40 protein-coding genes and 1 pseudogene are annotated in these 40,493 nt (G+C 62.3%); 22 read left to right on the top strand and 19 right to left on the bottom strand.

The genetic code is table 11. The features are described 5' to 3' along the window. Positions 1 to 774: 774 nt before the first annotated feature. Complete coding sequence (locus AA309_RS22390; protein WP_047191246.1) at positions 775 to 1,065, top strand: hypothetical protein; 291 nt, start codon at positions 775 to 777, stop codon at positions 1,063 to 1,065. A gap of 177 nt (positions 1,066 to 1,242) precedes the next feature. Here the strand turns inward: AA309_RS22390 and AA309_RS22385 are convergent, their stop codons facing one another. Continuing rightward, entirely contained in the window at positions 1,243 to 2,688 is a 1,446-nt protein-coding gene (locus tag AA309_RS22385; RefSeq protein WP_047191245.1) for an aldehyde dehydrogenase, read from the bottom strand. Positions 2,689 to 2,977: 289 nt separating this feature from the next. Here AA309_RS22385 and AA309_RS22380 point away from each other — a divergent pair, with 289 nt between their 5' ends. The 5 genes from AA309_RS22380 (at position 2,978) to AA309_RS22360 (ending at position 7,559) form a co-directional block, all read left to right on the top strand. Beyond that, entirely contained in the window at positions 2,978 to 3,712 is a 735-nt protein-coding gene (locus AA309_RS22380) for an RNA methyltransferase (RefSeq protein WP_047191244.1), read from the top strand. A 64-nt stretch (positions 3,713 to 3,776) separates the two neighbouring features. Continuing rightward, positions 3,777 to 4,946, top strand: coding sequence for a dienelactone hydrolase family protein (locus AA309_RS22375; RefSeq protein ID WP_084731518.1), 1,170 nt, complete (start codon positions 3,777 to 3,779; stop codon positions 4,944 to 4,946). Positions 4,947 to 4,984: 38 nt separating this feature from the next. Further along, on the top strand, positions 4,985 to 5,857 hold the full coding sequence (murI, locus tag AA309_RS22370; RefSeq protein WP_047191243.1) for a glutamate racemase: 873 nt from the start codon (positions 4,985 to 4,987) through the stop codon (positions 5,855 to 5,857). A gap of 219 nt (positions 5,858 to 6,076) precedes the next feature. Beyond that, a complete protein-coding gene (gene rpsD / locus AA309_RS22365) occupies positions 6,077 to 6,694 on the top strand; it encodes a 30S ribosomal protein S4 (RefSeq protein ID WP_047191242.1) in 618 nt (205 codons plus the stop codon). Between the two features lie 67 nt (positions 6,695 to 6,761). Further along, positions 6,762 to 7,559, top strand: a complete 798-nt coding sequence (locus AA309_RS22360) for a DUF6065 family protein (RefSeq protein WP_200902030.1) — start codon at positions 6,762 to 6,764, stop codon at positions 7,557 to 7,559. A 39-nt stretch (positions 7,560 to 7,598) separates the two neighbouring features. Here AA309_RS22360 and AA309_RS32390 read toward each other — a convergent pair whose 3' ends face one another. From AA309_RS32390 to purB, 4 genes are all read right to left on the bottom strand, one after another. Next, positions 7,599 to 8,195, bottom strand: a complete 597-nt coding sequence (locus AA309_RS32390) for a Spy/CpxP family protein refolding chaperone (RefSeq protein WP_052954928.1) — start codon at positions 8,193 to 8,195, stop codon at positions 7,599 to 7,601. Positions 8,196 to 8,437: 242 nt separating this feature from the next. Further along, positions 8,438 to 8,992: an RBBP9/YdeN family alpha/beta hydrolase gene (locus AA309_RS22350; protein ID WP_047191241.1), complete on the bottom strand. Its 555-nt coding sequence runs from the start codon at positions 8,990 to 8,992 to the stop codon at positions 8,438 to 8,440. A 31-nt stretch (positions 8,993 to 9,023) separates the two neighbouring features. Then, entirely contained in the window at positions 9,024 to 10,274 is a 1,251-nt protein-coding gene (locus tag AA309_RS22345; protein WP_047191240.1) for a cyclopropane fatty acid synthase, read from the bottom strand. A gap of 74 nt (positions 10,275 to 10,348) precedes the next feature. Continuing rightward, a complete protein-coding gene (gene purB / locus AA309_RS22340) occupies positions 10,349 to 11,662 on the bottom strand; it encodes an adenylosuccinate lyase (RefSeq protein WP_047191239.1) in 1,314 nt (437 codons plus the stop codon). A 558-nt stretch (positions 11,663 to 12,220) separates the two neighbouring features. Here purB and AA309_RS22335 point away from each other — a divergent pair. After that, positions 12,221 to 15,889: a peptidoglycan-binding protein gene (locus tag AA309_RS22335; protein ID WP_047191238.1), complete on the top strand. Its 3,669-nt coding sequence runs from the start codon at positions 12,221 to 12,223 to the stop codon at positions 15,887 to 15,889. 79 nt (positions 15,890 to 15,968) lie between these two features. On the opposite strand, the gene AA309_RS22330 is transcribed toward AA309_RS22335, so the two are convergent. After that, the gene (locus tag AA309_RS22330) at positions 15,969 to 16,274 is read right to left on the bottom strand and encodes a hypothetical protein (protein WP_200902029.1); all 306 of its coding nucleotides are present in this window, start codon (positions 16,272 to 16,274) and stop codon (positions 15,969 to 15,971) included. 11 nt (positions 16,275 to 16,285) lie between these two features. Beyond that, entirely contained in the window at positions 16,286 to 16,957 is a 672-nt protein-coding gene (gene rpe / locus AA309_RS22325; RefSeq protein ID WP_047191251.1) for a ribulose-phosphate 3-epimerase, read from the bottom strand. A gap of 365 nt (positions 16,958 to 17,322) precedes the next feature. Here rpe and AA309_RS22320 point away from each other — a divergent pair, with 365 nt between their 5' ends. Continuing rightward, positions 17,323 to 18,564, top strand: a complete 1,242-nt coding sequence (locus tag AA309_RS22320) for an NAD(P)/FAD-dependent oxidoreductase (protein WP_047191237.1) — start codon at positions 17,323 to 17,325, stop codon at positions 18,562 to 18,564. A gap of 150 nt (positions 18,565 to 18,714) precedes the next feature. Here the strand turns inward: AA309_RS22320 and AA309_RS22315 are convergent, their stop codons facing one another. Continuing rightward, entirely contained in the window at positions 18,715 to 19,731 is a 1,017-nt protein-coding gene (locus AA309_RS22315) for a P1 family peptidase (RefSeq protein WP_047191250.1), read from the bottom strand. A 103-nt stretch (positions 19,732 to 19,834) separates the two neighbouring features. Between AA309_RS22315 and AA309_RS22310 the strand changes: the two genes are divergently transcribed. Continuing rightward, positions 19,835 to 20,563 (top strand): cytochrome c biogenesis CcdA family protein, encoded by a 729-nt coding sequence (locus AA309_RS22310; RefSeq protein ID WP_047191236.1) that lies wholly within the window; start codon positions 19,835 to 19,837, stop codon positions 20,561 to 20,563. Between the two features lie 73 nt (positions 20,564 to 20,636). Next, entirely contained in the window at positions 20,637 to 21,104 is a 468-nt protein-coding gene (locus AA309_RS22305) for a DUF1203 domain-containing protein (protein WP_047191235.1), read from the top strand. A gap of 106 nt (positions 21,105 to 21,210) precedes the next feature. Here AA309_RS22305 and AA309_RS22300 read toward each other — a convergent pair whose 3' ends face one another. The 6 genes and pseudogenes from AA309_RS22300 to AA309_RS22275 all read right to left on the bottom strand — a co-directional run bounded on the left by AA309_RS22300 (position 21,211) and on the right by AA309_RS22275 (position 26,896). Continuing rightward, complete coding sequence (locus AA309_RS22300; RefSeq protein WP_047191234.1) at positions 21,211 to 22,338, bottom strand: branched-chain amino acid ABC transporter substrate-binding protein; 1,128 nt, start codon at positions 22,336 to 22,338, stop codon at positions 21,211 to 21,213. A gap of 241 nt (positions 22,339 to 22,579) precedes the next feature. Continuing rightward, positions 22,580 to 22,942 (bottom strand): DUF6867 family protein, encoded by a 363-nt coding sequence (locus AA309_RS22295; RefSeq protein WP_047191233.1) that lies wholly within the window; start codon positions 22,940 to 22,942, stop codon positions 22,580 to 22,582. Continuing rightward, positions 22,942 to 23,709: an ABC transporter ATP-binding protein gene (locus AA309_RS22290; protein WP_047191232.1), complete on the bottom strand. Its 768-nt coding sequence runs from the start codon at positions 23,707 to 23,709 to the stop codon at positions 22,942 to 22,944. Before AA309_RS22290 ends, AA309_RS22295 begins: the two co-directional genes overlap by 1 nt. 32 nt (positions 23,710 to 23,741) lie before the next feature. After that, positions 23,742 to 24,551, bottom strand: a pseudogene (locus tag AA309_RS22285) (ABC transporter ATP-binding protein); the annotation flags it as partial. Further along, positions 24,551 to 25,963 (bottom strand): high-affinity branched-chain amino acid ABC transporter permease LivM, encoded by a 1,413-nt coding sequence (gene livM, locus AA309_RS22280; RefSeq protein ID WP_047191230.1) that lies wholly within the window; start codon positions 25,961 to 25,963, stop codon positions 24,551 to 24,553. The pseudogene AA309_RS22285 and the gene livM, both read right to left, overlap by 1 nt. A gap of 12 nt (positions 25,964 to 25,975) precedes the next feature. After that, on the bottom strand, positions 25,976 to 26,896 hold the full coding sequence (locus AA309_RS22275; protein ID WP_047191229.1) for a branched-chain amino acid ABC transporter permease: 921 nt from the start codon (positions 26,894 to 26,896) through the stop codon (positions 25,976 to 25,978). A gap of 295 nt (positions 26,897 to 27,191) precedes the next feature. Here AA309_RS22275 and AA309_RS22270 point away from each other — a divergent pair, with 295 nt between their 5' ends. Beyond that, on the top strand, positions 27,192 to 27,719 hold the full coding sequence (locus tag AA309_RS22270) for a flavin reductase family protein (RefSeq protein WP_047191228.1): 528 nt from the start codon (positions 27,192 to 27,194) through the stop codon (positions 27,717 to 27,719). A 301-nt stretch (positions 27,720 to 28,020) separates the two neighbouring features. Here AA309_RS22270 and AA309_RS22265 read toward each other — a convergent pair whose 3' ends face one another. Further along, positions 28,021 to 28,869, bottom strand: coding sequence for a methionyl-tRNA formyltransferase (locus AA309_RS22265; protein WP_047191227.1), 849 nt, complete (start codon positions 28,867 to 28,869; stop codon positions 28,021 to 28,023). 120 nt (positions 28,870 to 28,989) lie between these two features. On the opposite strand from AA309_RS22265, the gene AA309_RS22260 reads away from it, so the two are divergent. The 4 genes from AA309_RS22260 (at position 28,990) to AA309_RS22245 (ending at position 31,394) form a co-directional block, all read left to right on the top strand. After that, positions 28,990 to 29,604 (top strand): helix-turn-helix domain-containing protein, encoded by a 615-nt coding sequence (locus AA309_RS22260; RefSeq protein ID WP_047191226.1) that lies wholly within the window; start codon positions 28,990 to 28,992, stop codon positions 29,602 to 29,604. A 10-nt stretch (positions 29,605 to 29,614) separates the two neighbouring features. Then, positions 29,615 to 30,148, top strand: a complete 534-nt coding sequence (locus AA309_RS22255; protein ID WP_047191225.1) for a GNAT family N-acetyltransferase — start codon at positions 29,615 to 29,617, stop codon at positions 30,146 to 30,148. A 141-nt stretch (positions 30,149 to 30,289) separates the two neighbouring features. After that, entirely contained in the window at positions 30,290 to 30,559 is a 270-nt protein-coding gene (locus AA309_RS22250; protein WP_047191224.1) for an usg protein, read from the top strand. Between the two features lie 238 nt (positions 30,560 to 30,797). Beyond that, entirely contained in the window at positions 30,798 to 31,394 is a 597-nt protein-coding gene (locus tag AA309_RS22245) for an exopolysaccharide biosynthesis protein (protein ID WP_047191223.1), read from the top strand. A 159-nt stretch (positions 31,395 to 31,553) separates the two neighbouring features. On the opposite strand, the gene AA309_RS32385 is transcribed toward AA309_RS22245, so the two are convergent. From AA309_RS32385 to map, 3 genes are all read right to left on the bottom strand, one after another. Continuing rightward, entirely contained in the window at positions 31,554 to 32,024 is a 471-nt protein-coding gene (locus AA309_RS32385; RefSeq protein WP_052954927.1) for a PRC-barrel domain-containing protein, read from the bottom strand. Between the two features lie 71 nt (positions 32,025 to 32,095). Beyond that, on the bottom strand, positions 32,096 to 32,782 hold the full coding sequence (radC, locus tag AA309_RS22235; RefSeq protein ID WP_150117687.1) for a RadC family protein: 687 nt from the start codon (positions 32,780 to 32,782) through the stop codon (positions 32,096 to 32,098). A gap of 82 nt (positions 32,783 to 32,864) precedes the next feature. Then, positions 32,865 to 33,686: a type I methionyl aminopeptidase gene (gene map, locus AA309_RS22230; RefSeq protein ID WP_047191222.1), complete on the bottom strand. Its 822-nt coding sequence runs from the start codon at positions 33,684 to 33,686 to the stop codon at positions 32,865 to 32,867. Between the two features lie 145 nt (positions 33,687 to 33,831). On the opposite strand from map, the gene AA309_RS22225 reads away from it, so the two are divergent. Further along, complete coding sequence (locus AA309_RS22225) at positions 33,832 to 34,656, top strand: FkbM family methyltransferase (RefSeq protein WP_047191221.1); 825 nt, start codon at positions 33,832 to 33,834, stop codon at positions 34,654 to 34,656. Between the two features lie 318 nt (positions 34,657 to 34,974). After that, positions 34,975 to 35,586, top strand: coding sequence for a hypothetical protein (locus tag AA309_RS36705; protein ID WP_244470447.1), 612 nt, complete (start codon positions 34,975 to 34,977; stop codon positions 35,584 to 35,586). Here the strand turns inward: AA309_RS36705 and sfsA are convergent. Further along, complete coding sequence (gene sfsA / locus AA309_RS22220; protein WP_047191220.1) at positions 35,517 to 36,236, bottom strand: DNA/RNA nuclease SfsA; 720 nt, start codon at positions 36,234 to 36,236, stop codon at positions 35,517 to 35,519. The two genes, AA309_RS36705 and sfsA, sit on opposite strands and share 70 nt — an antisense overlap. A 225-nt stretch (positions 36,237 to 36,461) precedes the next feature. Here sfsA and AA309_RS22215 point away from each other — a divergent pair, with 225 nt between their 5' ends. From AA309_RS22215 to AA309_RS22195, 5 genes are all read left to right on the top strand, one after another. After that, a complete protein-coding gene (locus AA309_RS22215) occupies positions 36,462 to 37,214 on the top strand; it encodes a competence/damage-inducible protein A (RefSeq protein WP_047191219.1) in 753 nt (250 codons plus the stop codon). Between the two features lie 38 nt (positions 37,215 to 37,252). Next, complete coding sequence (gene gpt, locus AA309_RS22210) at positions 37,253 to 37,759, top strand: xanthine phosphoribosyltransferase (RefSeq protein WP_047191218.1); 507 nt, start codon at positions 37,253 to 37,255, stop codon at positions 37,757 to 37,759. A 19-nt stretch (positions 37,760 to 37,778) separates the two neighbouring features. Further along, the gene (locus AA309_RS22205) at positions 37,779 to 39,335 is read left to right on the top strand and encodes an AMP-binding protein (RefSeq protein ID WP_052954926.1); all 1,557 of its coding nucleotides are present in this window, start codon (positions 37,779 to 37,781) and stop codon (positions 39,333 to 39,335) included. 115 nt (positions 39,336 to 39,450) lie between these two features. Beyond that, positions 39,451 to 39,744 carry a hypothetical protein gene (locus tag AA309_RS22200; protein WP_084731510.1) on the top strand — a complete coding sequence of 98 codons (294 nt, stop codon included), beginning with the start codon at positions 39,451 to 39,453 and terminating at the stop codon, positions 39,742 to 39,744. Positions 39,745 to 40,003: 259 nt separating this feature from the next. After that, on the top strand, positions 40,004 to 40,493 hold a 490-nt coding region (locus AA309_RS22195), incomplete at its 3' end, for a porin (RefSeq protein ID WP_047191216.1).

The following is a 40,493-nucleotide window of genomic DNA, read 5'->3' as shown; positions in this document are numbered from 1 at the left end:
ATTGGCTACCTTGATCTTCGCCATGATCTCACCTTACGCTTCTTGAAGGGCTGGAACAGGCCTGCCGGCGGCAGGCGGTTACCGGGGGCTATAGCGCGGTTGAGGCCGGCGGGGAAGGTGGGGGGAGGCCCGGAATTCAGCGCTTTCTGGCGCGATACGGACTTTTCCTTAACTCGACGCAGGGCGTGAGGGCGAAAAGCGTGTTGGCCATGGCGGCCTTGGTCCTCACGGTTTCGTCCATTCTCCGACGCTGAGCCAGAGCTGCCGTCGCCCTCAAGAATGCCCGGTCGCAACTACAGGCTCCCGGCCCATCCGTTCATAACAGAGGTCGTGCGCCCGGCAGGCCGCATCGAAGGCGTCAACCGGCGCGCCCCGCCTGATGTCTCCAAGTCCACATCAATTGCCGTGAAAGAGCGTGGGAGCGCGGTGTGCGATCTTGGCCGTGGAGGAGGCGGCTATCGTCGGGCCTGAGGCGAGAGCCGCCAGACAGACGACGAGAAGGGTGGAATGAGGCCAGGACAGTTTGGCTCTCCGAGGTAGAAGGCGGACATATGACGTAGCGGGTCAAATAAAAATCCTGTGTGGGTTTCGGTTCCAATCGTGGGAATAACAGCCTGCCATGTGTGCTTACGCACGGAAAACCAGGCGTTACCGTAGTGGGATACTCTTATTCCAATGGCTCTTCACTGGGCTGGTTCGACACGGCTGGAGCTGTGAAACGCTACTCTACTTGAGCCATCGGATGTTTTACTTCGATGTCAAAGAGGAACTGATATGCGTCTTGCCATTCTTCTCGGGGCGACGGCTCTTGTGCTCGCCGGCTGTCAAACGGCGGAACAATCCATGTCAAATGCCGAGGCTGTCTGTCAGGAGACGGGTCTGAAGCCGGGTACCAGGACTTACACGCGCTGCGTCAATGCCAGCTACCGCAACAACGTGGCCCAGTCGAACACGGCGGCCAATCAGGCCGCTGCCGGTGCCGCTGCCGGCGTCGTCGGTGGTGCGGTGATCGGAGCCGCCGTTGCCCGTCCGCATTACTATTGCGGTTGGGGTGGTTGCTGGTAACGGCGCATCGTGCGGAACCGGAGGTCCGCGTCAGTGACCCGAAGGGCCACGTCAGCGAAAAGGGGATCCGGTTTTCCGCCCGAACGATACGATGCTCTAGCGGCTTTCGCAGGGCCGGAAAAGAGAGGCCTCCCTGGGATCCCAGGGAGGCTTTGTCTTAGGTGAGCCGATGATCGCTCAGAACGGGTAATGCTGGTTCGGATCCTCGATGGTGATCCAGCGCAGATCCGTGAACTCCGCGATGGCTGCCTTGCCGCCGAAGCGGCCATAGCCGGAGCCTTTCACGCCGCCGAAGGGCATTTGCGCCTCGTCTCCAACGGTTGGGCCATTGATGTGGCAGATACCGGACTGGATACGCTTGGCCACCTGCAGGGCGCGCTGGATATCACGTCCGAACACGGCGGATGAGAGGCCGTATTCCGTGTCGTTGGCGATGCGGATTGCTTCCTCCACGCCCTTCACGCGGATAATGCTCTTGGCGGGGCCGAATGACTCCTCCTCATACATGCGCATGCCCGGCACCACGTTGTCGACGAGCGTCGCTTCCATGATCGTGCCGTTGCGATTGCCGCCTGCCACGAGGGTGCCGCCTTTCGCGACGGCGTCCTTCACCAGTCCTTCGACGCGTTCTGCTTCCTCGGCGCTGACGATGGAGCCGAGCACCACATGTTCGCGGGGATTGCCGGCGGGCAGGGCCTTGGCCTTGGCGGCGAGTTTCGCGACGAACTCGTCGGCTACCTTCTCATCCACGATGATGCGCTCCGTGGACATGCAGATCTGGCCTTGGTTGAGGAAGGCCCCGAAGGCAGCAGCATTCACGGCGGCATCGATATCGGCATCGTCGAGCACGATGAGAGGCGCCTTGCCGCCGAGTTCCAGCAGAACCGGCTTCAGATGCCGCGCCGCGATCTCGGCAATGATTTTGCCGACGGGGGTTGAGCCCGTGAAATTCACTCGGCGAACGGCCGGATGGACAATCAGGGCTTCGACGACTTTCGGTGCATCGGCGGCGGCGTGCGTGACCACATTGATGACGCCCGCCGGGAAACCGGCTTCGGTCAGGACTTCACCGATGAGGCGATGCGTGCCGGGGCAGAGCTCGGAAGCCTTGAGCACCACCGTGTTGCCGCAGGCGAGCGGCATGGCGACCGCACGGGTGCCGAGGATGACGGGTGCGTTCCAGGGAGCCATGCCCACGCAGACACCAGCCGGTTGGCGGATGGCGAGCGCCGTCGTGCCCGGCTTGTCGGAGGGGATCACTTCGCCCGTGATCTGCGTCGTCATTGCGGCCGCTTCGCGCAGCATGTTGGAGGCGAGCATCACGTTGAACCCGGCCCAGGGCGCGGTGGCGCCGGTTTCCTTCACCATCAGCTCGGTAAACCGCTCGACATTCGCCTGCATCAGATCGGCGGCTTTCAACAACAGAGCGCGCCGTTCGCCGGGGCCTGTTTCCGACCATTGCGGAAAGGCAGCCGCCGCCGCTTCGATCGCCCTGTTGGCATCCTCGACACCGGCAGCGGGTGCGCGCGTGGCGACCTCGTCCGTCACGGGATCGCGCCGCTCGAAGGTCACCCCGCTTTGGGCCGATGCGTCCTGATCGCCGATGAGAAGCCTTTCGTCCATGCTGTCCTCCCTTGCACACGCCATCTTATGAGGCGCAGTGATGTTGTCCGGCTTGACATTAGAGCGGTTCAGTCGCTGAGGCGAAAGCCCCAGCAATAGACATGTCCCAATGGACATCGCCCTAGAGCATCGGATCGATCCGATGCTCATTCTTGAGAGGAGCGCATCGTCTGCGCGGAAAACCGGGTCCACTTTTCGCTGACGATGCGCTAGGCGCGGCGCTTCGTTTGGCGTTATGGAGAGGCATCTCATCTGCCCCTCGGGCCAGATTTAAGTTCAAAGACGCATCATGATCCGCCCCATCATCATCCTCGTGGAACCGCAGCTTGCCGAGAATATCGGCATGGTGGCGCGCGCCATGGCCAACTTCAGTCTCTCGGAACTGCGCATCGTCGCCCCGCGCGACGGCTGGCCCCGGAAGGGGGCGCATTCGGCGGCATCCGGCGCGGTGCATGTGCTGGAGGGCGCGAAGCTCTATGATACCGTGCGCGAGGCCATTGCCGATCTGAACTTCGTCTTTGCCACCACGGCGCGGGAGCGGGGGCAGATGAAACGGGTCTTCGGACCTGACGAGGCGATGGTCGAGACACACCGGCGCGGCACGGAAGGCCAGCGCATCGGCATCATGTTCGGGCGCGAGCGCACAGGCCTGGAGAACGACGAGGTCTCTCTGGCGAATGCCATCATCACCTTCCCGGTCGACCCGCAATTCTCGTCCCTGAACTTGGCCCAGGCCGTGCTGCTCGTGTCCTACGAATGGTACAAGCTCGCCACCGGCGGGGCGCTGCCGTTTTCCGGCGAGAGGCTCTCGCCGCCCGCACCACGCGAGATGGTGACCTCGTTCTTCGATTATCTCGAAGCCGAACTCGATGCGGTGAACTTCTACCCCGAGGACAAGAAGCCGACCATGACGCGCAACATGCGGGACATCTTTCACCGGCTCGAGATGACGGAGCAGGACGTGCGCACTCTGCGCGGGGCGATTCGCGCTCTTGCGGAAGGGCGCCGGTTGAGAAAGCCTTAAAGATCTTCTGCTCTAGTGTTGCCAGGAGCCATTTTTGCTCCGCACATTCTGATCTGAGATCGCCATGCGCCGCTCACTGACTGCCCTTGTTTTCCTCGGTTCGTGCCTCGCCGCTCCGGTGGCGATTGCAGCAACGCCGCCGGGTCAGCCGGGGCAGGGGCCGGGCGGGTCGGACTACAAGACCGCCGAGGTGGTCAGGCGCGGGACCGGAACCGTCAGTTCAGGCGCTTATATTTTCCATGGCAACGATACACCCGCCTCTCGCCCGGTCGTGGTGTTCTTCCATTCCTGGGGCGCCGTGAACCCGGCTCTCTATGGTGGCTTCATCGATCATCTGGCCCGCAAGGGCTATCTCGTCATCTTCCCGCGCTTCCAGGAAGTGAACCGCTCCCGCCCTGCCGATGCGACGGCGCGGGCGGAGGCTCTGATCCATGATGCATTGGCGGCTCTGGCCGACGATCCGCAGGCGCGGCCCGATCTCAATCGCGTAGCCTTCATCGGCCATTCCGCCGGCGTGCCGGTTGCCCTCAACGTGGCGGCGGGCGTGGGGGAGAGCAAGCTTCCGGCTCCGAAGCTGATCCTCGGTCTGGTACCGGGCGGCATCGCCTCCAACGAGAAGGAGCGTGGCATCATGCTCCGCGACCTCTCGACCGTGGATGACCAGACCCTTCTGATCGCCATGAGCGGCGATAGGGAGCACCTGCCGAGCGACCGCGCCTCCCGCCGGATCCTTGAGGCGACGAGCGCGATCCCGGCCACCCGCAAGCTGTTCATGCGCGCAAGCTCGGATGACCATGGCTATCCGGCACTCACCGCGACCCTGGCTTCGCCCGGCTCGCCCAAGCCCGAATATGATGCCGCGGCCATCAAGCTCCCGCCCGATCCGCCGCGTGATCCGAAGCAAAAGAATACCTGGAAGTGGAGCGCCGACATGGCGCTCTCCGGCCCCCAGACCATCCTGACCCAGCAGCTCGGAAACAACGGCATCGACAGTCTCGATTATCTCGCCTTCTGGAAGACCTTCGAGATGGCGGCCGATGCGGCTTTCTCGGGCAGGGACGCCACCGTTCTCGCGCGCGATCCGAAATTCGTGGACATGGGCAACTGGAGCGACGGCTGGCCCGTGCGCCGTCTCTCGACCCAGTTGCCGAAGGTGGCAGGGCAGGAAAAGCAGCCGGAGCAGGGGCCTCGCCGTGAGCTCAACATGTCTCCACCGAGAACAAGCAGGGACTGAACGACTTTCTGAAGCAGCTTCATTCGTAAGGTTTGCCGATGCGTATCGATCTTCTGGCCGGGGCGTCCTATAACTCGGCTGTCATGCCTTCTCCTGTTCCCACGATCCTCGTCTTCGATTCCGGCCTCGGCGGCCTCACGGTGTTCTCCGAGGTGCTGAAAACTCGTCCCGATGCCCGCTTCGTCTATGCGGGCGATGATGCGGCCTTTCCGTATGGGCGACTGAGCGAGGAGGCGATCACCGTCCGTGTTCTGGCCGTCATGGAGAGGCTGATCGACCTGTATGATCCGCAGCTTGTGGTGGTCGCCTGCAACACGGCCTCCACCATCGTGCTGCCGCATCTGCGCGAGCGCTTCTCGGTGCCTTTCGTCGGCACCGTCCCGGCGATCAAGCCTGCGGCCCAGGCAACCCAGACGAGGTACATCACGATGCTGGCGACGTCGGCCACCGTGACGCGCGAGTACACGCGCGATCTCGTCCAGACCTACGCAGCCGATTGCAAGGTCAATCTCGTGGGCTCACGCCGTCTGGCTGGCTTCGCAGAGGCGGAGCTGGCGGGCAATCCGGTTTCCGATGAGGAGCTGATTGAAGAGCTTCAACCTTGCTTCATCGAGGATGAGGGCGGGCGGACGGATGTCGTGTCGCTCGGCTGCACGCATTACCCGCTCCTCCTGCCGCGCCTTCAAGAGCTCGCGCCCTGGCCCGTGACCTGGATCGACCCGGCTCCGGCTATCGCTCGCCGCGTGACCCAGCTCATCGGTCCGCCCGTTCCGGGGCACGAGGCTGATGAGAACGAGGCGCTGGCGGTCTTCACCGGTGGAGCGGGCATCACGGCAGCCTTCCGCGAGGCCTTGCGCGGCAAGGGGTTGCCGGTCGTGCTGATCGAGGACATGCCGCTCCTCCGGGGGTGAGGCGGATAAGGGCCGGTCTTGATTGACTTATGCCCCGTTTTCTCTTACATCCCTCCCGTTCACGCGGTCCTCACGGGCCGCGTAACTTTTTACGCTCCCGTGGCCCGGCTTCCGGTCGGCCTGTCGTCCCGTCCCTCGAGACGGCCCTTTGGGCCTCCTCGGGATGAGGGGAAGAGGAGGGCGCGTTCCTCGCCAATTCGACAACAAAGAGGAACAGCGATGTCGAAGCGCATTCAGGCCAAGCACAAGCTTGACCGCCGCATGGGTCAAAACATCTGGGGCCGCCCGAAGAGCCCCGTGAACCGCCGCGAATACGGCCCCGGCCAGCACGGCCAGCGCCGCAAGGGCAAGCTCTCCGACTTCGGCACGCAGCTGCGCGCCAAGCAGAAGCTGAAAGGCTACTACGCCAACATCACCGAGAAGCAGTTCCGCCGCTACTACGCGGAGGCTATCCGCCAGAAGGGCGACTCCGGTGAGAACCTGATCGGCCTGCTCGAGCGTCGTCTCGACGCGATCGTGTATCGCGCGAAGTTCGTTGCGACCCCCTTCGCCGCCCGTCAGTTCGTCAACCACGGTCACGTGAAGGTCAACGGCCGCCGCGTGAACATCCCGAGCTATCTCGTGAAGGCTGGCGACGTGATTGAGGTGAAGGACAAGTCCAAGCAGCTCGAGGTCGTGGTCGTTGCGTCGCAGCTCGCCGAGCGTGACGTTCCGGACTACATCGAAGTCGATCACTCCAAGATGACGGCTCGTTTCACCCGCATCCCGACCCTCTCCGAGGTGCCGTATGCGGTGCAGATGGAACCGAATCTTGTAATTGAGTTCTATTCGCGCTAATCCCGCGAAAGTCTTCGCAAGATCAAAAGGCCGCCTGCGAGGGCGGCCTTTTTCGTTGGGGTGGGGGATGCAGGACAAAGTTGCTGAGCAGATCCTCGACGGCAAGGACAAGACTGACGGTCGCCTCGACCCACCGGAGCTGACTTGCTATCGCCTTAAAAGAAATCCGCCGCTGATCGTCCCTGGGGGTTCGGAACGCCGCTGGATGGACGAGACAGTCCAGCGTTTCGCCTATCGTTGCACCCCTCTGTCGATCGCCAATGCGAGTGGCTGGGAAATCCTGACTCCGTGTGCATTCAGTGCGACCTGGAACGGTGACCCGGCTCCCAAGGGCGTCACCTTGCAGTCACCCGACAATGAACATGTCCGGTTTGCTCGGTCCCATTTCGGCGAAGGCATCATCACTTTCGAACCCGGTTATCTGTTTCGCACCAATTCTGGTTGGGCCGTCTGGGTGCGGGGAACTCCCAATTTGGTCAAGGATGGGATCGCGCCTCTCGACGGCCTTGTCGAAACGGACTGGTTGCCGATGTCCTTCACGATGAATTGGCGTTTTACCCGCCCCGGTACGGTCCAGTTCGAGGCGGGTGAGCCTTTTTGCTTTATCACGCTGGTTCCGCATGCACAGCTTGACAGCGTTGGTCCCAGACTTGCCAGTCTTGACGAGGATCCTGACCTCAAAGCTGCCTATGTTGCTTGGAGCCAATCCCGCAAGGCATTCCTTGCTCAGCTCGCCGCAGGAGAGCCGGAGACATTGAAGCAGGGGTGGCAGCGCCATTATATCCGGGGCGAAGGCCCGGACCTCAACGGGCAGCCGAGCTATCATCTCACGAGGCGCAGGCTAAAGATGCCGCAACAGGATTAAGGCCGCCTTCCAGCGGCCTTTTTGTTTGGGGATTAGAAACTACTGCTGAGGAGCGGGGCCGCGCGGGCCAGGGCCCATGGGGCCATGGTGCCGCATCTCGGCCCGGCGGTCGCGGTGATCGTCGCGGTCACCGCGGCCGTGGCGCTGACGCCAGCCCAGGCCGTCTTCCACGGCCTCACGCATCAGGCGCGGAGCGATGCGCTTCTGGTCTTCGCTGAACGTATCCCAGAGAGGGCGCAGAGCCGTCGCGATGGCCGACGAGCTCTGTGCGCGCTCGGTCTGCATGGTGCTGCGCTGCTCGAAGCGCTGCATGAAGTCTGCCGAGCGACGCTGCTCGCGGTTCTCGCGGAACTGTGTCATCCGCGTATAGCGCTGGTTGGCGGCGTTGCGGATGGCGGACTCTACCGGGCCCCAGACCCTTTCCTGATCGGCAGTGAGCTTCAGGCCAGCCTTGATCGAGGCGATGCGGGCATCGACGAGGCGGTTGAAGTCATCCTGCGACAGGCGCGGACGAGCCTGCTGCCCCTGATCCTGCGCGGCCGGAGGCTCGGCGGGAGCCTGCGCCTGGGCGAAGGCATAGGTGCCGACGCCGGCGAGCATGGCAGCAGCGGTCGCGAGGGTGGCAATTGTCTTCATGCGGGTATCCTCCTTGAACACCGATGAAGATGAGATTGCTCGCGTCCTGCTCTCGGCCGGATGACTCCCGCATGAACTTTTCGTCATGTTGAAAGTGAGAAGTGAGCTAGTCGCCCGTCATGGCCGTCCCCGGACTGGATCCGGGGATCAGTCCCGGCCATCCACGTCTTGAGGCGAATTAAAGACCTGGGTCCCCGGCACAAGGCCGGGGATGACGGGGCGTCCGGCATTGGTCGCGCGCTTCAGCCCAAGCGTTTCAGGAAACCCGCAAAGCGCATGAGACCTTCGGGCCAGGGGCCGTGGCCGCTGGCCGTGTTGAGGTGGCCGGCGTCGCCTGCATCGACGATGGCCGAGCCCCAGGCATAGGCAATGTCCTCCGCCTTCTCGTAGTCGCAATGCGGGTCCGTACGGCTTGCCACGAGCACCGAAGGGAAGGGCAGGGGATCTCGCGGGATCGGTGCGAAGGCACGGTCGATTGCAGGGATAAAATCGGGCCTCTCCACATCCGGCATGCTAACCAGAAAGGCGCCCTGCACCTTGTTCGCCGGCAGGAGCGGAGCCGCATGAACGATGGCCAGAACGCCGAGGCTGTGACCGACCAGGACCACGGGCCTTTCGGCGCGCTTCACGTCTTTGGCGATGCGCTCCACCCATTTGTCCTTGTTGGGAGCATCCCAGTTCTCCTGCTCGACCCGCCAGGCGGTCGAGAGCTGACGCTCCCACCGGCTCTGCCAATGGTCGACACCGGAGTTTTCATAGCCTGGGACGATGAGGATATCGCAATCGGAGGTTTTCATGCCTCGGAGATAAAGGCGCACCCTTGTCGGTTCAAGCGCTACGCTTGAACTCCATGGTCTCTCTCCGCTTGAGGACAGCCTCCCGCTCGGCGATGTAGTCGCGGGTCAGAGGCACCACGTCATTGCGCTTGGCCAGCTGAATCTGGAACACCACCGCATCCTGCCAGCGGAAGGCGGATTCTGACATGGCAAGGTAGCATTCCCACATCCGGCAGAAGCGTTCGTCGTAGAGCTTCAGCACCTCGTCCCGCTGAGCCAGGAAGCGCTCGCGCCAAGCCTGGAGCGTGTAGGCGTAGTGCAGGCGGAGGATTTCGATATCCGTCACCACCAGCCCCGCGCGCTCGATGGCCGGCATCATCTCCGAGAGCACCGGCAGGTGACCGCCGGGGAAGATGTAGCGGGCAATCCAGGGATTGACGGGGTAGGGCATGCCGGACCTTCCGATGGTGTGGAGGAGCATCACGCCATTATCCTTCAGGAGCTTGCGACAGGTCTGGAAATAATCATCGTAGGACGCTAGGCCCACATGCTCGAACATGCCGACCGACACGATGCGGTCGAAGCTGCCGATCGTGGCACGGTAATCCTGGAGTTCGAACTGCACCCGATCCGCAAGGCCGGCGGTTGCGGCCCGCTTGCGCGAAACCTCCAACTGTTCCTCCGACAGGGTCACGCCCTTCACCGAACCCGCGCCAGCCACCTGAGCCAGATAAAGCCCCATGCCGCCCCAGCCGGAGCCGATATCGAGCACGCTGTGGCCGTTCTCCACCAAGAGCTTCGCCGCGATGTGCCGCTTCTTGGCGGCCTGAGCCTCTTCGAGGCTCGCATCCGGGTGGTCGAAATAGGCGCAGGAATACTGCTTGTCGCTGTCGAGGAAGAGCGAATAAAGCCGCCCGTCGAGATCGTAGTGATGGGCGACATTCCGCTTGGAGCGATGGGCATCGTTCTCGCCGCGCATGGTCAGCCAGTGCCGTATCTTGCGCAGGCGATGGAGGGGCAGGTCGTCGAATTCGCCGTGTGTGTCCTGAAGCAGGAGCTGGAGCAAGTTTAAGATGTCGCCTTGCTCGATGACGAGCCTGCCGTCCATGAAAAGCTCGCCGAGCTTCAGCTCAGGGTTGAGGCAAAGGGCCATCTCAGCCGCCGTATCCGTGAACCGGATGGCGGCTTCCGGGAGCCCGCCATCGCCGAAGGTGAAGGTCTCACCTTTGGCGGTGGTCATCGTCAGGGTGCCCCGCTTCACAGCGCGTGTGAAGGCGGTGGCGAGGATCTTCTCTGACAGCATGGTCTCAATCCCCGTGCCGTTGATCTCCTGCACGGGGATTGTCGCGCGTTAGGCAAAAATGTCCAGACCTGGAGTTATGCCCCAGCGGAACCGAAGACCCGCGTGAAGATCGTATCCACATGCTTGAAGTGGTAACCGAGGTCGAAGCAGGCTTCGATCTCCTCGGGTGTCAGGTACGTCGTCACGTCCGCGTCGTTCTTGAGAAGCGTCAGGAACTCGCCTTCGCCGCGCCAGACCGGCATGGCGTTGCGCTGCACGAGGCGATAGGCATCCTCGCGGGAGGCGCCTTTTTGGGTGAGGGCCAGTAGAACGCGCTGCGAGTGAACGAGGCCTCCGAGGCGGTCCAGGTTCTTCTGCATGTTCTCAGGATAGATCACGAGCTTGTCGATGACGCCCGTCAGGCGCGCCAGCGCGAAGTCCAGGGTCACGGTCGCGTCGGGGCCGATCATGCGCTCGACCGAGGAGTGGGAGATGTCCCGCTCGTGCCAGAGCGCCACGTTCTCCATGGCAGGCAGCGCATAGGCGCGCACCATACGGGCAAGGCCGGTGAGGTTTTCCGTCAGGACCGGGTTGCGCTTGTGCGGCATGGCGGAGGAGCCCTTCTGGCCCGCCGAGAAATACTCTTCCGCCTCCAGAACCTCGCTGCGCTGCAGGTGGCGCACTTCCGTCGCCAGGCGCTCGATGGAGGAGGCGATCACGCCGAGCGTCGCAAAATACATGGCGTGACGGTCGCGCGGGATCACCTGGGTCGAGACGGGCTCGACCTGGAGACCCATCTGCTCGGCCACGTATTCCTCGACGCTCGGGTCGATATTGGCGAAGGTGCCGACGGCACCCGAGATGGCGCAGGTGGAAATCTCGCGCCGGGCCTCGATGAGGCGCAGCTTGCACCGCTCGAATTCCGCATAGGCCTGGGCGAGCTTGAGGCCGAAGGTGGTGGGCTCTGCGTGGATACCGTGCGAGCGGCCGATGGTCGGCGTCACCTTGTGCTCGAAGGCACGACGCCTAATGGCGGCGAGCAGCTCGTCCATGTCGCGCAGCAGGATATCGGTGGCGCGGGCGAGCTGCACGTTGAAGGTGGTGTCCAGCACGTCTGACGAGGTCATGCCCTGGTGGACGAAGCGGGCCTCGGGACCAACGATCTCGGAGAGATGCGTGAGGAAGGCGATGACGTCGTGCTTCACCTCACGCTCAATGGCATCGATGCGCTCCACGTCGAAGGTGGCTTTCGAGCCCTTCTCCCAAACCTTCTCCGCCGCCTCCTTCGGCACGACGCCGAGATTGGCGAGCGCCGTGGTGGCGTGGGCCTCGATCTCGAACCAGATGCGGAACTTCGTTTCGGGCGACCAGATGGCCACCATCTCAGGACGGCTATAGCGAGGGATCACGGGACTTCTCCAGCGGGCGAAATGTTGGGTGATGGCTATGTGATGGCCGGAGAGAAAGCAAGCCATGTAAGGCTTTGTGAATCATATCTTGTGGCATGAGACCTGAAGCTGACGGTCCATGACTTTTTGCGTCTCTTGACGGGTTCAACAGGGGGCGTTGAACCCAGGAGTTTTCGCCCGTTCAGGGCGGCATCTCTCTTATGAATCGATCGAGGCTCCGCTCCGAGTGGCGGAGCTTTCGCCTCGTGAATGACCCTTGTTCGCCGCGATCGCTTTTCTGTTCAGGCAGCGGCTGCCGCGACAATGAACACCGTGGTTGCGGCAACTTTATTTCGAGAGAACTGAGAATAAAAACCAATAGAGTTGCCGATCCGCATCACAGCTTACTCTAGGTAAAATCTTACCCAGATTCTTCCTCGTTACGTATAGACAACGGCAAAGGTGTTCGTAAGGCTCACAGCTTGGCTCTGAAAAGGTGCGAAAACCGGAAGAGGGCTGGGGGTTTAAGTGTTCGGTCGACGTTCAAGGTTTTTTCTCAAAACGACTGTTTGCGTTTTCGTGGCTCAATTTGCTGCCACAAGCAGCCTGGCTCAGAACAATGCGGCAGGTTTCATCGGGCTCATCGGCGGAATGATCGCCGCGGCCCAGGCTCAGGCCGCGAAAGAGGCTTGGGCCAACCAGCCCGAGATGCGGGTCTATTGCTTCAATAGGGCTCTGGTGAAGTACAGGACCAACGTCGCCAGCATTATTCAGGGCGGCGTGATGCCCAACGACCCGCGTCTTGCACCGGTCGTGAACGAGTGCGCGCGCTTCGAGCCGTCGGCGCTCAAGACCAAGTATCGCTGCACGATCGACGACGAGAATGGATCGGCTGTCCAATCCACCTGCTATCAGGTTTTCGCGCGGCAGGATTCCGACGGACAGCTTACGCAGACCGATGTGCGCACCGCTATCGATCTCTACTTCAACAACGGCTCCTATCTTCTGGCCGATCTCGAAACCGATGCAGGCCGGCAGGAGCGTTATGCACAGGCTCAGCGCCAGCGCATGCTTGCGGAACTGGCAGCGTTGCGCACGGAGATCGAGGGACTGCTTACCTCCCGCTCCGATGCCGTGCGGGCTCAGGGACAGAAGCTGGTCAAGCGCATTCAGGCTGCCAACAACCCCAAAGCCTCCGTCTCGTCCTCGGACGTCGACACGATCCGCCGCGGGTACAACGCGCTCGTACGCTTCGAAGAAACGGAGAGCGTGCGGATCGCCTCGCTCGACAGTCTCAATGAAGTGAAGGCGAACGTGGAGCAGAAGGCGACAGGGGAACTTCCGCCCGAAATCCGCAGCGACTTCGAGGCGCTTCAGGCCAAGTATGCCGTCGCGTCCCAGCCGCCGCAGCCTGTCGCTGCCGTCGAGAAGGAGGATGACTCCATCGGTCCCACCTTCGACTGCTCGAAGGTGAAGGACCCGCTCGGCAGGATCATCTGCTCCGACAACACCCTGCGTCGACTGGATGTGGATCTGCTGCGCCCCTATTACATCCTGCGCTTCAGCGTGACGGAGCGGCGTGACGAGTTCAAGCAGGAGGCGGTAGCCTTCACGCAGTCGGTTCTGCAGATCTGCGGCGTGCCCGAGAAGGGCAATCTCTCAGCCGCCGCCATGAAGAAAGCTGCACCCTGCATCGCCACGGAGTACCGCCGTCAGCGCGACCTCTGGCAGGCACAGATGGTGCAACTCGCACCGGCCTCCGCCCGCGACGAGACGGGCCGCTCTCTCGACGAGCACGTGCGGCTGCAGAAGATGCTGCAGGACGTGGGACTCATTCCCTCCACCGAGAAAGCGGATGGCGTCTATGGCGTCGGCACCCGCACGGCGATCAGCAGCTTCCAGTCATCCGAGAGCCTGACCGCGGATGGCATTCTCTCCGACGAGACGGCCGAGCGGCTGATGCGTCGCGCCTCGCAGGCGGTCGCCGGTGGTGACGGTCCATCGGGTGAACAGGGTGCAGCCGGCCAGCTCGAAGAGCTGAAGGACGCCTATGCGGATCTGATCGAGCGGATCGATCGCTATGAATCCCGCCGTGCGCGCGAGCGTCAGCTCATCGAGATGGTCGCGCAGGCTGAAAGCTTCGCGAGGGACATGGCAACGCAGCCTCTGCCGGAGCCGGTCAAGGCCGCACTCGCAAGTCTTTCGAGCGATATCGAACAAGCTCGCGCGAACCCGAGCGTAGAGAGCCATGAGCGCATCGTCATGGCCTACGATGCGGTGAAGACGGATACGGAGAACGCCATCCGGGTTGCCAAGGCGACGACAGACAGGAACCGCTTCATCATCGAGGGCGATGCTGCCGATCTGTTGGTCCTCTACAACGACTCCGGCAAGGCGCCCACGCTCGTCCGCAATCTCAAAGGCGATCTCGTCTTCCAGGGCGACAAAAGCGGCATCTGCCAGCTGCATGACGGAGCAGTGGAGAAGAGATTTGCGGTTCTCGCGAATGCTCGCTTCGAGAAATATCAGCAGCGTCTCAGTTTCCCACTATCGCGTTGCGATACGAGCCGGCTTGTGGCTTACGACCTGATTGTTCTCAACCGCAAGCAGCTGTTGGCGTCGGATCAGACCTCCGACGTCGTGGCGCTGCTGAAGGCAGTCGACGAGGGCAGCTTCAAAACTCTGTTCACTGTGACCGGCGGCGATGTGGAAGCTGTCATCCAGGCAGAGGCAAACCGCCTGAAGGCCATTGAAGACGGCATTCAGAACGGCTCGGCCAAGGGCTTCGGTTTCGTTGCGCTCAACAACGGTCAGGGCAGCGTGTGCCAGACTTCCGGAGGCAATGAGCCGGCTCATGCCGCGGTGCTGCAATCCGCGACAGAACGCTTGGCGGAAGAGCTCAAGGCTGCGCCTGCGTTCAGGGCCATGTCGGTCGAGGATGCATTCATCGCCGCCAAGCGAGGCGAATGCATCGCAGTCTATTCCGAAGCTGGCGAGCTCAAGAGCCTGACGGCAGCCCTGCAGCGTGATGGCGTGCCATTCCGCTATCTTCCCGTCTGGGTCGATCAGGAGCAGCTTGCAAAAGCCGTCGAAGCGCTGAGGCTTGCTGCGGAAAAAGCTGCAGCGGAAGAAAAAGCCAAGGCGGAAGCCGAGGCCAAGCGTATCGCGCAGGAAAAAGCCTGGGCCGAAGCAAAATCCGTGTCGTCGCACGCGGACCGCAGCAACTCGCAGCGTTCTATCGAGCGAATGCTCAAGGATTATACGGACCGCTACAACAAGGCCTCGTCATCTCAGGCTTCACTCATGCGCGCGGACCGCAAGAGAACCTTGAGCCAAATGTTCGGCGCATCGAGCGTCTCCAGGTTGAGAAACTGGATCGGCAGGATCGAGAGGGCCACTCTCAATCAGAACGGGGATATCGACGGCTTCAAGGTCTCGATCGAAGGAGCGACCTTCGAGAGCGTGGCCCCTATCAAAGCCGGCACGGACACGCACAAGGCCCTCATCGAGGGCTCGGCCCGCCCGGTGGACTTCCTGCTCTTCTCCGCGGATGTGAGCTCGGTGAGCGAGACGGATTTCTTCCCCGAGAAGAGCATGACCGATTACGGTTCCATGACGTCACCGGAATACAAGGTCGCATTCACATCCGTGAAAGTTATCACGAAGTTCATGTACGACTACATTCGAGCGGCCGACGCTTCCAACGCCGAGCAAGAGGTCAGTAAGATCGCACAGGTTCCCGGCCCGGTCGTGAGTATGACGCCCATGAGGCTGTCGGCGCTGCCCAAGCCCATCGACACACTCGAAGGCGAGGCGCTGATCGTGGGCAGGAAGATCGACGAGGAGGTGAAGAAGACCGGAAAGGCCATCGTTGGTGGCGTCGCCGACGCCGTCCTCGGGGAGGGCGCCAGCATCCTCAGCGACGTCCTGATCGATATGACCGAGAAGGGCATGGAGAAAGCTAACGGAGGGGGAAGCTGGGTCGGTGGTGAGCTCGTGCTCTATAACGATCACATCGACTTCGTTGAGTCAGGCTTCAGCCAGATGGTCTACACACCCTCGGAACGCCCCCTGTCGATGGTCTGCTCCGATCTTCGGTCTGTACGCGCTATCGCGGATCCGAGCGGGGAGCGGGCGCTCGAGTTCGTTAAGGCGGATGGTTCGCTGCGCTTCAGGAGCGATCGGGCCGACTTCTTTCTGCCTCGGATCAGGGCGATATGCGATCCGCGAGGCGAAGTCCTCAAATGATGATGGAAAACGCCGTACGTGACAATCACGTGCGGCGTTCTCGTTTGAGGAGATGCGTGGAGTCTTGCGCCGCCGGCCTTCAGCGGGTGGACAGGCAGTAATCGCCGCTCGTGTAGTAGCCGCTCGGGCAGGAGCCGGTTTTTGGAATGGCATGCCGGGCATTGCTGGAGGAGCCCAGGCAGTAATCGCCCGACGTGTGATAGCCGCTGGGGCAGGTGCCCACCTTCGGCAGGGCCGGTCGCGGATCGGAGGACGAGGGAGCGCAGGCGCCCCCGCTCGTGTAATAGCCTGAAGGGCATGTGCCGACCTTCGGCACCGCCTGGGCGATTGCGCCCACGGGCAGCATCAGAAAGCTGGCAAGAAGCAGCAATCCCTTCGGCCGCACGGACCTTCTCCTTATCGCGCCTTGGTGGCGGCTTCGCGAATGGCCGCGATGTTCGGAGCGTAGGCCGAGGGGCCACCCTTGAAGACAGCGGAGCCCGCCACCAGGACGTTGGCGCCCGCTTCCGCCACCAGAGGCGCGGTTTCGGGGGTGACGCCGCCATCGATTTCGATGTCGATGTTCCGGTTGCCGACCATCTCCCTGACGCGCCGCAGCTTCGGGCAGACGGAGGGGATGAAGGCCTGCCCGCCGAAGCCTGGATTAACGGTCATCAGGAGGATCAGGTCCAAGTCGTCGAGCACGGGCTCGATGGAGGCTTCGTGGGTGCCCGGATTGAGGACGATGCCTGCCTTCTTGCCCAGCTTGCGGATGGTCTGAAGCGACCGGTGGAGATGGGGGCCGGCTTCCGCATGAATGCTGATGATGTCCGCGCCCGCCTTGGCGAAGGCTTCGAGGTACGGATCGACCGGAGCGATCATGAGGTGAACGTCGAAGATCTTCGACGTGTGTGGGCGGATCGCCTTCACGATGTCCGGGCCCATCGTGATGTTGGGCACGAAATGGCCGTCCATGACGTCGATATGGATCCAGTCGGCACCGGCGGCGTCGACAGCGCGGATTTCCTCGCCGAGCTTTGAGAAGTCGGAGGCGAGAATAGAAGGGGCGATGAGCAGAGGGCGTGTCATGAAAGCGCCGGTAGCACGCGCTTTCTCCAACGGCAACGGGCATTCGCGCCGCGCCATGAACCATTCCAGAGCATCGGACGAGAAAAGTGGACTTGCACTTTTGGGATCCATCCGATGCTCCCATTTAAGCTGCGCATCGTTGGATGCGGAAAACCGGGTCCACTTTTCACTGACGTGGCCCTTCGGGTCGCTGACGCGGCCCTGCGGGTCCGCACGATGCGCTAAGACCACCCGGTTGGGGAGAGGCGTTTTTGCCGCTGGAAAGACATGGACGGCCCTCCCGGAACGGGAGTAGAAGTCGTTCTGAAAAGGGGCAAAAAACCCCGGCTCTCCCTATGAGAGCCCAACAAGACAGGCAGGGCTTCATGCGTAAGGATGTGGTTGTTCTTGGCGCCGGCATCGTCGGTGTGTCGATTGCCGTGCATTTGCAGAAACGCGGCCGTTCCGTTCTCCTGGTGGACAGGCGCAAGCCCGGTGAGGAGACCTCCTTCGGCAATGCGGGCCTGATCCAGCGCGAAGGCGTCTACCCTTACGGCTTCCCGCACGATTTCGGGGCGCTGCTGCGCTATGCCCTGAACAACAACATCGATGCCCATTATCATTGGAGCGCAATCCCGAGGATCGCGCCCTTCCTGCTTCAGTACTGGATGCATTCCCGCCCGGCTCAGCACAAGGCGATTGCGCGAATGTACGCGCCGCTCATCGAGCGCAGCGTCACCGAGCACATGGCATTGGCCGAGGAATCCGGTTCCACGGACCTCATTCGCCCAACAGGTTGGATGAAGGTGTTCCGCGACGAGAAGAGCAGGGACGAGCAGTTCCGGGACGCCGAGAACGTGAAGCGCGATTTCAGCGTGAACTTCGACGCCCTCGACACCAAGGGCGTGGCCGAGCGCGAGCCTCACCTGAAGGTCGAGACCAAGGGCGGCATCCACTGGACGGACCCGGCCTCCGTCTCCGATCCTCATCTGCTGACGATGGGCTATGTCGGCCTGTTCGAGCGCCTTGGCGGCGAACTGGCTGCCGGCGATGCCCGGAGCCTCGAGGAAACCTCGACCGGATGGCGCGTGCAGACCGAGAAGGGGCCGGTCGAGGCCGGCGCCGTGGTCGTGGCGCTCGGCGCCTGGGCCGATGTGGTGACGAAGCAGCTCGGCTATAACCTGCCGCTTGCCGTCAAGCGCGGCTATCACATGCACTACAAGCCCGAGGGCAATGCGGTGTTGAACCGGCCGACCCTCGACTTCGACCGTGGCTACTTCCTGGCTCCGATGTTGAGGGGGGTACGCCTCACCACGGGCGCGGAATTCGCCGTGCGCGATGCGCCCAAGACGCCGGTTCAGCTCGACCGGGCCGAGCCTATTGCGAGGGAGTTCTTCCCGCTCGGCGAGCGCGTCGACCCCGAACCGTGGATGGGGATGCGCCCCTGCACGCCGGACATGATGCCGATCATCGGCAAGGCTCCGCGCCACAAGAACCTGTGGTTCGGCTTCGGCCACGCCCATCACGGCCTGACCCTCGGTCCCGTGACGGGCCGCCTGCTGGCCGAAATGATCACGGGTGAGACCACGATGGTCGATCCGCAGCCCTACCGCGTCGAGCGCTTCTGAGCCTTTCGATCCTGCATTTTCCCGTCATGGCCGGGCCTGTCCCGGCCATCTCGATTTTGAGAAGAACCTGCCCCGTCTCATCGAGATCACCGGCACAAGGCCGGTAATGACGTGGAGGATAGCTTCAGGGCTTTTGCACTCGGAAGCGTTCTAGCCTTTAACCAGCCCGCCAAACCTGTCCTTCCAAGCGGGCTGTGCTTGGGCGAAAGGCAGGGCGGTGGCCTCGTAGACGCCGCGTGCGATGGCACGGGCCAAGCAGTCGCTCGCGAGAGCGCCGATCTCGATGAAGTCCGCCGCCTCGTCCTTCAGGGGCTTCTTGCCTGTCGCGGCGGCAAAGACCGTATCCCCGTCATAAAGGGCATGGGCGAAGCGGAGGCCCTTCGCGTGGCCATCATGGGATATGACAGCCAGCCGCTTGGCCTGGGCCTTGGTCAGCACGGCATCCGTGGCCACGAGCGCGATGGTCGTGGAGACGGGCGGGGCGGCCTCCTGAGCGCGGCCTTTCCAGTTAAGCTTGCGCATCTCGGGCGTGATCCGGCTCGGCAGCCCCAAGCCTCCGAACTCCTGACCTTCCTCATAGGCTCCTGCCCAGAAATGCGGCCCGTCTCCGACCAGGGTGGAAGCCAGGGCGTTGACGATGACCAGAGCGCCGACGGTGTGGCCCGCGCTCGTCACCGCGCTCGCCGAACCGAGGCCTCCCTTCAGATCGACCGTCGTCGCTCCATAGCCGCCGCCCGCCGTGCCGAGAGCGAAGTCGAGACCGGCGGCCTGGGCCGCCTCGTAGCCCAGCTCGCGATAAGGCGGGTAGCGGCCCCATCCCTTGTTGCCGCCGTTGAGGAGATCGAAGGTGATGGCTTGAGGCACCAGGGGAACGAGCGCAGGACCGACGGCAAAGCCGATGCCCTTTTCGCGCAGGAAGGCCTGCACGCCGCCTGCCGCATCAAGGCCGAAGGCCGAGCCGCCTGAGAGGACGATGGCATTGACGCCTGGCACGACCTTGTCCGGCTCCAGCAGGTCCGTGTCGCGCGTTCCAGGGGCTCCGCCGTTGACGGCATAGGAAGCGACAGCAGGCTCGTCGAACAGAACGGCCGTGACCCCGGAGCCGAGTTCCGGGTCATGGGCGTTGCCGACCCGAAGGCCTGCCACATCGGTGATGAGATTGCGCAAAGCTGTCATCCCTTAAGGCAACCGCAAAAGCGCCGGCTTCACAAGCAGGCGAGCCCTGCATCCACCAGCTTTCTCAGGAAGCCGGAAAAGGCTAGAAGGCCTCATGCTCAGCGTTTCCTTTCCTGCCGCGGCCCTCGGCGGCCTCATCAGCTTCTTGAGCCCCTGCGTTCTGCCGTTGGTCCCGCCGTACCTGTCATTTCTCGCAGGCACGACCTTCGATCAGCTGCACGCCGGGGATGATCAGGCCGTGCGCCGCCGTGCGATGCTGGCAGCTTTGCTCTTCGTGGCAGGCTTTGCGACCGTGTTCGTGCTGCTGGGCGCGACCGCTTCGGCCCTGGGCCAGGTGATCCGGCAATACCTCGAAACCTTAAGCACGATCGCAGGCATTGCCATCATTATCATGGGCCTGCATTTCTTGGGCATCTTCCGGCTCCATGTCCTCCACCGGGAGGCGCGCTTCCATGTGGAGAAACCCATCGGCCTTTGGGGTGCCTATGTGATGGGTCTCGCATTCGCCTTCGGTTGGACGCCCTGCATCGGCCCGGTGCTCGCGGCTATCCTGGCGGTGGCGGGATCGGAAGACAGCGTCTCCTACGGCGCCATGCTGCTTGCAGCCTATTCGGCCGGCCTCGGCATTCCCTTCCTGCTTGCAGCCTTCGCCATGAAGCCCTTCGTCGCCCTCATGAAGCGCATGCGCTCCCGCTTCGGCTTGGTTGAGAAGACCATGGGCGTTCTGCTGATCCTGACCGGCATCGCCTTCCTCACGGGCTGGATCACGAACATGTCCTTCTGGCTGCTCGAGACATTCCCGGCTCTCGGCAAGCTCGGATAGGGCACCACAGGAATCGGGTCGTTCTCTCACGTCTGAGGGAGCAAACGTTATGGTCTCGACAGGGAGACCATCCATGACGTTTCAAATTCGCGGCCTTGAAGCCGAAGCCTTCGCCCCTCTTTTCCGGCTCAGCGACAAGGATCTTGAATCCATCGGTGCCCGGCGGGTTTATGCGGACGAGGCCGATGCCTATCCCTGCCGTATCTCGCTGACCCGTGTCCCGGTGGGCGAAGAACTGCTGCTCCTCAACCATGTTCACCAGCCCACGCCCTCGTCGCCCTACCGTGCCAGTGGGCCGATCTTCGTCAGCCGCTCGGCCACCACGGGCCATTATCGCAGCGAGCTTGCTCCCATCCTGAAAGACAGGCTCTTGTCCCTCCGCGCCTATGATGGTGCGGCCCTGATCGTCGATGCTGAGGTAGCCGAGGGTGAGACCGTGATTGAGGTGATCGAGCGCTTCCTGGCCGATCCGCAGGTGGCTCATGTGGATGCGCATTTTGCCCGCCGGGGCTGCTTTGCCGCCCGGATCGAGCGGGCATAGCACGGCCACTGTGAAGGCCGTCAGGGTGTCCACAGGCTGCGGGGGTATCACGAAAAAACCCGCCCTGTTGCCAGGGCGGGTCTGTTCGTTCGGCGAGGCCGATCGATTACATGCCGAGCTCGTTGCCGGAGTAGTCGATCTTGCCGTCGGCGCCCTTCTTCCAGACGTACATGACGTAGTCCGGACGGGTGATGTCGCCCTTCTTGTCGAAGGAGATGTCGCCGATGACAGTCTTGAACGGCTTGCCGGCTTTCATGACGTCGGCAATCTTCTTACCGTCGAAGCTGTTAGCCTGCTTCGCAGCCTCGGCCAGGATCTGGGCCGCAGCGTACGAGTAGAGGGTATAAGCCTCAGGCTCGAAGTTCTTGGCCTTGAACTTGGCCACCACGTCCTTCGCGTTCGGATTCTTGCGCGGATCCGGCGAGAAGGTCATCAGGGTGCCCTCGGCGCCCGGGCCGGCAATCGAGGTGAACTCGGCCGACACGATGCCGTCACCCGACATCATCGGGGCGTTCAGGCCCTGGTCACGCATCTGACGGATGATGAGGCCGGCTTCGGTGTGGAGGCCGCCGAAGTAGACGACGTCAACGCCGGACTGCTTCAGCTTCGACACGAGAGCGGAATAGTCCTTCTCGCCCGGATTGATGCCTTCATAGACGACTTCCTTCAGGCCCTTGCCGTTCATGGCCTTCTGGGTCTCGTCGGCAAGGCCCTTACCGTAAGGGGTCTTGTCGTGAACGATAGCGACCTTCTTGCCTTTGAACTTGTCGGCGAGGTAGCCGCCGGCAACGAGACCCTGCTGGTCGTCGCGACCGCAGGTTCGGAACGTGTTCCAGAGGCCGCGGTCAGTGTACTTTGGGTTCGTGGAGGCCGGGGAGACTTGGACGATGCCGGCTTCCTGGTAGACTTCCGAGGCCGGGATCGAGACGCCGGAGTTGAAGTGGCCGACGACCATCTTCACGCCTTCAGCGGCGAACTTGTTGGCAACGGACACGCCCTGCTTCGGGTCGGAGACGTCGTCGCCGATCACGAGCTGGAGCTTCTGACCATTGATGCCGCCAGCGGCATTGATGTCCTCGACAGCCTGCTCGACGCCGTTCTTCAGCTGAGCGCCGAAAGCCGCGTTCGGGCCGGTGATGGGGCCCGCAACGCCGATCTTGATCTGCGCGCTGGCTGCGCTGGAGAAGGCGAGGCCAAGACCAAGCGCCACGCCGGTCAACAGCATTTTTTTCATGAGGTCACTCCTCTGGGTGGTTTTATAGGCCCCTCTTCCTCGTGGGGCCGGTTTGACGGGGAACCCGTCATCCAAGGTGATATCATGCTGGTTTTTAAGCGGATGTCACCTGGGAATTTTTTGGACCAGAGCATCGGACCCAAAAGTGGTTTCCACTTTTGAGATCAATCCGATGCTCCACCTTTTTAAAGCGGCGCATCGTTTTGTGCGGAAAACCGGGGCTACTTTTCCGCACGATGCGCTAGCCCTTTGTCCCAGAAGCCTTTTCCCGCCAGGAAAACGGGCCGCTCCGCTCGTAGAGCCAGCGGTACTGCGTGGTCATCTGCCGGGCCCGGGTGTACTGGAACCCGAGGGAGCCGATGATCAGCAGCACGATCGTGTCCACCGCATAGTAGTGGATCGAGAGCAGGGTGCCTCCGAACAGCGCGAAGTGGATGAACCGGACCGCAGCGCCCAGGATGAAGAGATACAGGATCAGGTTCCAGTAGGCGCGCCAGGTGATGGCGATGGCCCGGCCGGTCATCCAAGCCCCCCAGCCGCCCATGATCACAGTGATGAGGAGGAAGAGCCAGACCGACGGTTCTTCGTAAAGGATACCCTGCATTAGTGGTGTCCTCCTTCGAGATAGGCCGCACGGACCTGCGGGTTTTCCAAGAGTTCCTTGCCGGTGCCGCTCATGGTGATGTTGCCGGTCACCATCACGTAGCCGCGATGGGCGAGCCTGAGGGCATGGTAGGCGTTCTGCTCCACGAGGAAGACCGTCATGCCGTCCTTCTCGTTCAGCTCTTTGATGATGTGGAAAATCTGCTTCACGATGAGCGGAGCAAGACCCAGCGACGGCTCATCGAGAAGGAGCAGGCGCGGGCGGCTCATGAGCGCGCGGGCGATGGCCAGCATCTGCTGCTCGCCGCCCGAGAGCGTGCCGCCGCGCTGCTGAAGGCGCTCCTTCAGACGCGGGAAGAGGGTGCAAACCCGCTCCAGATCCTGGTTGAAATGGGCCATGCCGTTGATGGCGGCGCCCATCTGCAGGTTCTCGAACACGGTCATGCGCGGGAAGATGCGGCGGCCTTCCGGCGATTGCGCAATGGACAGATGCGCGATCTCGTGGGTTGGCATCTTGGTGATGTCCCGGCCCGCATAGGTGATCGTGCCTTCACGGGCGCGCGGGTTGCCGAAGATCGTCATCATCAGCGTCGACTTACCGGCGCCGTTGGCGCCGATCAGGGTGACGATCTCGCCTTCATGGACATCCATGTCCACGCCCTTGAGAGCGATGATGTTGCCGTAATAGGTCTTCACGCCACGCACGCTGAGAAGCGGCTGACGGGCCGCATGGGCTGCGGTTTGTTGAATGCTTGCTCCAGCGGTCATGCGCCGATCTCCGCTACGACTTGCTGCACTTCTTCTTCATCCGCCACGCCGAGATAGGCGGCGATGACCTTGGGATCGTTGCGCACCTCGGAGGGCGTACCGTCCGAGATCTTCGTGCCGTAATCGAGCACCACCACGTGATCCGAGATCTCCATGACCACGGACATGTCGTGCTCGATCAGGAGGATCGAGGTGCCGTGATCCTTGCGGATCGAGAGCAGCAGGTGGTTCAACTCCAGCGACTCGCGCGGGTTGAGGCCCGCCGCTGGCTCGTCGAGGCAGAGCAGGAGCGGATCCGTGCACATGGCACGGGCGATTTCCAGACGGCGCTGGTCGCCGTAGGGAAGGTCGCCAGCCGGGTCGTCGGCGCGGTCGATGAGGCGGGTCTTCTCGAGCCAGAACTTTGCCTTCTCGATGGCCTCCTTCTCGGCCCTGCGGTAGCCGCCGAGCCCGAGGACGCCGAGGAAGGTGAAGCCCGAGGCGATCATGAGCGGGTTGTGCTGGGCCACCAGCAGGTTCTCGAGCACGGTCATGCCGGAGAACAGGCGGATGTTCTGGAAGGTGCGGGCGACCTTGGCCCTCCAGTTGATGTCGAAGCCCGGAAGCCTCTCCAGCAGCAGGTGCGAACCGTCCGGCTTGCGCAGCGCGATCATGCCTTCAGTCGGCTTGTAGAAGCCGGTGATGCAGTTGAAGACCGTGGTCTTGCCCGCGCCGTTAGGGCCGATGAGCGCAGTGATGTCGCCGCGCCCGGCCTGGAAGGAGAGGTCGTTGACGGCGACGAGGCCGCCGAAGCGCATCGTGAGATGCTGTACGTCGAGGATGGGATCCTGCAGCCAACGCATTAGCCGTGTCCTTCCTTCACGAGCGAGCCGGAAATGGCCTTGCGCTCTTTCAAGATCACCGAGGGTTCACGTTCCGAGATCAGTCCGCGCGGACGCCAGACCATCATCGCCACCATGCCGATGCCGAAGAGCAGCAGGCGGTATTCGTTCGGGTCGAACCCGGCGCCGAACACGGCCTGGAGGAAGGTCAGGTTACGCAGGATCTCGGGGCCGCCGACCAGCACAATGGCAGCAATCGCCACGCCGATCTGGGAGCCCATGCCGCCGAGCACCACGATGGCCAGGATGATCGCCGATTCCAGGAAGTTGAAGCTTTCCGGAGAGACGAAGCCCTGGCGGACCGCGAAGAACGAACCGGCAAAGCCGCCGAACATGGCGCCGAGCGCAAAGGCCGTGAGCTTGGTGTTCGTGGTGTTGATGCCGAGCGAACGGCAGGCGATTTCGTCCTCGCGCAGCGCTTCCCAGGCACGGCCGACCGGCAGCTTGCGAAGGCGCATGGTGACGAAGTTGGTGAGGAGCGCCAGACCGAGGATGAGGTAATAGAGGAAGATACCCCGGTGCATGGTGTGGAACTCGAGCCCGAAGAGGTTCGCGAAACCGCCTTCGTCATTCGTGAACGGAATGCCGAAGAAGGTCGCGCGCGGGATCGACGAGATACCGGCGCCGCCATTCGTCAGGTCCACCCAGTTGATGAGGACGAGGCGGATGATCTCACCGAAGGCGAGGGTCACGATGGCGAGGTAGTCGCCGCGCAGGCGCAGCACCGGGAAGCCCAGGATGATGCCCCACATGGCGGCCAGGATGCCGGCCAGCGGCAGGCAGATCCAGAACGACAGGCCGAACGTGGTCGAGAGCAGGGCATAGGAATAGGCGCCGACCGCGTAGAACGCGACGTAGCCGAGATCGAGCAGGCCTGCGAGGCCCACCACGATGTTGAGACCCCATCCGAGCATCACGTAGGTGAGGATGAGGACGCCAAGGTCGATCCAGTAACGGGACTCGCCCAGGCCGCCCTGGATCATGACGATCAGGAACGGGAAAGCGAGCGCAATCCCCAGGAAGAAGGGGATCGCGAACTTGGAGACATGCTGGAACGCGCTCGGCTCAGCATGGACCGGCTCGGTTGCCTGGTGCGCGCTGGGCGTGGCCTGGCGATAGGCCTTCGTCGCCGTGAAGGCGTGAAGGAAGAGACGCAGGCCGAAGACCAGCGCGCACATGATGGCGACCAGGCCCCAGCGCTGGCTGAGGAACAGATCCGCGCCGCTCTGCTCCGTTCTGTAGGAGAGGATCGGAATCGCAAGTCCTAAGGTGATCAGCGCCGACTTGCCGGAGTCCTTCAGGGCAGCGGCGAGATCGAAGCGGCGGGTGACCGCATCCGTCGGCGCCGTTGTGGTAATGGAAGGAGCGTTCATGCTCGTTGCTCCTTAAACCTTCTCGACCTCAGGCCGTCCGAGAATACCGGAGGGCATGAAGATCAGAACAATGGCGAGGATCGAGAACGCGGCAACGTCCTTGTACTCGATGGAGAAATAAGCGGACCAGAAGGTCTCGATGAGGCCGATGATCAGGCCGCCGAGAACCGCGCCCGGAAGTGAACCGATGCCGCCCAGAACCGCAGCCGTGAAGGCCTTCACGCCCGGCACGAAGCCGTCGTTGAAGCTCACGACGCCGTAATAGAGCAGGTACATGGTGCCTGCGACCGAGGCGAGCGCCGCGCCGATCACGAAGGTGAGCGAGATCGTGCGGTCCACGTTGATGCCGAGCAGCGAGGCCATCTTGCGGTCCTGCTCGCAGGCGCGCTGGGCGCGGCCGAGCGAGGTCTTCTGCACGAGATACCAGAAGATCGTCAGCAGCACGGCGGTCACGGCCATGATGATGATCTGCTTATAGGAAATCGCCACATTGTAGCCGCTCGCACCCTGGAACAGCACGATTACATCCTGCACCATGGGCGGGATCGGCTTGTTGCGCGCCCCTTGCGCCACCTGCACGAAGTTCGCCAGGAAGATCGACACGCCGATGGCGGAGATCAGCGGCGCCAGACGGAACGAGCCGCGCAGGGGCCGATAAGCGATGCGCTCAATGGCCCAGCCCCACAGGGAGGTGAGCACCATCGCGACGATGAGCACGATGAGAAGCGCCAGCGCGATGGATGAGATCCCGAGCCATGTCGTCAGGATCAGGAAGAAGATGAGCGCGATGAATGCGGAAAGCATGAAGACGTCGCCGTGGGCGAAGTTCACCATGCCGATGATACCGAAGACCATCGTGTAACCGATGGCGATGAGGCCGTAGATCGACCCCAGCGTCAGCCCGTTGATGAGCTGCTGCACAAAAATTTCCATGTCCTACCCTTAGCCCTCTGGAAGCGGGTCTTGCTTGGGAAAGGCTCAACAAAGCACGATGTGCGTGCAAGGCCAAGCCGATACGTCAGCTAAGCGGGTCTCTAGCAAACGGTTTTTCGTTCGACAACGTACTGTTATGATTCCTATCGATCTTCTTGATGGAATATTTGGCACGGTCTGGTCGAATTGAGAGCAAGCTTCGAACGGCCGCTTCCAAAGCCCCACAAGGGACCCATATGGACGCCAACGGCCTTGTGCTCCACTCGAAAGAGTGGGAGAGGCTTCCTGGAAGAACATGTTGAAGACTCCCGCTCCTCCCTCATCCGCCGCAACCGGTGCCCCTGGCCTCGACTCCGTCCTCTTCCGTGAGGGCATGAGCCGCGTTGCCGCAGCCGTTCACGTGGTCACCACGGATGGATCGGCCGGAATTGCCGGTTTCACGGCTACCGCCGTCACCCCCGTCACGGACGACCCGGCCTCGCTCCTGGTCTGCGTCAACACGGCCGCCCGTTCGGCGCAGGCGCTCCTGGCCAATCGAGTGTTCTGCGTGAATACCTTGACCGCAGACGATCAGGATCTGGCGAATATCTTTGCAGGCCGCACGGAGCTGCATGGGCCGGACCGCTTCTCGAAGGGAAAGTGGGACAAGCTCGCCACCGGCGCGCCCGCGCTCACCACGAGCCTCGTCTCCTTTGATTGCCGCCTGAGCGATGCCCGCGTCGTCGCCACCCACCACGTGATCATCGGAGAAATCGTGAACATCCGCCTCGGTGAACCGAAGCCGGCGCTGGTCTATCAGGGGCGGCTCTATCACGAGCTTTGAGACCTCAGGGGGCGTGAGCCCGAGGAACCTTCGATCTCGACCTCCCTTAAACGCATATGCTCTCGGAGGTTCGCCCATGCTCAAGCTCATCAGAAATATCGTTCTTCTCCGGCAAGCCTGGAAGTTGCTGAAGCGTCGGCGCTAGCGCATCGTGCGGACCCGAAGGGCCGCGTCAGCGACCCGAAGGGCCACGTCAGTGAAAAGTGGACCCGGTTTTTCGCAGCCAACGATGCGCTGCTCCAGGAAGAGAGCATCGGACCCAAAAGTGCAAATCCACTTTTCTCGTCCGATGCTCTAGGCGTCACGTTCCTCTCGCCGGTCCCGGCGCATAGGGGCTCCAGCCGGTGATCTGCACGAATCCATCCCTAGCCGCGACGACCATATGCTTGCGGTGCTTATGGATCAGGGCTCCCGGCCTGTGGCCGTGCGACTCCTGCCAGCCTGAGGCTTCCCACACATAGACGTAGCGGGAATCGACCTGCGCGAAGGCTTCAATGGAACCGAAGGCGCGGACCGTGCGCAGAATGTCCTCGACGCTTTCCGTCCAGTCGATTGTCCTGTCGGCTTGAGTGATCCGAGGCCAGTAGGTGCCAGGCCCTTGCGGCTTGGCCTCTTCCCAGAGGCGGGGGAGATCCTCCGCCAGCTGGCCTGCAATCTCCTTAGCCGCCATCTGGCATCTGGCGAGCAGCGTATCGTGGGTTTCCTGTGGGCTCAGGGCAAAGTGCTTCTGAGCGAGGATAGGTCCCGTGTCGAAGGCGGGCTCCAGGGCGTGGGCCGTGACGCCCCATTCCGGGACTTCATCGAGAATCGCCTTGAACAGAGGGTAGGGGCCGCGTCCGCTCGGCAGGGGCGAGGGATGGAAGTTGAGGGCATAGGGAACATGCTGCTCCCAGCCCCTGATGAGCCAGGGATAGCCCGCCACCACCAGCACTCGGCAGCCTGACGCTTTCAGCGCGGCAAGATCGGCCGGAGTGATGCGCGTCATCTGGATCGGCAGCCGTAGCGCTCGGGCGCGGGCGACCGTGACGTCATTGAAATCATAGATGCTGTCGCAAGGACGGCTGAACAGCTTCACCGGTTGCCAGCCTTTGGCGATCAGGGTCTCGAACACATCCCCGAGAAAATCGATTCCGGCAAAGGCGAAGCGCATTCTCAGGTTTTCTCCTCGTCGCCGGCTAAGCGCTTACTGAAGGCAAGATCGCGCCTCGGTGCAAGCCGGATTTCTACGTCGCTTCGGTTGGCACGAAAGCGCGCGGCCATTGACTCCATTATGATGGAAGTGCATTCTAACTTCATGGAAGGAACGTCCGGCATTAATGCACATCTCGCCAAGCGTCTGCGCGGATTACGTGCGGAGCGCGGTTTGTCCCTCGACGGATTGGCCGAGCGCACGGGCGTCAGCCGCTCCATGATTTCCCTCATCGAACGTGGCGAAAGCAGCCCCACCGCCGTCGTGCTCGACAAGCTGGCCGCGGGCTTAGGCGTCACGCTCGCTTCCCTGTTCGCGGAGAAAGAGAACGCTGGAGCCTCGCCGCTGGTGCGCCAAGCCGAGCAGCGTGTCTGGCGCGATCCGGACAGCGGGTATGTGCGTTGCAATCTGTCGCCTCCGGGCTTTCCTTCTCCCATTGAACTCGTCGAGGTGTTTCTGCCGGCCGGCGCCCGCGTCGCCTACGACACAGGCCGCCGCTCCGTGGGCGTGAGCCAGCAGATCTGGATCATCGAGGGTGAGATCGAACTGGGGCTCGGCGATGAGGCCTACCAGCTCTTCGCCGGCGACTGCCTGTGCATGGACATCGAGCAGCCGACGATCTTCCGCAACCTGTCCGGTCAACCCGCCCGCTACCTGGTGGCGCTAACCACCGACGCCAAGCCTTCAAATCGTTGAGGAGGTTTCGATGAATGAGACCGTCGCCATACGTGTCCTGTCGCCGAGAGAGGCTGCCGAACAGATCGAAGCCTTGTCCAAGGTTCTGATCGATTGCGTTGAGGGCGGTGCTTCCGTCAGTTTCATGCTGCCGATGACGCAGGACAAGGCGGATGCGTTCTGGAGGGGCATGGCCGACGGTGTGGCCGCGGGTGAGCGTATCCTTCTCGTCGCGGAGGAGGGCGGTGAGATCGTCGGCACCGTGCAGGTGGTTCTCAAACAACCTGAGAACCAGCCGCACCGCGCGGATATTTCCAAGATGCTGGTGCATCGCAAAGCGCGAAAGCGCGGTGTCGGTGCCGCTCTCATGCTTGCGGCCGAAGATGCTGCACGCAAAGTCGGGAAGAGCGTGCTCGTGCTCGATACGGTGACCGGAAGCGATGCGGAGCGCCTGTATACGCGTCTTGGCTGGGAACGCGTGGGCGTCATCCCGAACTATGCTCTTTGGCCGCAGGGCGGGCTGTGCCCGACAACCTACTTCCACAAACAGATCACGCCTGCTTGAACCTTGCGGCGCAAGCCTTCCGGCGTCTTGCGGGAACCGCGGAGTGCGATCAAGATTTAGCCTTGAGCATAGGGCAGGACATCGCCCTCATGATCGGGTGGGTGCCTGCCTCTGGATCTCATGGCTAGAGAGGGAGTTCGCATGGCATCCAAGGATTTCATCCGCCAAATGGAAGGCTACGGGCTGACGACGGCCCAGATACTCTATCGGATGCCGGATCATCCTACGTTCCTGCAAACCTATATCTGGCAGGATTACGACCTGGCTCCCCGTTTCCCGGTGCTCATCGATTTTCTGGAGTTCTGGAAACGGGAATTGGCGGGGCCGCTTCATTCCGTCACCATTACCCATTCTCGGTTGATCCGGCCTGCCGAGTTCCGGGCCGTCTCAGGGGAGATCAACATTCATTGAGAATGAGAAATCTTGGATGAGCCTTGGCCCGGGGGCTCAACTCGGCTAGCGCATCGTGCGGAGCCGGACGTCCGCATCAGCGACCCGAAGGACCACATCAATGAAAAGGGGACCCGGTTTTCCGCGTCTAACGATGCGCTATCCTCGGAGATAGGCATCGGATGGGTCCCAAAAGTGCATTCCACTTTTGGGTCCGATGCTATAGAGAGGCTCGTCGCCTCGAACTGGCCAGGGCTCTTTGTTTTCCAACGCTCGCACATCGCAGATCCTGCTCGCCCTTGCCTCCCAGCCAGGCGAGCGCCTGACCGTGCGCGACATCATGGCCGTGCTGCAGGACAGGGCCTTCGCGCTCCTCATCGTGCTGCTCGGTCTGCCGAACTGCCTGCCCATGCCGCCGCCGATTCCGCTCGTCTGCGGCCTGCTTCTGGGGCTGGTTGCCATCCAGATCGTTTTTGGCCGCGAAGCTCCCTGGCTGCCGGGTCAGCTCATGAACCGCTCCCTCGCCCGCACCGATGTGGAGCGGGCTGTTGGGCGGGCGATGCCCGCTTTCCGCAAGCTGGAGCGCTTCTCACGTCCGCGCATGACTTTCCTCGATACGCCCGTTGCCATGCGGCTCATGGGCGCAATCATCCTGGTGATGGCTTTGGGCCTCCTTTTTGCGCCGCCCTTCGTGGGGCAGATCCCCTTAGGCTTGGCCGTGTGCCTCGTCGGCCTCGGGCTCGTGGAGCGGGACGGCCTCGTGATCATCGGAGGGCTGGTCATCGGGTCCGTCGGCATGGTGCTCAGCCTCGGCTTCGTCTACGCAATCGTCACCGGTCTGGAAACCATCTTCTAGAGCATCGTTGGCTGCGAAAAACCGGGTCCACTTTTCACTGACGTGGCCCTTCGGGTCGCTGACGCGGCCCTTCGGGTCCGCACGATACGCCGGTGCTCAAGAAGCGAATGCCCGGCACTGAGCCGGGCACGATTGCTTTGAACGCGATGCGATTAGATCTTAGTCGTTGTCCTCGTCGAATTCCGGAGCCGATTTCAGCTGGTCCACCGGCATGGTCAGCATGAGCCGCATGTTCTCAGACATGTTGGCGTTGGATGAGCCGGCATTCTGGTTCGAGCCTTGGACGGAGCCTGTCGTTTCCGCATCGGCGGTCATCCGAAACGCGCTCATGGGCAGAGCGACAGTCCGGTCACCCAGGCCTTCTTCGACCTCGATCACGATAGCAGCCACCTGGCCATTGCGGTCGAGCACCACATCCTCGACATCGCCGATATCGTCGTTGTCGGGGCCGACCACATCCTGATCCATCAGATCCGACAGCAGCATGGAGCCCGGGCTCAGCTGGGCCATGAATTCCGAAGAATTCGAAGCCGGGGCGGCCTGATCGGCGGCCGGGGGCGAGGACTGGGCGAGAGCGCTCGTCGCGAGCAAGGTCGAACCGAGCAGGCCAGCCATGAGTAGCGTCTTCATCAGTTTCTCCTCCAATCACGTATTCAGCCAGGGTGTAACGCGACGGGAGGGGCTTGGTTCTGGCGCCAAGCTCAGATCAGGCGCAGGCCTTTCAGGCTCGCATGGCCCTCGCGGCTGACGATGATGTGGTCGTGGACGGTGATGCCTAGGGGCTTTGCCACATCGATGATCTCGCGGGTCATCTTGATGTCGGCGGAGGAGGGCGTGGGATCCCCTGATGGATGGTTGTGGACGAGGATCAGGGCGGAGGCCGAGAGTTCGAGCGCCCGCTTCACCACCTCGCGTGGATAGACCGGCGTGTGATCGACGGTGCCGGATTGCTGGACCTCGTCGGCAATCAGCGCATTACGCTTGTCGAGAAAGAGCAGGCGGAACTGCTCCTTGTCCATGAAGGCCATAGCCGTGCGGCAATAATCGAGCACCGAGGTCCATGAGGACAGGACCGGCCGCTTCGCCACTTCACCTTTGGCAAGACGCCGGGCGGATGCCTCTACGATCTTGAGATCGGTAACCACTCTTTCGCTGACGCCGTCCACCTCCATAAGCCGGGCAGGGGAAGCCGCCAGCACCTCGGCGAAGGTGCCGAAGCGCTTGATCAACTCCTTCGCCATCGGCTTTACGTCCCGGCGCGGGATGGAGCGGAAGAGCACCAGTTCCAGAAGCTCGTAATCTGGCAGCGCATCACCACCCACTTCCATGAAGCGGGTGCGCAGGCGATCACGGTGGCCGTGATAATGAGGAGTCTCGTCGCCGCTCATGCGTGCCTGGAATCTTCGCTCTCGGATAATGGAACGAAGAATCTTTAGCTCAGCTGTCGCGAGATACAAAGTTGCTTTCTGGTCAGCCCAGATTGTAGGGCGGCTTATCCAGACCTTTGGGCGAGTAGGTGAAGACCTCGACGCCCGTCTCCGTCACGCCCACCATGTGCTCGAACTGAGCCGAAAGCGACCGGTCGCGGGTCACGGCGGTCCAGCCGTCGGAGAGCACCTTCACCTGGGCCCGGCCCAAATTGATCATGGGCTCGATGGTGAAGAACATGCCGGGCTTCAGTTCGACGTTATAGGCCGGCTCCACATAGTGGAGGATCGTCGGAGAATCGTGAAAGGTCCGGCCGATGCCGTGGCCGCAGAAATCCCGCACCACGGAGCAGCGCTCGGCCTCGGCGTAGGCCTGGATGGCCGCGCCGATGTCGTTGGTGGTGGCGCCCGGCTTCACGGCGGCAATTCCGCGCAACAGGCACTCATAGGTGATCTCGCAGAGCCGCTGAGCGCGACGGGGGACCTCGCCGACGTAGTACATGCGGCTCGAATCGCCGTGCCAGCCGTCCAGGATCAGGGTCACGTCGACATTCATGATGTCGCCGTCCCGCAGCGGCTTGTCGTTGGGGATACCGTGACAGACGACGTGGTTGATCGAGGTGCAGATCGTCTTGGTGTAGCCGCGATAGTGCAGGCAGGCCGGATAAGCGCCATTGTCGCGGATGAACTCGAAGGCGAGCCGGTCCAGATATTCCGTTGTGACGCCGGGCTTTACGTGCTCGGTGAGCATGTCCAGGCACTCGGCCACCATGCGCCCGGCACGCCGCATCCCCTCGAAATCCTCGGGGCCATGCAGCGGGATATCGGCTGAGCGCTTGCGCTCGACAACGTCGGTCTCGGTCATTCTCGGTCCTTGCGTTCAAGCCCGAATGTAAGGATCATCTTGCCTGGCGCAAGCAAGGACCCTGCTTCGATGGGTTGCGAATAAGCCTCAGGGGTGTCATGAGCAACCCTGTTCATCCGGTTTGGTGGCTTTGGATACTCCCGTAATGAATGACCCGCGTCCCTTCGGGACCTTTGCGCCTACAGGCATCACCCGTTGGGTGATCGATCGCACGCGCGGTCTGCCTGGCAGCTGGATGGGTCGCCGCATCGCCATGATCATGCGCCGGGTGGTCATGAAATCCCTGAAAGGTCAGCCCCTTGACCTGGAGACGTTCGGGGTCCGGATGCGGATCGTTCCTTACAAGAACGTCTGCGAACGGCGCATTCTTTTTACGCCTCAGTACTTTGATCTCGACGAGATCAAGCTCATCGCTGCCCGCAACAAGGGCGATTTCATCTTCATCGATGTGGGCTCGAATGTCGGCTGGTACTCGCTCCTGGTGGCGCGCAAGGTCTGCGCGTCCTCCCGGATCCTGGCGGTCGAGCCCCAGCCGGAGATCTTCGATCGGCTGATCCACAACATTCGCCTGAACCCATTCGGCACGATCAAAGCGGTGGATTGCGCCGTCGCAGACAAGACGGGCGAGCTCACTCTGTTCCTCGATCCCCTGAACAAGGGCGAAGCGAGCCTCAAGATCGTGAATTCGAGCCAGACCGACACGATTCGGGTGCCTGCCGTGACCCTGCTCGAACTGGTGAACCGGGAGGGATTTTCCCATCTGGATGCGGTCAAACTCGATGTGGAGGGGGCCGAGGATCTCATTCTCGACCCGTTCTTCAGGGAGGCGCCTGCCTCTCTCTACCCGTCGGTCTTCATCATCCCCGACGTTGCCGACCGGTGGCAGGTGGATGTGCGCAAGCTCCTGGAGGGGAAGGGCTACCGCCAGACCCTCCAGACCCGGATGAACCTCGTTTTCGAGCGGGCGTAAGGAGGCTGGTCCTCCACTGTCATGCCCGCGAGGGCGGGAAGGTGGATTCACGCCTGAAATGGTGCTCCATCGTCATCCCGTCCCGGACTTGATCCGGGGATCAGTCCCCGGGGATCCACGCCTTCGGCCCGCTGTGCTTCCCAAAGACGTGGATGGCCGGAACGAAGCCGGCCATGACGGCGGAGGGTGGGGCTCCGTCATGGCCGAAGCCCATTGACCCTGCACCCCCTGTTGCATGTTATCTCGCCCTTGGAGCCGGACACATCCGGCTCCGGGGCTTCATAACCCCTCCCAAAGCGGCCTGTGTGTCAGCCGCAAATGACGCCTTCCCAACCTTACGGTCGGGGAGGCGGTGACGCATGTCCAGGGCGAAAGCCTAAAGGTCATCGCGGTCGTCTTTGGGCGGCTTATGAACTCCCCGACCACCAGCAGTGCTGGTGGTCACTTCACCTCAAGGGAGTTGCTGCGATAGACCAGCCTTATTCGTTCTGGGCCGACCTGCTCAACAAGTTCCACACCGCACCGGAGCTCATCCAGGCGCTCTGGCTGATTGTCATGCCCGCGACCTTGCTCGGCCTCACCTGGCTCGTGATGCGGGGCTTGACCCAGCTCGTCCCAATGCTCTCGCGTCGCTCCTGGCACGGGCAACTGATCTACGGCGTGTACCAGGACGGACGCGGCCGCTGGATGATCTACAGGCATGACCGCCAGCCGCAGGAGATCGACTGGACCAATCCGCCCCCGTCATGGCCGGGCTTGACCCGGCCATCCACGCGTTCGACCTGTGGCGGTTCTCGAGGCGTGGATCCCCGGCACAAGGCCGGGGATGACGGGGAGGGGCCGGGGATGACAGGCGAGGGTTATCGCGGTGTGATGATCTCCACCTGCCGGTCGATGGCGACCTCCTCCGGCGTGATCCGACAGACATAGGCGTAGGACTCCACCCCCGAGCCAAGGGCATGGCGGAAGGCCTTGTCGTAGGCCGGGTCGATGTCACGCGCCACGTCGAAGCGGTTCGCATCCATCTGGATCACATAGACGAGGGCGGCACGGGCTCCGGAGGCAGCCATGTCGGCGAGTTCATAGAGATGCTTGGCGCTGCGGGCCGCCACGCAATCGGGGAATTCGGCAAAGCCCGCCTCGCGCATCAGGTGGCAGTTCTTGACCTCAAGGTAGCAGGGCGGCTCTCCGTCCTTTTCCAACAGAAAATCGACCCGGCTGTTCCTGCCGTATTTCACCTCGGGGCGGACACGGTCGTAGCGGGCGAAGGGGGCAAGCCGCCCTTCGCGCAGGGCCTCGGCGACGAGGAGATTGGGGCGGGAGGTGTTGATGCCGATGAGCTGCAAGGGGCCGCCGCCGGCCGCTACCTCCACGAATTCCCAATTGTACTTGAGCTTGCGGGCAGGGTTCGAGGCCCGGGAGAGAAACACCCGGCTGCCGGGCTCCTTCAGGCCCATCATGGCGCCCGGGTTGGCGCAATGGGCCGTCACGATCTCACCGGAGGCAAGCTCCACATCGGCCAGAAATCGCTTGTAACGCTCGATGAGCCGACCTTGGAGAAGGGTTTCCTGAAAACGCATTCAATCCATCACTTGAGAAGAAAGGTTTTCCCGTAGCAGGAGAGAAGCATTGCCTTCAACTGAACCCTTGCTTGAGAATTGCCGTTTCTGAGGCTAGAGCATCGGACCCAAAAGTGGCTTCCACTTTTGGGTCCGATGCTCCATTTTTCAGGCAGCGCATCGTTGAAAGCGGAAAACCGGGTCCACTTTTCCGCACGATGCGCTAGAGCCCCTCAAAAGGGATCGATGCGCATGGCCGTCTCCGTCACAGCCGCCCTTCTCATCATCGGCGATGAGATCCTCACGGGCCGCACCAAGGATAAGAATATCGGCTACATTGCCGAGTATCTCACCGGCATCGGCATCGACCTGCGCGAGGTGCGCGTCGTTCCGGACGTGGAGGAGGAGATCGTCTCCGCCGTCAACGCCCTGCGCAGCCGCTACACCTATCTCTTCACGACGGGCGGCATTGGCCCGACCCATGACGACATCACGGCCGATTGCGTCGCGAAGGCCTTCGGCGTCGGCATCGGCCATGATCCGCGCGCCGTCGCCATGCTGCGGGAGCGCTACCAGCCGCACGAGCTGAACGAGGCACGCTTGCGCATGGCGCGCATCCCCGACGGGGCCGATCTGATCGAGAACCCGATTTCCAAGGCGCCAGGTTTCAGGATCGGCAATGTCTTCGTGATGGCAGGGGTGCCCTCGATCATGCAGGCCATGCTCGACAACATCGCGTCGACACTCCAGACCGGCGCTCGCATGGTCATCGAGACTATCGAAGCCGAGGGACTTGCCGAGGGCATCTATGCCGAGGGCTTGAGCGAAATTGCCGCCGCGCATCCGGGCGTTTCCATCGGCTCTTACCCGTCGTTTTCCACGAGCGGCTTTCACAACCAGATCGTCGTACGAGGCAAGGACTCTGCCGAAGTCACCAAAGCCGCCACCGCTATTCATGTTTTGCTAGGCCGCCTGAAGGGCGACCAAGCCCCCCTTTAATGCGTTCTCACTCCTCACAGCACCATACGAGCAAGACGATGTCTCCCACCTCTCCGAAAGCCTTCCCCGTCTCCTGGGATCAATTCCACCGCGATTGCCGCGCGCTCGCTTGGCGTCTCGCCGCGGCTGGTCCTTTCGAGGCGATCATCTGCATCACCCGCGGCGGCCTCGTGCCCGCGGCCATCGTGGCCCGCGAGCTCGATCTGCGCCTCATCGAAAGCGTCTGCATCGCGAGCTATCACGACTACAAGAACCAAGGCGAGCTGAAGGTGCTGAAAGACATCGCGCCTTCCATCAAGGCCATTGGTGACGGCCAGGGCAAGGGCGTGCTCGTCATTGACGACCTCACCGATACCGGCAAAACCGCCAAGATTGTGCGCGACATGCTGCCGAACGCGCATTTTGCCGCCGTCTATGCCAAGCCCGCAGGACGCCCGCTGATCGATACCTTTGTCACGGAAGTGAGCCAGGATACCTGGATCTACTTCCCCTGGGATATGGGCCTCGCCTATCAGGCTCCGATCCGCGAAGGTTCGGCAGGCTAACAACCCTTAAGGAGCGCCCGTGGCAGAGTTCGATATCGCGCGGACGCGCAAGAGTCTGTTCGGTGCGCTCCTTGATGCCCGTGACCGGTTCGGGAAGAACAAGGTTGCCCTGGAGGATCTCGAGCGACAGCCCATCACCTTCGGGCGGCTCGTTTTGGGGGCGCTGGTTTTGGGGCGGAGGCTTGCGGGCCTCACCAAGGAACGTGAAACCGTCGGCGTGCTTCTGCCGAACGTTCAAGCCATCGTGGTAACCCTGTTTGGCCTGAATGCCTTTGGGCGTATTCCGGCTTTCCTGAACTTCACGGCCGGCATCAAGAACCTCAAGGCAGCCTGCGAGATCGCCGGGATCAAGACCATCGTCACCTCCCGCCGTTTCGTGGAGCAGGGAAAGCTCGAGGAGATCGTAGCGACCCTGGGCGAGGGGCGGCAGATTCTCTGGCTTGAGGATGTGCGCGGAACGCTGACGAGCGTCGACAAGCTCCGGGGCGTTCTCGATTCCTGGATGGCACGCCGCGTTCACGCTCAAGCAGAAGTCGACCCGGACGATCCGGCCGCGGTGCTGTTCACGTCAGGCGCGGAAGGCACGCCCAAGGGGGTGGTGCTGTCGAACGCCAATCTGGTCGCCAACGCCTATCAGGTCAAAGCTCTGGCCGGCGACATCCTGACGCCGGACGATGTATTCTTCGATCCCTTGCCGATCTTTCATTCCTTCGGCCTGACGGCGGGGCTTCTGACAGCCGTTCTCAACGGCATGAAGTCCGTGCTCTATCCGAGCCCTCTTCATTACCGGCAGATCCCGAAGCTCATCGCCGGCACACGCGCAACCTTCATGCTGGGAACGGACACGTTTCTCCAAGGCTATGCCCGTGCCGCGGGCGAGAACGATCTTGCCAGCGTGCGCTACGTCATTGCCGGGGCCGAGCGGATCAAGGACGAGACACGCACACTCTGGGCCAAGCACGGCGCCGTCATTCTCGAGGGCTATGGCGCGACCGAATGCTCGCCGGTCATCAGCGTTAGCCTGCCCGATCATAATCGCCCGGGATCGGTAGGGCCGTTCCTGCCCGGCATCGAATGGCGCCTCGATCCCGTCGAGGGTATCCATGAGGGCGGCCGCCTGCATGTGCGCGGTCCTAATGTCATGAAGGGCTATCTCGATCCCGAGAGGCCGGGAGATGTCATTCCGCCTCCCGGCGGCTGGCACGACACGGGCGACATCGTGACCGTGGATGATGGCATCGTTACCATTCGGGGCCGGGCAAAGCGCTTTGCGAAGATCGGCGGTGAGATGGTGTCTTTCGCCGCGATCGAGACGATGATCCAAGGTCTCTGGCCCGACTTCAATCATGTGGTCGTTGCTCTGCCTGATCCCCGCAAGGGTGAGCAACTCGTGCTCGTCACCGACAAGCCTGAGGCCGATCGCGATGGGCTTCTGGCACATGCCCGGGAAGAGGGATTCCCGGAATTGTGGGTGCCGAAGTCCATTCTCGTCTCGGGCATTCCGGTGTTGGGCTCAGGCAAGGTCGATTATGCCGCCACCGTGGAGATGGCGCGGCGCCTCCAGGCCATGCTTTAGCCACGGGCCGCTCTAGGACCCGTCTCCCATCGGTCGGTAACAAAGCTGAGTTTGCCGCGTTGTCCTGCAATTGGTCCGCCTTGTGGTGGGCGGTGTAGAGACGATGGATGCCGTTATGAAAAGGATAGCTCTCGTCCTCGCGTGCTTGGCCTGTGGCTCCGGTGCGCAGGCCCAGCAACGTCTCTCGACACCGAATCTCACTTGCGGCCAAGCCCAGCGGATCATCTTTTCAAGAGGGGCCGCCGTCCTGGGCACTGGCGGGTACACCTATGATCGCTTCGTGCGCGACCGTAGGTTCTGCGAATTCAACGAGTATCTCGATCCTGCTTTCGTGCCGACCAGGGATACCCCTCAATGTCCCATTGGCTATCGCTGCCGCAGTGGTCCTCCGGACTTCTTTGATGATTGAGCCTGGAGCTGCCGGGGTAAGCGCGCCCTGCCGTGGGGAGGCATCCTTCGGCTATGGGAAGGCTTCGGAGCTGTTGAGATTATGTCACACTTCCCAGGAAACACCTGAGCCCAATCGAATTTTGCCTGTTTTTTGTGCAATAAGTCCTTTGGAAGAGCAGATCTGGCGCTCAGAGAGATTGCCTGAATCGGGCGCCTCAGTATTGTCACGGTTGCACATGGGGCCTGGACTCAGGCTTTAAGATTTTTGGAGATACACCATGAAGCTCGTTAAGAGCCTTCTGCTCGGATCGGTTGCGGGTCTCGCCGCCGTTGCCGGCGCTCAGGCCGCTGATCTTCCCGTGGCCAAGGCTGCGCCAGTCGAATACGTCCGCGTCTGCTCCACCTACGGCGCAGGCTTCTTCTACATCCCCGGCACGGAAACCTGCCTCCGCGTCGGCGGCCGTGTCCGTGCCGAACTGCTCTACGTTGAGCCGGAAACCCGCGATGACGACGCGATCGGCTTCCGCGCTCGTGGCCGCATCCAGCTCGACGCCCGTACCGCCACGGCCTACGGCCTGCTGCGCACGTTCGTCCGCTTCGAGATGACCCGCGACACCGGCGCGTACGGCTTCTCGTCCACCTCGGCCAACGTCGACCAGGCCTTCATCCAGTTCGGCGGCCTGACCGCTGGTCGCGCCCTGTCGTTCTTCGACAACGGCGACCTGCCGACCGAGCACTTCGGCACGCTCCGCTTCTCGGACGCTCCGA

Origin of the sequence: Microvirga vignae, assembly GCF_001017175.1 — a bacterium.
GTDB classification, from domain to species: Bacteria; Pseudomonadota; Alphaproteobacteria; order Rhizobiales; family Beijerinckiaceae; genus Microvirga; species Microvirga vignae.
Note: the sequence above shows the minus strand (reverse complement) of the source record. Positions and strands in the feature narration are given on the sequence as shown.

Coding starts and splice junctions, on each gene's coding strand:
- AA309_RS22250 (WP_047191224.1), top strand. CDS start 30,290: ATGGCATCCAAGGATTTCATCCGCCAAATGGAAGGCTACGGGCTGACG.
- AA309_RS22320 (WP_047191237.1), top strand. CDS start 17,323: ATGCGTAAGGATGTGGTTGTTCTTGGCGCCGGCATCGTCGGTGTGTCG.
- AA309_RS22310 (WP_047191236.1), top strand. CDS start 19,835: ATGCTCAGCGTTTCCTTTCCTGCCGCGGCCCTCGGCGGCCTCATCAGC.
- AA309_RS22225 (WP_047191221.1), top strand. CDS start 33,832: ATGAATGACCCGCGTCCCTTCGGGACCTTTGCGCCTACAGGCATCACC.
- AA309_RS22290 (WP_047191232.1), bottom strand. CDS start 23,709: ATGACCGCTGGAGCAAGCATTCAACAAACCGCAGCCCATGCGGCCCGT.
- livM (WP_047191230.1), bottom strand. CDS start 25,963: ATGAACGCTCCTTCCATTACCACAACGGCGCCGACGGATGCGGTCACC.
- radC (WP_150117687.1), bottom strand. CDS start 32,782: ATGAGCGGCGACGAGACTCCTCATTATCACGGCCACCGTGATCGCCTG.
- murI (WP_047191243.1), top strand. CDS start 4,985: ATGCGTATCGATCTTCTGGCCGGGGCGTCCTATAACTCGGCTGTCATG.
- AA309_RS22360 (WP_200902030.1), top strand. CDS start 6,762: ATGCAGGACAAAGTTGCTGAGCAGATCCTCGACGGCAAGGACAAGACT.
- AA309_RS22270 (WP_047191228.1), top strand. CDS start 27,192: ATGTTGAAGACTCCCGCTCCTCCCTCATCCGCCGCAACCGGTGCCCCT.
- sfsA (WP_047191220.1), bottom strand. CDS start 36,236: ATGCGTTTTCAGGAAACCCTTCTCCAAGGTCGGCTCATCGAGCGTTAC.
- AA309_RS22380 (WP_047191244.1), top strand. CDS start 2,978: ATGATCCGCCCCATCATCATCCTCGTGGAACCGCAGCTTGCCGAGAAT.
- AA309_RS22390 (WP_047191246.1), top strand. CDS start 775: ATGCGTCTTGCCATTCTTCTCGGGGCGACGGCTCTTGTGCTCGCCGGC.
- AA309_RS22345 (WP_047191240.1), bottom strand. CDS start 10,274: ATGCTGTCAGAGAAGATCCTCGCCACCGCCTTCACACGCGCTGTGAAG.
- gpt (WP_047191218.1), top strand. CDS start 37,253: ATGTCTCCCACCTCTCCGAAAGCCTTCCCCGTCTCCTGGGATCAATTC.
- AA309_RS22255 (WP_047191225.1), top strand. CDS start 29,615: ATGAATGAGACCGTCGCCATACGTGTCCTGTCGCCGAGAGAGGCTGCC.
- AA309_RS22215 (WP_047191219.1), top strand. CDS start 36,462: ATGCGCATGGCCGTCTCCGTCACAGCCGCCCTTCTCATCATCGGCGAT.
- AA309_RS22375 (WP_084731518.1), top strand. CDS start 3,777: ATGCGCCGCTCACTGACTGCCCTTGTTTTCCTCGGTTCGTGCCTCGCC.
- rpsD (WP_047191242.1), top strand. CDS start 6,077: ATGTCGAAGCGCATTCAGGCCAAGCACAAGCTTGACCGCCGCATGGGT.
- AA309_RS22350 (WP_047191241.1), bottom strand. CDS start 8,992: ATGAAAACCTCCGATTGCGATATCCTCATCGTCCCAGGCTATGAAAAC.
- AA309_RS36705 (WP_244470447.1), top strand. CDS start 34,975: ATGACGCCTTCCCAACCTTACGGTCGGGGAGGCGGTGACGCATGTCCA.
- AA309_RS22265 (WP_047191227.1), bottom strand. CDS start 28,869: ATGCGCTTCGCCTTTGCCGGAATCGATTTTCTCGGGGATGTGTTCGAG.
- AA309_RS22305 (WP_047191235.1), top strand. CDS start 20,637: ATGACGTTTCAAATTCGCGGCCTTGAAGCCGAAGCCTTCGCCCCTCTT.
- AA309_RS32385 (WP_052954927.1), bottom strand. CDS start 32,024: ATGAAGACGCTACTCATGGCTGGCCTGCTCGGTTCGACCTTGCTCGCG.
- map (WP_047191222.1), bottom strand. CDS start 33,686: ATGACCGAGACCGACGTTGTCGAGCGCAAGCGCTCAGCCGATATCCCG.
- AA309_RS22275 (WP_047191229.1), bottom strand. CDS start 26,896: ATGGAAATTTTTGTGCAGCAGCTCATCAACGGGCTGACGCTGGGGTCG.
- AA309_RS22300 (WP_047191234.1), bottom strand. CDS start 22,338: ATGAAAAAAATGCTGTTGACCGGCGTGGCGCTTGGTCTTGGCCTCGCC.
- rpe (WP_047191251.1), bottom strand. CDS start 16,957: ATGACACGCCCTCTGCTCATCGCCCCTTCTATTCTCGCCTCCGACTTC.
- AA309_RS22295 (WP_047191233.1), bottom strand. CDS start 22,942: ATGCAGGGTATCCTTTACGAAGAACCGTCGGTCTGGCTCTTCCTCCTC.
- AA309_RS22200 (WP_084731510.1), top strand. CDS start 39,451: ATGAAAAGGATAGCTCTCGTCCTCGCGTGCTTGGCCTGTGGCTCCGGT.
- AA309_RS22260 (WP_047191226.1), top strand. CDS start 28,990: ATGATGGAAGTGCATTCTAACTTCATGGAAGGAACGTCCGGCATTAAT.
- AA309_RS32390 (WP_052954928.1), bottom strand. CDS start 8,195: ATGAAGACAATTGCCACCCTCGCGACCGCTGCTGCCATGCTCGCCGGC.
- AA309_RS22385 (WP_047191245.1), bottom strand. CDS start 2,688: ATGGACGAAAGGCTTCTCATCGGCGATCAGGACGCATCGGCCCAAAGC.